Raw genomic sequence first — 44,981 nt, forward strand, 5'->3', positions numbered from 1 at the left:
GAGGGGTTGGGGTGGCTGGCGGTGGCGGGGTTCGGGGTGGCCGTGGTGGGGGCGTTGGCGTTGGCGCGGTTCGGTGAGGCGCCGGACTGAGAGTCGCCCCCGCCGCCCTTACCCGTCCCATCCCTTCCTGGGGGCTGCGTCCCCAGACCCCCGCTACGGCCCTGAACGGGCCTCGTCCTCAAACGCCGGACGGGCTGGAAATGCGGGCCGACGCTGAAGGTGCGAGCCCGCTCGTCGCACCTCATCCCCGGACGCCGAACGGGCTGAAGAAGCGGGCGGGCACTGAAGATCCGGGCCTGCCCGCCGAGCCTCATCCCCGGACGCCGGACAGGCTGGAGATGCGGGCAGGCACTGACAGTCCGGGCCCGCTCGCCGAGCCTCACCCTCGGACGCCGCACGGGCCGGAGAAGCAGGCGGGCGCTGGAGGTGCGAGCCCGCCCGTCGAGCCTCGTCCTCGGACGCCGGACGGGCTGAAATGCGGGCCGGCGCGCAGAGGTTCGAGGGTACCCGGCTAACAGGGCCGAAACGGGTGGGTGGGTGGGTGGGTGGGTGGGTGGGTGGGTGGGTGGGTGGGAAACTCACTGCCCCAGAACCCCCACCACCCCATCCCACAACCGCACCCTCGCCTCCAACGCATCCGTCGCCGTCTCCGCCGCCTCCGCCCAGTGCGCGTCACTCGTGCCGCACAGGTCCGCCACCATCTGCATGGCCATCGGGGTGTGTTCCTCGCCGTCGACCTCGATGTGCCGGGAGAGGTAGTCGCGGAACAGGGGGAACCTGTCCGTGCCCTCCTCCTTGATCACCTGGTCGAACATGTCGGGGATGAGGTCCTCGCGGGAGAAGGCGAACGCCGCCGCCCGGCAGTGCAGTGGCCGGTCGTTGATGATCTCGAACGTGGTGCGGACGAACTCGGCGGCGGGGCCCGGCACTTGGGCGACACGCAGCGCCGAGTTCACATCGTGCCCCTCCCCCACCAGACCGATGAACGTGTCGAGCCGGGACGTGTCCGCCCCCGCCTCGCCCATGCCGGCGCGGTACAGCTCGAAGTGGCTGGTGAAGCCGCCGTTCAGCTCGTCGCTCTCCTCCACGAGCACGATGTCGTTGATGAGGCGCCGGCTCACCTCCGACCCGCGCGGCACCCAGGGGACGTCGACACAGGTCAGCTCCCGCTGCAGCGACTTGAGCAGGGACATGAAATCCCAGACCGCGAACGCATGGTGCTCCATGAACGTCGCCATGTGTTCCCTGGTGTTTATCCGCCGGTAAATCGGGTGGGCGGTCACTTCTTTCCGCACCGGCTCGATCACGGACCGGGCCCGCTCGATTCCCTCGTGGGTCATATCCCAGTCGTACCTGGACATGAAATCTCCCTCGCGTCGGTCGAATGGCGATCGTGCAGCTTCACCACTCCCCCGGGCAAGGCCTTTCGTCAATTCCGAAAAAGTTACCCCGAGTATCGTTCGAAAGAGCGCGGAAAGACACCCTAAAGAGTGACAAAAAGCCACCTTACGGACATCCTTGAGGAGGTTTCGAAAATCTTGGTTGAAGCTTTGAGTGCGATCGCGTCGTGCTCCGTATACGACGGGGTGACCAGGAATCCCGTCACCGTCACGGTGGCGTATCAAGTGATCCCGGGCCGCGAGACCGAGTTCCACTCCTGGGGGTGGGCCATGCTGCGCGCGAAGGCGCGTGAGCAGGGTTTTCTGGGGGGTGGTGTACTTGTCGACGGAGAGGCGGAGTGGCATGTGGTCTACCGCTTCGACAGTGAGAGTTCGGCGCTGGCCTGGGAAAACTCCGTCAGTTGGGCACAGTGGGCGGCCAGGGCGGAGGGGCTCGCACGGGAGACCGGGCGCCGGCGCATCCAGGGCTCCAGGGTGTGGTTCGACTCCCAGACCGACCTACCGGCCGCCGCCCCGGCACCTGCTCCGCCACGCCCGCCGGACAAATGGAAGCTCTGGTTCGTGAATATGAGCGCGGTTTTTCCACCCGTGCTTATATTCAATCTGACCATTCTTCCGTTCCTCGGCGGTGTCAATGCACTCATTCGTACTCTGCTGCTGTGTCTGGCCGTGACGGCACTCGTCACCTGGATCCTCATGCCGCGTCTGCAGCGTTTCTTCAAGAAATGGCTCTACCCGCCGCTCCAGGCACTCCGTGGACGGCACAAAAGGCGAACCGCATGATCGACGGCATGAACGACGCAAGGGAGGTGGGCGGGTGAAGACCCTGCTCATCGACAATTATGACTCGTACACGTACAACCTGTTCCAGCTGATCGCCGAAGTCAACGGCGAGGAGCCGGTGGTGATCCGCAACGATGCGCCGACCAGCGGATTCGACACTCTCGTGGATTTCGACAACTCCGGAAACCTCGGAGACCTCGGAGCCTTCGACAACATCGTCGTCTCGCCCGGTCCCGGTCACCCGGCCACCCCCCGCGACTTCGGGATCAGCGCACGTGTACTGGCCGAGTCCCGGATACCGGTCCTCGGCGTCTGCCTCGGTCACCAGGGGATCGCGCTCGGCGAGCGGGGCGGCATCGTGCCCGCTCCCGAGCCCCGCCACGGGCATCTCTCGACGATCCGGCACGACGAGCAGGACCTCTTCAAGGGACTGCCGCAGCACTTCACCGCCGTGCGCTACCACTCCCTCTCGGTGCGCGAGCCGCTGCCCGAGACCCTGGAGGCCACCGCCTGGGCCGAGGACGGCGTCCTGATGGGCCTGCGGCACCGTACGCGCCCCCTGTGGGGAGTGCAGTTCCACCCGGAGTCGGTCCTCACCGAGTACGGGCGCCGCATGTTCATGAACTTCCGCAACCTCACAGCGGAACGCGCCCGCAAGCTCCGTACGAAGAACACCGCCGTCACCCGCAGCGCGGCGGCGATGCCCGAGCCTCCCTCCCCGGCGCTCGTCCCCCACACCGCCCGCACCGCGCGCATCCCCGCCCAGCGCCGCTCCGCGCGACCGCGCCCCACCCACCGGCTGCACACCCGCCGGATCGCCACCGCCGTGGACACGGAGGCCGCGTTCGGCCGGATGTACGCCGGCTCGCCGCGCGCCTTCTGGCTGGACAGTTCACAGGTCGAGAAGGGACGCTCACGGTTCTCGTTCTTCGGGGACGGGTCAGGCCCGCTCGCCGAGTTCGTGCGGTACGACGTCACGAGCGGCGTCTGTGAGATCGAGCGGGACGGGCGGCCCGCGCGCAAGGTCCGGGCGAGCGTCTTCGACTATCTGAAGCGGCAGTTGACGAGCCGTCAGGTCGATGCCACGGGACTGCCCTTCGACTTCACCGGCGGATACGTCGGCTTCTTCGGGTACGAGACGAAGGCCGACTGCGGAGCCTCGCCCAACGTCCACCGGGCCCAAACCCCCGACGCCTGCTGGCTGTTCGCCGACCGGCTGATCGCGGTGGACCACCAGGAGGGCTACACGTACGCCGTCTGCGTCGCCGAGGACACCCCGCAGGCCACGCTGGAGGCCGCCGACTGGCTCGACAGCGCACTGGCCCAGCTCACCTTCGTGTCCGGGGAGCACCCGGCGCCGCCCGTACCCGCCGCCGAGCCCGACCCCGTGGCCGCCGAACCGTGGCTGGTGCGCGACCGGACCACCTATCTCGCCGACATCGAGGCCTGCCAACGGGAGTTGGCGGCCGGGACGAGTTACGAGGTCTGTCTGACCAACGCGGCCCGGATGCCCGCCCCCAAGGACGCGTACGACTACTACCGGGTCCTGCGCCGCGTCAACCCGGCACCGTACGCGGCCTTCCTGCGGTTCGGGGACCTCGAGGTGGCCGGCTCCTCACCCGAGCGCTTCCTGCGGATCACCCGCGACGGCATGGCCGAGGCCAGGCCCATCAAGGGCACCGCGCCTCGGGGCGTCGACCAGGAGGAGGACGACCTCCTGCGCGACTCGCTCGCCGCCGACGACAAGACGCGCGCCGAGAACCTGATGATCGTCGACCTGCTCCGCAACGACCTGGGCCAGGTCTGCCGCACCGGCACGGTACGCGTCTCCCGGTTGATGGTCGCCGAGACGTACGCCACCGTGCACCAGCTCGTCTCCTACGTCGAGGGACGGCTGCGCGAGGGCACCGACGCGGTGGACGCCGTCCGCGCCTGCTTCCCCGGTGGCTCCATGACCGGCGCGCCCAAGCTCCGCACGATGGAGATCATCGACTTGCTGGAGACCGAGGCGCGGGGCGTGTACTCCGGCGCCCTCGGCTATCTGGGGTGCAGCGGCGGCGCGGATCTCAACATCGTCATCCGGACCGCCGTGATCGCCGACGGCGAGATGCAGTTGGGCGCCGGCGGCGCGATCGTCCTCGCCTCGGACCCGGTCGCCGAGTACGACGAGATGCTGCTGAAGACGGCCGCGCAGATGCGGGCCTATCAGGAGTACGAGCGGGGACACGAGGAGCGCTCGTCCCTGTCGGCCACCGCGGAGGAGGCCACCCGATGACGACCCATCAGGACATCATGACCACCACCGCTCCCTTCACGCCCCCGTCCGTATCCGCGCCCGCGACCGCACCCGAGCCCGCCCTCACTGACGCCGGCGCCCCCGGCAACCTGGCCGCCCATCTCGCCGACCTGGCCGGGCGGCGCGGCTGGAACGACCGGCCCGCCTTCCACCAGAGCCAGCAGGGTCACCGCTCCTGGACCCACGGCGAGGTGCACGAGCTGGCCGCCCGTACGGCGACGGTGCTCGCCCGGCACGGGGTGGGCGCGGGCGACCGGGTCGTCCTCGCGCTGCCCGACGGCATCACCTGGGTGACCGCGTTCCTCGCCATCGCCCGGCTCGGTGCGGTGGCCGTCCTGGTCAACCCCGAACTCCCGCCCGCCGACCACGCGTTCATGACCGAGGACACCGAAGCGGTGCTGTGCGTGACCGGGCCCTGGCTCGAGGAGGGCGAGGGCGGGCGTTTCGCGGGACGCCCCCTCCTGGGCGCCGATCAGCTCGCCGCCCTCGCGCCCACCGTCGAACCGGCCACCACCGCCCACCCGGTGGACGCGCACACGCCGTTATACGTGCAGTACACGTCCGGAACGACCGGGCGGCCCAAGGGAGTTGTGCACTCTCACGGCGACCCGAAGACCTACCACGACCTCATCGGGCGCCGTCTGCTGCGGATCACCGAGGACGACGTCACCCTCTCCGTGTCGAAGCTGTACTTCGCCTACGGCTTCGGCAACGCCTTCGCCTTCCCGCTCTTCTCCGGCTCCTCGGCCGTCCTGGTGGACCGCCGTCCGACCCCGGCGGCCGTGGACGAACTCGTCGCCCGGCACCGGGTGACGCTGCTCTACTCGGTACCGTCCGCGTACGCGGCGCTGGTCGCCGACCGGGGCAACGGCCACCAGGGCTGCTTCGCCTCCGTACGGGCCGCCGTGTCGGCCGGTGAGGGGCTGCCGGACGGGCTCGGGCAGCAGATCGGCGAGCTGCTCGGCGCGCCCGTGCTGGAGCAGATCGGCTCCACGGAGGCCGGGCACGCCTTCTGCGCCAACAGCCTCGACCACAACCACCCCGGCACGGTCGGCCGTCCCGTCCCCGGTTTCGAGATCGAACTGCGTGACCGCGCCGGGCGCGCACTGCGCGCCGACGAGGAAGCCGGGGGCGTCGAGGGTGAACTCTGGGTGCGGGGGCCCTCGTTGACGAGCGGTTATCTCAACCGCCCGGAGGAGACGGCACGTTCACTGGTCGACGGCTGGCTGGCCACCCGGGACCGCGCGGTACGCGAACCGGACGGCAGCTACCGGCATCTGGGCCGCGCCGACGACATGGAGATGGTCGGCGGCATCACGGTCTCGCCGCTGGAGGTGGAGGCCGTACTGCGCACCCATCCTGCGGTGAAGGAGATCGCCGTCGCCGCACTCACCGACGAGCGGGGCTTCAGCAGGCTGCGTGCCTTCGTGGTGCCCGCCCGACCGGCCGGCACGGGCCTGGAGGCCGAGCTCATCGAGCTGGCCCGCACCCGTCTCGCCGCCTTCAAGGTCCCCCGGAGCGTCAGCTTCGTCCCGTCGCTGCCCCGCACCTCGACCGGGAAACTCCGCCGCCATCTGGTCCGCCAGGGCGCCTGGTGACCCCCACGGCCACCGTGACCACCGCAGTCACCGCAGCCACCGCAACCCCCCGCAGTACTTCAGAAGGGAACGGGCGCATGCCACAGCCGCAGCCCCTGCTCGCCGAGCGCGGTTTCTATCTGGGCCCAATCTTCCGGCGGGCCGCCGACCGCCACGGGGCCGTCTTCGTCACCCTGGACCGGCCGCTCGACGTCAGCCCCGAGGTCGGGGTCGACCTCAGCTACCCGCAACTGGCCGATCTGGTCGAGGAGTTGTCGGCGCGGCTGTGGGCGGCCGGGGTGCGGCCCTCGGAAGAGGTCGTCGTCCACAAGACGGACAACGTCGACATCGTGCTGCTGACCTGTGCGGTCTCCCGTATCGGCGCGGTCCCCGTCCTGCTGTCCCCCGGCCTCGCCGGACCGGTCGTCGGCCAGCTGCTGGCCCGGCTGCACCGCCCCTGGCTGCTCACCGACAGAGCCAAACTCACCGGCCCGCTCGCCGAGTTGGACCTACCTCCGCTGGTCCGCCGGACCCTCGCCGTGGACGCCGAGGCCGGCGCCGACGTACCCGGCGCGGAACCGCTGGCGATGTACGCGGGTGCCGAACCGGCCGCCCCCGTCCGCCTCCACCCCCGCGAACCTGCCCTGATCACCCACAGTTCGGGCACCACCGGCATCCCCAAACTCGCCGTCCACTGCGCGAACACCATGTGGAACCGGCTCGTACCGCAGCAGGCGATGGGCTGGCCCACGCGCGGGGAGACGGCCGCGCTGCACATGTCGTTCGTGCACTCGCGCTTCTACCATCTCCTCGGCGTGCTCCTGCACTTCGGCAGTCCGCTGCTCCTGATCACCGACCCGACCCCGGCCGCCGTCGGCCCGCTGCTCGCCCGCCACCGCCCGGGCATCGTGGAGACCCACCCCAACACCTTCGTCCTGTGGGAGGAGTTGGCGGACGCTCCGGGCCAACCCCTGTCACGCGTACGGTCGTACGGGTCGACGTTCGACGCGATCCACCCGCGGACCGTACGACGGCTGCTGGGCGCCTCGAAGCGCCGTAGCGCCTGGCTGATCCAGCTGTACGGGCAGAGCGAGACCGGCCCCGTCGCCTTCCAGTGGTTCACCCGGCGCAGCGCCGCGAAGGCGGACGGCCGCCGGGTCGGGATCGGGATCCCCGGCTTCACCCGAGTCCGGGTCACGGACGACGACGGCCGGCCCGCCGCACCCGGCAAACCCGGTCGCATCGAGGCCCGTACCCGTGGCCGCATCCTCACCTACCTCGGCGCGCGTGAGCAGTACCAGCGCCAGCTCGACGGCGGCGGATGGTGGCAGATGGGCGACATGGGCTACCGGAGCAGGCTCGGCGCGCTGTACCTCATCGACCGCGAGATCGACCAGATCGACTCCGTGCACAGCAACCTCGAGGTCGAGGACACGCTGATGGACCGGCTGGAGGAGCTGCGCGAGGTCGTCATCGTGCCGGGCGCCGACCGTGAGCCGGTGCCCGTGGTCTGCGTACGGGACGAGATGCCGCTGGACCCGGACCGCTGGCGCCAGGCGACCGCCGATCTGCCGACGATGGCCGAGCCCCGGCAGTGGCGGTTCGAGGAGCTGCCGATGACGGCGACATGGAAGGTGAAACGGGTGGAGATCACCCGCATGCTGGCCGAGAGCGCACGCGCATGACCTCCGCCGACCCCGCAGCCGAGCGGGTACTGGTCGTCGGGGCGGGCCCCGTCGGTCTCTCCGCGGCCCTCGGACTGCGCGCCCACGGCCTGCCCGTACTCCTCCTGGAGGCGGACCCCGAGGACCGTCAACGCCCGGGCAGCCGCGCCCTGTTCGTGCATCGCGAGACCCTGCGGCTGCTGGACGGGATGCGCCCGGGCCTGGCCGCCGAGTTCGCGGCGTACGGACGAACGTGGCACACCCGACGCACTCTGTACCGGGGCCGCGAGGTCTACTCCCGCACCTTCCCCGAGCAGCCGAAGACGCCCACGGCCGCCCCGCCCCCCTTCACCAGCCTGCGCCAGGTCGACACCGAACGCTTTCTGCGCGCCGCCTGCCGGGACGCGGGCGTGGAGTTCGCGTGGGGCGTGCGGGTGACGGGCGTACGGTCCTCGCCGACCGGGGTCACCCTCACCGACTCCGACGGCGGCGTCTGGCACGGCACCCATGTCGTGGCCGCCGACGGCGCCCGCTCCGCCGTACGGGCGGAGTTGGGGATCACCATGGAGGGCACCCGCTCGGAGGGGTTCCATGTGGTCGTGGACGTCGCCGACATCCCCGGCGCCGAACTCCCCCTGGAGCGCGTCTTCCACTACGAACACCCGGGCGTGGGCGGCCGTAGCGTGATGCGGGTGCCGTTCACCGGCGGCTTCCAGGTCGATATCCAGTGCCGCGACGACGACCCCCAGGAGGCGTACGGCACGGAGGAGGCCGTACGGAACTGGCTGCCGGAGGTCCTGGAGGCGCCCGGGTACGGGTCGCAGATCCTGTGGGTGTCGACGTACCGCTTCCTGCGCAAGGTCGCGGACTCGTTCACGGACGAGCACCGGCGGGTGCTGCTCGTCGGGGAGGCGGCGCATCTGTTCCCGCCGTTCGGGGCGCGCGGCATGAACAGCGGGATCGCTGACGCGGCGGCTGCGGCGGACGCCATCGCGGCGGTGTCCAGGACGGGACTGGTGGGAGCGGTCGCCGAGTTCGCCGAAGTACGGCACGCGGCGGCCGTGTTCAACAGCGCCGCCGCCGGCAACGCCCTGGACCACCTGCGTCCCCGGCGACGGATCGTCCGGGCGAAGCAGCGCGCGGCGGCGGCCCTCGCACCGGTGCTGCCGTGGTGCGGGTCGTGGCTGGAACACGCGCCGTACGGGCCCCGCCACGGGGCACCGGCGGTGGCGGGCCGCAAGTACTGACCAGGGTTGTACGCGCGTACGTACGTACCTATGTACGTACCTATGTACCGAGGTATCGAGAAGAGCACTTGATGACGCAACCAGCAACACAAGCAGCGCCTGCGGAGGGGCTGTTGACGTGGACGCCCCGCCGTGGACTGACCGGCCCGGACACGCACGGTTTCGTACCGGCGATCGGTGAGCGACTGGCGGTCGCCGACTCGTGGCTGCTGCGCGACGGCCGGGTACGCACCCTCGGCCGGCACCGGGAGCGTTTCCTGCGCGCGTGCGGCGACTCCGGCGGCCCTTCGCTGCGCCAGCTGATCGATTTCTGGCGGGACATGACCGACGCGCTGCCGCGCACCGGCGAATGGTTTCCCCGTGTCGAACTGGGCGCGGAATCAAGGGAGTTGAGACTACTCCTCCGCCACGCACCCACCCTCGGCACGGGTGTACGGGCCTGGGCGGCGGGCCAGATCGACCCGCGTACCGTCCCTCGCCGCAAGGGCCCCGACCTGGACATCCTGGCCCGGGTCAGGCACCGGGCGACCACTGCGGGCGCGGACGAGGCGCTGCTGATCGCACCCTCGGGCGTGGTCCTGGAGGGCGCCACCACCAGCATCCTGTGGTGGGAGGACGACACCCTGTGCCTGCCCTCGCCGCAACTCCCCGTCCTGGCCGGCGTCACCTCGGCCCTCATCCAGGAGCGGGCCCAGCGCACCGGCGTCCGCGTGGCCCACCGCGAACGCACCCTCGCCGACCTGGCCGGCCGCGAGGTGTGGCTCGTGAACGCCCTGCACGGAATCCGCCCGGTGACGGAATGGACGGGCGGCGGCGAACCCCCTCTCCGGGCGGGCCCGGCGCCCCGTGCCACTGAATGGCGGAAATGGCTGGAGGACCTGGCGGAGCCACTTCACTAAACACCCGAGGGTGTACGGAGAAAAGGAAGGGCAGGACGAAGAAAATTCGCCCTGCCCCGCTTTTCCATTCCCGAATTCAGCTGCTCTTCTTCACCGGCTGATAACCCCCGGGAACCATTCGCGTCGCGATGGCGATCCGGTTGTACGCGTTGATGACGGTGGTCGCCCAGATCAACGCGGCGACCTGCGCCTCGTCGAAGACTGCGGCGGCCTCGGCGTACACGTCGTCGGGCACGTGCCCGTCGTGCACCAGGGTCACTGCCTCGGCCAACGCCAGTGCGGCACGCTCCCGTTCGGTGAAGAAGGGGGTCTCCCGCCAGGCGTTCAGCGCGTAGATCCGCTGCTCGGTCTCACCGGCCGCACGGGCGTCCTTGGTGTGCATGTCGAGGCAGAACGCGCAGCCGTTGATCTGGGACGCGCGAATCCGGATGAGCTCGAGAATCTCGGGTTCGACCTTGGCGTCCTGCGCGGCGGAAACGGCGGCACCGTGCAGGGCGCCCATCGAGGCGGAGACCTCGGGGGTGATTTTCTTGAGGGCGACGCGGGATATGGGTTCGGTGGTGGTCATGGGAATACTGTAACCGTTGACGAGGACTCCGGGATCCGGAATTCCCCTGAATTGATCAGACCTCATGGTCCCGTCGCTGATGGGAGCGGAGCAGTACGTTCGTATCGGTCTCCCCGCTCCAGTCGAACCCGGCACGGGCGGCGGCGCGCCGATCGCCGAGTTCGGCGCACTCCGTACAACCGGGAACCGGCACCGGCGGACGGCACATCTCGTGGCCCGGGGCGTTCACCGGTTCCGTCCGGTTGCGCGTGGCCTGGTCGTTGGCGGCGCGGACCTTGGCGCTCAACTGCTCGGCGGAAGTCGCGGGACGCACGTCGGCCGGAGCCGCCTCCCACTCCCGGCCGCCGCCGAGCGGGCGGAGCAACAGATACGGGCCGGCCTTCGCCCGGTACTCCCCGACCCTCTCCGCCCGCACGTCGTACAGAACGGCTCCGGCCTCAGGGGCCGCCGTCCCCGCACACTTGTCTGTCTCCACGCGCTTCTCCAGGTCGAAGTGTCCCTGTGCCCCTTTGGAGTGGGCAACTACTGGTTGTGAGGACAGCGTTGCGCTCCGCTGGGTAGCTTCACCAGGCAGAACGCCATGACCTGACCGGGGTCATGGGAGGTCGCCATGACCGGGATCCGGTCATGACGGAGGAGGTTTGCGCATGGCTGTCGAGACCGACCCCGCACCCGACCCCACGAAGTCCCTCCTGGCCTTCTTCGGCACGGAGTTGGCCCGCATCCGTATCAAGCTGGGCCTGTCGCAGGAGCAGACGGCACGACTCGCCCACACCACCCAGTCGATGATCTCGAAGGTGGAGGCGGCGAAGCGGGTTCCGTCCTTGGACCTCGCGCGCGACCTTGACCTCGCCTTGAAGACGGATGGGCACTTCGCGCGGCTGCATCCGCTGGTCATCCGGTACGCGTATCCGTCCTGGTTCCTGCCGTTCGTGGAGCTGGAAGGGGACGCCACATCCATCCAGTCGTTCCAGAACCAGGTCTTCCACGGCCTGTTGCAAACAGAAGCCTATGCGCGCGCGATGCTGCTCACCGTCCGCCCGGACAACCTCGATGACCTGGTGGCTGCGCGAATGACGCGGCAGGAGATCTTCGAACGCGAGGAACGCCCACGGACCTGGTTCATCGTCGACGAGTACGTCCTTATGCGTCACATCGGCGGCGAGTCCGTGATGCGAGCCCAGTTCGAGCACCTCTTGGCGACAGGGCAACACCCGCGGACGGTAATCCAGATCATCCCGCGGACGGTTGTCGCGCATCCGGGATTGGCAGGCCCGTTCACCGTCCTAGGTTTCGAGGAAGGGCCGGACGTGCTCCACGTCGACGGCTTCTCTCAGGGACGAACAGCCCTCGGCCAGGACGAGGTGGCCGAGGGAATCCGAGCCTATGATCTGCTCAGGGCGGTTGCTCTGTCGCCCGACGCATCGGCCGAGTTGATCCGCAGGCATCTGAAGGAGCTGGACACATGATCAACGCAAGCGAGCTGTCTGTTGTGTGGCGCAAGAGCAGCTACAGCAGCACCAACGGCGGTGAGTGCCTCGAAGTAGGCGACGGGATAACGGCCATCGTCCCCGTCCGCGACTCCAAGGCCCCCCACGGCCCGGCCGTCCTCTTCGCGTCCGCCGCCTGGGCGGCCTTCGTCGCCGAGGTCAAGGGCAGCTGAAACCCGACCCCCTACCCGTCCCCCTCGGGTAGCCGCCCTCGCCCCGACGTGAACGCGCTCAACAACTGCCTCCCCGCAACCGTGAACGGGTGCCCGGAACCCAGGCCTCGTTCCCGTCTGGCCACGACATCCGCCATCAGTTCGGTCCCCTCGGCGTAACGGCCCAGCAGGTAGAGCGCCCAGGCGCGGTTGTGGTGGGCGCCCAGGGTCACCGTGTGGTCCGGGCCGAGCAGGCGGTCGTATTCCGAGGGCAGGTCGAGCAGGGTGCCGTCCTCCTCGGTGACGACCTCGGCGGCGGACAGCAGGACCAGCAGGCTCGCACGGGAGCGCAGGGTCAACGGGTGTTCGGGGCCCAGCGCCAGGCTCCGGCCGGCGCGTGGTCACCACGACCGTGCCCCGCGAACTGGTGCGCGGCTAGCTGCCGTCACGGAGGATCTCGGGGGGCGGCGATGTCCAGCACCAGCAACCACGGTTCGGCCGAGCGGTCCAGGTACTGCCAGACGAGATCGGCGGCGGCACGCAGCCCGTTGCAAGCGGCAAGCAGTTCACCGTCGCGCGCGCCTCGGTCGGCGGCGACCGCGAGCATGCCGGCGCGCAGACTGGCGCGGTCGGAGGCGCTGACCCACAGCCCCACTCTTTCGCACTCGCCGACAGCCAGCTGGAAAAACGTGTACGCGACTGCGGTCTTGCCGGAACCACCCATGCCGTACAGCACATACGCCTCACCGACACGCCCGGCCCGCACACCCGCTCTCAGTCGTTCCAGCACTTCGAGGCGATCCCGCAGCACGACCGGAGGACGACCGACCGCCGGACGCCGAACCCGAGTCGGGGCCACCCTGAGTCGCCAACTCGTCGCCGTAGTGGCGGTGTTCGCTGTTGTGCTGGTCGCCCGACGACTGTTGAAGTGCTCTCCCGGCTGAAGTCGGGAGATTCCTGCTTACCTTGCGGCAGCGGGCTTGACGCGCTTGGCGCGCCTGACGACTGCCCTCCCGGCAGCCGGGACGAGCGCGAGGCCCGTCCGGTACAGGTGCAGGACGTTGCGGGCCGCGTTGTGGTCGGCGTTGCCCGACCAGCCGCAGTCCGGGTTCTTGCACACGGACACGGCCTGGGACTCCCGGCTCCCCGGCATGGTGAAGCCGCACGCCGAGCAGCGCCGCGAGGTGCCGGGAGCGGGGACCTTGACCAGGGTGCCGCCGAACTGGGCGGTCTTGTACGCCAGCATGGTGACGGTGCGTCCCCAGGCCTCCTGGCTGATGGAGCGGTTCAGCCCGGATTTCTGGGCGACATTCCTACCCGGCTCGTCAACCGTTCCCCTGGCGGACCTGACCATGTTCGTGATGGTGAGTGCTTCGACCACGACGGTGCCGTAGGTGCGGGCGATGGCGGTGGTAGTCCGGTGCTGCCAGGCCAGGGCCCGGCGCTTGGCTTTCGCGCGCAGGCCTGCGATCTGGTCGTAGGTGCGGTGCAGCCGGCGGCTGGAGCTCTCGCCAGGTGTTCGGTGCCGCTTGCGCTGCGCGGCACGCTGTTCCTGGTGCAGGAGCCTGTCCCTCTCCTTCTCCGTCAGCCATGCGCCGTGCTCGTACGTTTGACCGTCCGAGAGGGCGATGGGCACGCTGACGCCCACGTCGCTTCTTCGACAGGGAGATCACTCCCCTGGCCGCACCCGCGGTCGCCCACTGACCCGCCCGCCTCCGACAACCGCCGGGAACCGGCCACGGCAACCGTCCCGCACCAACCCCAACTCGCCTGTCTCCGAAGGGAGTTGGCGTTGTGTCTGCCGTCCCGGCCGTGATGCCGGTGGCGTGGTCCCGGGGCACCCGGCGGCCAGGGTGCCCCCGAACTCCCCCTGGCCGTCAGACCTCGGCCCCCCTCCCCTCCCCCGTCACCCCTGGGCCCCCTTCCTCCGCCCCTCCCGCACCGCCTTCCGTCGCGCCCCCTCCGCCTCCCACAGCCTCTTCAACTCCAGGCTCCGTGGGCTCAGTTGGACCGGCTCGTCGTCCTCCTCCCGCCACAGGCCCTGTTCCTTGAGCAGGCGGGTCTGTACTTCGACGGGTGGTTCGGGGTCGAAGTCGGAGGGGCGTGGGCCCTCGGGGCCGTCGGGGCCGTCGGGGCCGATCCTGATCAGTCGTTCGACCCGGGTGACCCGGTAGCGGATGCCGTCGACGGTCGCCACGTTGGAGCGTCTCGCGTCGAGGCGGTCGGCGATCAGGCCGTACTCCGCGACCTTCTCCGGACTCAGCCGCAGGGTGAAGGGGGCCATGACGCGCAGCCAGTGGGCCAGGGCGTCCCGTGCGCCCTGGGGGGTGGAGTCGGAGGCGCCGGGGTTGCGGGCCCGCCAACTCCCGTCCACGCGCTCGGAGATCATGTAGACGGCGGGCAGCAGTACTCCGCCGGGATGCGTGTGGATCGCCCGCCGCGCCTCGTCCCGTACATCCTGCGGAGCGCCGGGCGCGACGCCGACAAACTGGATGAGGTCCAGTTTCAGGATGCCGTCGGACAGTCCCGTACCCGTGACGGGGTCGACCACGAAGCCCTTGGTGCGCGGTCCAACCCGGTACGCCTCGCCGACCTCCGCCGGGTCGGGGTCGGAGGGGCGTGGCGGCTCCGGGCCGTTCGGCCCCATCCGTACGAAGCGTGAGGCCCGTACGATCTGGAAGCGCTCGCCGCGCACCCGTACCTCGTTCACCACCTCCCGGTCCATGCGGAGCGCCGCCGCTATCCACTTGCGCCGGGCGGTCTCGTCCCCGGCGTCCTCGGCCTCCTTGGCCCGCAGCCGGAACACCGAGCCGAGCGAGTCCCGGGAGCCCTGCGGTGTGTCGCTGCCGTAGCCGTGGAGTTCCCAGCCGCCCGCCTCGCGCTCCCTGGCGTGGAAGAACTCCGGGACGCCCATCCCCATCAGGTCGGGGATACCGCTGCGCGGCCTCCCCCGCCTCCTGCTCGGCGGAGGCCGCGATCGGGCCCTCCTGGGCGGTGACCCGGATCGTCAGATACGCCGGGACGTCATCCCGGTAGTCGCCCCTGTAGTCACTCATGCACCGAGCGTGCACACAACTACCTTGCCCGACACCCGATTTCACCGAATTCGGAGGGTGCAGGCCGTGGAATCCTATGGAATTCCGCCATTTACTTGACTAAGGTCAAAGAAATGACGGACGACGAAGACGTGGCCGCCCTTCGGCGGTTCAACCGGTACTTCACACGGCGCGTCGGCGCCCTCGACGACCACTACCTGGGCCGCGACCGGCCCCTCGGCGAGGCGCGCCTGCTGTTCGAGATCGGGGACGGCACCTCACTGCGGGAGCTGCGGAGCCGGCTCACCCTGGATGCCGGGTATCTGAGCCGGCTGGTCCGCTCGCTCACCGCGCAGGGCCTGGTACAGGTGAACGCCGACTCCTCGGACACGCGGCGACGGGTGGTGCGGCTGACCCCGGCCGGCCGGGTCGAGATCAAGGAGCAGAACCGGCGCGCCGACGCCCTCGCCGAGAGCCTGCTGACCGGCCTCACCGGACCCCAGCGCGACGAACTGACGTCCGCCCTCGGCACCGCCCGCCGTCTGCTCCGCCTCGCCGCCGTCACGGTCGACCTCGTCGACGGCGCCGCCCCCGACGCCCGCGCCTGCCTCGAGGCGTACGCGACGGACATCGACGCCCGCTTCCCCGAGGGCTTCGACACCTCGGCCCTGGTCCGTCCGGAGGAGGTGTCGGGGTCGGCGGGTGCCTTCTTCGTCGCGTACGAGGAGAAACGGCCCGTGGGCTGCGGGGCGCTGCGGCGGCTCGAACCGGGGATCGGCGAGATCCGCCATGTCTGGGTGCACCCGGGTGCCCGCCGTCTCGGCCTCGCCCGCCGACTGCTCGACTCCCTCGAACACGCGGCGGCACAGCGGCACTTGACCGTCGTACGACTGGACACGCACACCGTGCTCACGGAGGCGCGGGCGATGTACCTGGCCTGCGGCTACGCGGAGATCCCGCGCTACGACGACAACCCGTACGCGGGGCACTGGTTCGAGAAACGGCTGTCCCCGGCGGAGCCGGACGCACCCGGGCCCCGTCCGGCCGAAGCCTGAACGGGGCCCGAGGGCAGAGCGGTTGGGACCGTGGGTCCTGAATACCGTGGGTCCTAGATGAGGCCGAGGGCGCGGACCGCCTCGCGCTCCTCCGCGAGCTCCTGCACCGAGGCGTCGATGCGGGCGCGGGAGAACTCGTTGATGTCCAGGCCCTGGACGATCTCGTACACGCCGTCCTTCGTGGTGACCGGGAAGGAGGAGATGAGGCCCTCCGGGACGCCGTACGAGCCGTCGGACGGGATGCCCATGGAGGCCCAGTCGCCGTCCGCCGTGCCGTTGACCCAGGTGTGGATGTGGTCGATGGCGGCGTTGGCGGCGGAGGCCGCCGAGGACGCGCCACGGGCCTCGATGATCGCGGCGCCACGCTTGGCGACGGTCGGGATGAAGTCCTCGGCGAGCCACTTCTCGTCGTTCACGACCTCGGCCGCGTTCTTGCCGCCGACCGTGGCGTGGAAGATGTCGGGGTACTGGGTGGCCGAGTGGTTGCCCCAGATGGTGAGGCGCTTGATGTCGGCGACCGTCGAGCCCGTCTTCTTCGCGAGCTGCGTGAGCGCGCGGTTGTGGTCCAGACGGGTCATCGCGGTGAAGCGGTCGGCCGGTACGTCCGGCGCGGCGGCCTGGGCGATCAGCGCGTTGGTGTTGGCCGGGTTGCCGACGACGAGGACCTTGATGTCGTCCGCGGCGTTGTCGTTGATGGCCTTGCCCTGGGGCTTGAAGATGCCGCCGTTGGCCTCCAGGAGGTCACCGCGCTCCATGCCCTTGGTGCGGGGGCGGGCGCCGACCAGCAGGCCCACGTTGGCGCCGTCGAAGGCCACGTTCGGGTCGTCCGTGATGTCGATGCCCTGGAGCAGCGGGAAGGCACAGTCGTCCAGTTCCATCGCGGTGCCCTCGGCGGCCTTGAGCGCCGGGGTGATCTCCAGGAGGCGGAGCTTGACCGGCACGTCCGCGCCGAGCAGCTGGCCGGAGGCGATGCGGAAGAGGAGGGCGTAACCGATCTGGCCGGCCGCGCCGGTGACGGTGACGTTCACGGGAGTGCGGGTCATGGCGTTCTCCGTATGACAGCTGGCGGTGGGGCGTCGCTGCCCCGGGGGTTCGGATGATCGATCTCTCGGCGTCAAGAGATATCCGGCCGTCAGGCTATCGCGCATCCGGGATCCCGGACGTCCGGGTCCCCTGTGGCCCACCCCACAGATTCGCCCACGGCAGGCGACGGCCGCCCGTCCGGGAGAGGAGAGACGAGCGACCGCCGCCCGGGGACCGACCGTGCCGGACTCCCGTGGGGTACTGCTCGCCTGCCCCGAACCGGGCCGGGCATTCCCCTCGTACGGAAATTCCGCGATTCCGTACGAGGGGGAGGTGCCCTGGGGCTCGCGCCCTGCCGCGTGCACCCCTACTGCTACTGCGTGCAGCCCTTCTGCCCGGTCGCCTTGAGCGTGACGCACGCCGTCGCGTCGCCCGCGTCCTTCACGGCCACCATCGGCGTGTACGCGTCGGTGTCCGTGTCGACCGCGCCGATCTGCTTCGCCGCGCCGGACGCCGTGACGTCGACCTGGTCGCCCGGGGCCGCCTGGGTGATGCGCGCCCAGGCCGCCTGGCAGGTCTTGCTGTAGCGGACCTCGACGAGCGTGGTGCCGACGGTGACGCTGTTGGCGGTCTGCGCCAACTCACCGCCGCAGCCCATGTTCTCCGGGTCCTGGCCGGTGCACGCGGCGCCGCTGCACTTCACGCCGACCGGCAGGTTCGGATTCACCGTCGGCTTGGTCGGTGACGGACTCGGCTTGGCCTCGGGCGTGTCGTCACCCCGGTTGGTGTAGATCACGGCGGCCGCGATGACCACCGACGCCCCTACAAGACCCGCGAGGAACATCGTGAGCCGCCGCTTGCGCCGCGAACCGCCACTGCCGCCCTTGCCGCCTCCCTTGCCGCCGTTGCCGCCCGGCCGGGCGTCCTGCGGCACGACGCCGGGTGTCGTTCCAAGTCCACCGGGCGTACCGGGTACACCCGGCGTCCAGGGCGCCGCGCCCGGATATCCGGGCGCTCCTGACGCCCCGGAAGGTCCGGCGGATCCGGGTGGTCCGGCGGGCGGAGCCTGGCGCCCCCCGACGCCGCCTCTCGCCGCCGGGCCCCGATATCCGGCTATGCCCCACGAGTTGTTCTCGGCGGAGACGGAACTCGAGGAACCGGTGGAACTCGCCGAACTGGCCGAACTCGCGGAACTCACCGAGCCGCCGGAGACACCTCCCCGTGCCGCGCCCGCACCCACACCGCCGACCGCGTCCCGGGTCTCCGGGGGCGTCGGCTGCGGCGGCACGGTCGGTGAGACACCGGCGGGGCCCGCGATTCCCGGAGTCGCCGTCGCACTCCGGGCGACTCTGCCGTTGCCGCCGCTCCCGTTCTTCGCCTCCGCGGCAGGCGTCGCGAGCTCACCCAGCGCGGCGCGCGCCTGGGAGATCCGGATCGCCTCCATGGTCATGTCGTGACGCATCTCCGAGCGGCTCCAGGCGCGCTCGGCCAGTTCCCACATCGTGGTCAGATGAACGGGATTGGTGCCGGTGACCTCGGCCAGGGCGACGATCGCGCCCTTGGGCGCGAGAAGCCGGCCGTTGAGATAACGCTCCCAGGACGTCTTGCTGTAGCCCGTGCGGTCGGCCACCGCCGCGATGTTCATGCCGCTGCGGTCCACGAGCCTGCGCAACTGGCTCGCGAACTCCCTGACCTGCGGATCCAGTTCATCCGGCAAGGCCCTCCAACGAGGCATTGCTTCCCCCCTCATTCCCCCCGGTCATGCCGGCTGTTCTCTCGTGCGTGGTGCCTTTGGATCCCTCGGCCGAATCCGTTTTGACTGTCTTGGGCTACCCACACGGATGCGCCCAGTCAGGATCTCGGTTCCCGGGGTGGGGGCGCACGAGAGCATTGTCAGGCCTGGAGGTGCACCGTCGCACGCCCCCGGCTCACGGTCCAGTGTTCCAGTTTTTCACCGACCACCCTCCCGGTCGGCCGAACCTCTGGATGGTGCACAGGACGCCCCGGACCGTCCCGATTGCCCACGTTAACCCTGCCGTATTGCGCCCTGGTTGCAAATCCTCGAACTTATCGACACATCGCCACACAGAAAGCACAAGTACGGTCACATCGGGCGCTTTGATGTCACATTCCCTCAACCGCATCACCCAAAAGCGACAGCACCGACCACGGCGAGAGCCACGAGCGCGGGCACGAGAAGCAGAGCGACGAGCAGCAGCCGCCGGGACGAGTCCACGGGAACGCCGGCACCCCCGGGGGACTCGGACTCCACCCACCACGGAAGGGTGGGCACCTCCTCCTCGTACACCCCGTACCCCCCGGCCACCGCGGACGTCCCCTCCCGCTGTTCCGGCTTCGCCGGGTCCGGGGCCGGTGGCCGGGGCCAGACCTTGACCGCCAACTCCCAGCGGACGCCGAAGCGTTCGGCGTCGACAGGGGTGAGGCCCGCGACCCGGCACAGCGCGGTTATCGCCTGCCGGGGCGGCGGCTGGGTCGCGTTGAGATACCGCTGCCAGGAGGACTTGCTGTACGCGGTGCGCGCGCCCAGCGCGGCCAGGCTGAGCCCGGTGCGGTCCTTGAGGAGCCGCACCTGCTCGACGAAGTGCCGCACCTCGGGCGGCAGATCGTCCGGCAGCGGCTGCCAGGCGCTCATCGCGGGTCCTCCTCGACGTCCGTCGGCCGGTCCGAGGCATTTGACGACGTCAGAGGGTGGATCGGTTCCCGCCGGGACAAAGTACGGTCCTACCGGGTCCTACCGGCCCAGGCTGCTGATCGTGTAGTGCAGCGTGTCGTCCAGGAACGGGATCTCCAGCCACGGTTTCGGCTGCGCCATCATCGACAGCAGCACGATGGCCGTGCCCAGCACCGTATACGTGACCATGTCCGTGAACCGGGACCGTACGGCGAGCATCCCGACGTCCGGCACCACCCAGCGCAGCGCCGCACCGGCCAGCAGTGCGGCCCCGATCAGTAGCGTCCCCCACCGGAACACGTCGAGCGCGGTCAGCAGCAGCCCGAATCCGACCGTGCTCAGCACGACGAGGATCGGCCACTGCCGGGCCGGCGCCGGCGCGTCCCCGGAAGCCGCCCGGCCGCCCCCCTCGGGTCGCGCGGTGTCCCGCGTGAAGAGGGGGAAGCGACGCGTCGTACGCCGGGGGCGGCCCTCGGCGTCCGGCGCGCTGACCGGATCGATGGCCGTGGGCTCGGGGAGCTCGTCGGAGGCGTCCGGGGACGCGGCCGCGGGCTCCGCCCGCCTGTCCTCCGCCTCAGCCGACACTGCGCTCCGCCGCCTCGACCACGTTGACGAGCAGCTGGGCGCGGGTCATCGGGCCGACTCCGCCGGGGTTCGGGGAGATCCAGCCCGCCACCTCGGCGACGCCCGGGTGGACGTCGCCCACGATCTTGCCGTCGGCGCTGCGCGAGACACCGACGTCGAGGACGGCGGCGCCCGGCTTCACGTCCTCGGGGCGGACCAGGTGGGCCGAGCCCGCGGCGGCGACGATGATGTCCGCCCGCTTCAGGTGCGCGGCCAGGTCACGCGTACCCGTGTGGCACTGCGTCACCGTGGCGTTCTCGCTGCGCCGGGTGAGCAGCAGCGGCATCGGGCGGCCGATGGTGACACCGCGGCCGACGACCACGACCTCCGCGCCCTTGATCTCGACACCGTGGGCGCGGAGCAGGGTGAGGATGCCGTTGGGGGTGCAGGGCAGCGGGGCCGGCTCGTTCAGGACGAGGCGCCCGAGGTTCATCGGGTGCAGGCCGTCCGCGTCCTTGTCGGGGTTCATCAGTTCGAGGACGCGGTTCTCGTCGATGCCCTTGGGCAGGGGCAGCTGGACGATGTAGCCGGTGCAGGCGGGGTCTTCGTTCAGTTCGCGGACCGCCGCCTCGATCTCCTCCTGGGTCGCCGTGGCGGGCAGTTCGCGCTGGATGGAGGCGATGCCCACCTGCGCGCAGTCGCGGTGCTTGCCGGCGACGTACTTCTGGCTGCCGGGGTCGTCCCCGACGAGGATCGTGCCGAGGCCGGGCGTGACGCCCTTCTCCTTCAGCGCCGCCACGCGGGCGGTCAGATCGGACTTGATCGCGGCTGCGGTGGCCTTGCCATCGAGAATCTGGGCGGTCATACCCCCATCCTCGCGGATGACCACCCCATGGTTCCAATCCGGGTGCCTTTCCGGGCGTATGCGCATGATCGACGGACGGACCGCGCATGATCACGGATGTTGCACTTGCACAACACACGCACTGTGCTGCTGGACAAGCCCGCGCGAACTAAAGAACGATAAAGGGACAAGCAGCACAGTGCCGCGGGCAGGGCCGGGGGGCGGACCGCATCTGTACATCACCTTCCTCCGTCGGTGCCTCGCGTCGTCCCCGCACTTGACGCAGACGGAGGAAGACCCGCCATGAGTTTCGGCGACCCGAACAACCCCTACGGCCCGCCCCCACAACAGCCCCAACAGCAGGGCCCCGGCTACGGCTACCCCCAGCAGACCCCGCCCCAGCAGCCCGGCTACGGCTACCCGAGCGCCCCGCCGCTCGGCCAGCAGGGCTACGGACAGGGCTACGGACAGCCGGGTTACGGCGGCTACCCGGGCGGCCCGCTCACCATGCCGGGCAATGTGAAGGCCGCCCGCGTGATGCTGTTCGTCATCGCCGGCCTCCAGATGATCGGCGCCGTCCTCATCGGGCTGTCCGCCATCGCGATCAAGGCCGCGAAGAACGACGAGGAACTCAAGAACGACGTCGACTTCCAGCAGCTCGCCGACTTCTCGTCCGGCGCCCTGTGGGCCATCACCGCGGTGGTCGTCGCCTGGGGTGTCCTCGCGATCGTCCTGGGCGCGAAGTTCGGCAACGGCGGCAGCGGCATCCGGATCACCACCATGGTGTTCGCGATCATCACCGCCGTCCTCGGCGTCTACCCGTTCGTGATCGTCGGCCTGGTGCACACCGTGCTCGCGGTGCTCGTCGCCGTGTTCGTCGGCAAGTCGGACGGCGCGGCCTGGTTCAACCGGTCGAAGTACCCCGGCGCCCACCAGTAGGCACGAGCAGGCACCGGAAGGCGGCGGGCGTCGGCCCGTTCACGCCGGTCATCGTCACGTCAAGGGCCGTGTCCCACCGCGTACAGCGGGAGGCACGGCCCTGGTGCGTCGCCCCGCGCTCAGCCGCAGCTGCCGCTGATCCACTTGTGGGAGCGGACCTCGTGGGTCCGAGATCGTTGGAACGGCCATGGGACGGCCCGCAGGGCACACTGGCCCGGCTACTGGAGCGTCTGACCAACGTGCCATGGGGGGAAACCATGCCCGCACGCCCGGAATCCGAACAACTCGCCGCGTCACTGCGCGCGTTGAAGAACAGAGCAGGACTCAGTTACGAGGCACTCGCCAAGAGGACGGACATCGCCGGCTCCACCCTGCACCGCTACCGAACACTTGCCCAGTACTCCATCCTTCAGGGTGGAGGTGAAGGGCATCCTGAGGCCGGCGGCCCGTAGGACCGCAGCACCACGCCAAAGTCGCCTTGTCCGACAACATAGTTGGCGGACCTACCGCCGGACTGGCGGGACGTCAAGCCTGTGGAGACCTTGTCAGACCACCCTCGGGTGGCAGGGGCCGATGAAGCAGGAACCCACGGGAGCATCGCTTAGCGGTGCCGACCGGAATCGCCTGCGTTCACGCAGGCGAGGATGTCAATGCAAGGGCACCTCGGTGCCGCAGGACTACGGAAGCGTCCACCGCCTCGGCACCGTCTGCGGCGCGTCCCCGGACGCACTGCGGTCGCTGCACCGGCTCTGGGCACTCACTGACACGGCCCAGCGCAAGGAGAACGGGGAGCCGAGTGCGGAGGCGCATGCGGCGGGCGGAGAGGTCGACGGGGAGACCGGGGACGCGGTGACGGACCCGGTCGACACCTGTGTCCACGAGGTGCAGCAACTGCTGCACGACAAGGGCGCGGACATCGGCGTCGACTCGGACTTCGGACCGCAGACCCTGCGCCGGGTCACCGCGTTCCAGGTGTTCGCGGGTCTGCCGCCCAACGGGATCGTGGACGACGCGACGAAGAAGGCGTTGCACTCGTCGCCGAAGGTACGCATGGACGTGTGGTCGCCGGAGAAGGTGCGCCAGCGCATCCGCGCCGTGTTCAAGGAGGCGCCGGACGAGGCCGTGGCCATCGCGGACTGCCAGTCCTTCCTGGACCCGCTGCACATCCTCCCCAACCCCAACGGCACCCGAAACTGGGGCGTGTTCCAGATCTCCGACGCCCGGCTGCGCGAACTGGGCGGCACACCACGGCTGGCCCTGGACCCGGCGTGGAACCTCACGGCGGCCAAGCGCCTGTGGGACAAGGACCACGACTTCCACGACTGGCCGAACTGCGAACGGGCGGCCGAATCCGCACCGTCGTCCGCAGAGAGCCCGTCCTAGAGGCTCAGCGGGAGAAGCGCCCGCAGAACATGGAACACCCGCTCCGGCCCGGGCGGTCCGATGCCCCGCGGCATCACCCCGGTGCTGTGGGGGCTTGGGCAGTCGTCGGCAGCCGACAACAAGTTCACGCCCTTGCCGTGCCATTGCCGCCACCTGATGCTCCAACAGGAGTTCACCGCGACCTGCGGCGACGACCGTGGCCTCCGGTCCCCGCCGGGGGCCGGAGGCCGCTCCGTCCCGTCAGGCGGGATAGCGCTCGATCACGCCGACGTTGGAGAAGGTCCAGGACGAACCGGTGGAGGCCCAACCACCGCGGTACGCGCCGAAGGTTCCGTCGCTCAAGGCGGGGATGGTCCACATCCGGACGATGCCACTGGCGTAACCGTGCATGAAGGCGAGGTCGTCCCGGCCGTCGCCGTCGTAGTCGCCGGCGGCGATCCTCATGCTGTCGCGGGTGACCTTTCCGGCGGCGAACCTCGCGGAGCCCTTGTGGGTGCTGAGCATGCCGTCGGCGTCGCTCAGCCAGGTGTGCACTCCGTCGGTACCGTCGCTGTAGTCGTACCAGGCGGCCAGGTCGTCGCGGCCGTCGCCGTCGAAGTCGCCGGAGTAGACGGTGGTGCGGTCGCGGGAGCCCCAGGTCCCGGACTCCCAGCCCTTGACTCCGGCTGCGAAACCGCCGTCGGCGGTGGCGAGGAAGGTCCAGACGCGAGCGAGACCGCTGTCGTAGTTGTAGAAGGCGCCGATGTCGTCGCGGCCGTCGCCGTTGTAGTCGCCGGTCACCAGCTGGGCGACGCCGGCCGTCCAACCGCCTGCCGCGATGGTCAGGGAGCCGGTGGGCGCGCCGAAGCCACCGGTCTCGGTGGACCTGAAGGTGAAGAGGCGGTCGTGTCCGGCGGCGTAGTCGTACCAGGCGGCGATGTCGTCCCGGCCGTCGCCGTCGAAGTCGCCGCTGACGAAGGTGGCCCGGGAGAAGGTCCAGTCGCCGGCCTGCGACTTCCAGGTGCGGAACGGCGCGGCGTACGTACCGTCGCCCTTCGCGAGCCAGGTCCAGATGCCCACGGTGCCGTCGGAGTAGCCGTAGACGCCGGCGACATCGGCGAGGCCGTCGCCGTTGTAGTCGCCGGTCAGCACTTTGGCGTTGGACGCGTTCCACGTGTCGGTGGTGGTGATCCAGCCGTTGTGGGGTTCCAGGAACGTGCCGTCCGGGGCGGTGAGGAAACGGTTGATGGCATCGCGGCCGTCCGCGAAGTCGTACCACACGGCGAAGTCGGAACGTCCGTCGCCGTTCAGGTCGCCCCGGACGACGGTGTTGCTGGACCACAGGCTGTCGCCGGAGGCGGTCCGCACGACCAGGTTGCCGTGGTCCTGGAGGACGACGGCACCGCCGGACGCGGAGGTCTTCGACTCCCACAGGGTGGCTCCGACGGCCGACTTCACGACGAGGTTGCCGGACGCGGTGAGGGTGGCGGTGGCACCGGGGTTTCCGGCCGTCTTCGACGACCACAGGGTCTTGCCGGCGTTGGAAGCGACGGTCAGGTTGCCGTCGGTACCCATGGTGACCCTGGCCGACGTCGAAAGCAGCGAGTCGCCGGAGCGCAGGGTCTGCCCGGCGGCCAGGCTCGCGCCCGCCGGTGAGCCGTCCGTGCGGGCGGCGACCGCGCCGGTGCGGGTCTCGGTGCTGTCGTAGCAACCGCCCTGCCAGGATCGGGAGTTGACGGCGACCAGTTCGTACGAGCCACTGCTCGTCGCGCGCAGGACCGGACCACCGGTGTCGCCCTTGCAGACGGAGTCGTCGGCGGTCTTGCCGGTCATGGCGAGGGTGCCGTCGGCCACCGCGTCCAGGGTGTAGTTCGCCTGGTGGAGCTTGCCGGGCACCCATTCGGTCCTGGTGCGGCCGTAGCCGAGGACGGTGAGCGCGTCACCCGCTGCGGGCGCTGTGGCGGCGAGCTTCACCGGGGTGATGCCGGTCGCCGGGGTGGCGAGGCGGGCGAAGACCAGGTCGCGGCCGGCCCGCGGCACGATCTGGGTGATCTCGGCGACGTGACCGCCGGTGGCGTTCAGGTCGGTGCGGCCGATGGTGGCGACGGTCTTCAGCGCGGGCTTCCCGGCCGCGGGGGCGGTCCCGGACTGCGGGTCCGTGGCGAAGCAGGAGGCGGCGGTGACCACCCACTCCGGGGCGACCAGGGCGCCGGAGCAGGCGCGGGTCGCGTCACCGATGTCCAAGTGGGCGGTGAAGGCGTGGGTGCCGGCAGGGGTCGGGGTGCCGACGACCGCGTGTGCGGCGGACGTGGACAGCAGGGCGCCGGCGGCCGCGGTGGCGCAGGCGGTGAGCAGGGCGATGCCGTGGGTGACGGCGCGTGTGACGGCGCGCGGAGGTCTGTCGTACGAGGACATGGCTGAGTGAGGTCCCTCTCGGTGGAACGGACACGGCTGTTCAGCAGCCGGGCAGACGAACTCCCGTACGTGGAGGCCTACTTGGTGGCGTTGAGTTCCACGAGCATGTGTTCGCGACCCTCCGGGGGGTCCGCGGTCGCGCCGACCGGGGTCCAAGTGTTGGGGGTGACGTCGAACGAGGTCTCGGTGCCCTCCACCGTCATGTCGGCGACGATCTTGTAGGCGTTTCCCTTGATTCCGTAGACATTGGGCAGTTCCATGGCCAGTCGGCCGGCGGAGCCCGTGACGGAGAAGCAGAACGGATCGTCGTGGCCGCCCGCCCAGACCTCGATCAGGCCGGCGGGTCCGCACGCGGCGAGCAGGATGTGGCCGTCGCCAGTGGTCAGCCGGATGCCGTGTTCGGCGTAGATCCTGTCGGCGTCGGGATACACGAAGTCCTCGACGGCGACCGGTGGCAGGTCGTCGGCGGCGGCCACGGGGGCGCCGGTGAACAGCAGCACGGTGGCGGCGGTTCCGGCGACAGCTGCGGCGGTTGACGCGAGCAGACGTCTCATGGACGGTCCTCCGGTCTCTGATGAGGCGATACGGCCACTCGGGCATCGAGGGCGCATAACTCCTATCAGCGGAACTTCGCCTTTCCTCCCTCTAAAGTTCAAGGATGTGGACTCCTGCGCCGGGGGGGTACGGTGCGTCATCCCCACCCCATGCCGTACGGCGCCCCGCCTTCCCCAACTCGCCGCATCGCCGACAACCTTCGCGATATCACCACCTCATCATTTACTGTCCCTCGTTGGACTGGGGGAGGATGGCCCTCCTGGCATCGGGTGGGGGGACAAGCCCATGTACAGCGTCATCGTCGTACCACCGGCATGCGCACAGCCGGACGGCCAGATCAGGATCAGCACAGGTGAGCGGCTGACGTTCGGCAGGGAGAAGACGAACGGCGGCCTCACCATCGCGCACGAGGGGGTCCCCCGGATCGCCGGGGAGGTCTCGGCGCAGGGCAGCTTCTGGCTGCTGAGCAACCTCAGCGAGGACCAGACCTACGTCGTGGAGAACCCGGAGGGCGCGGGCGAGCACATCAAGGTCATCCCCGGCAGGGTCGACGCACCCATACCCTTCGAGTTCTCCCGGGTCGTCCTGCCCGCCGCGGGCGACCTCCTCACCTTCGACGTCTGGGCGCCGCGCCACGTCTTCCGCAGCGTCGCCCGGCAGGGACTCTCCGGAGCTCTGACCGCGCCGGCCTTCACCCTCGACCGCACCAAGCGGTACTTCGCCGTCCTGGCCGCCCTGTGCGAGTCGCGCCTGCGCGGCGAACCGCACGCCCCGCTGCCGGCGGTCGAGCAGCTGGTGGAGCGGCTGCGGCCGGTGTGGCCGGCGGTGAACCGGTCATCCGTCTACTGGAACATCGACTATCTCGCCCTCAAGCTGCGGCTGCGCCCGGGGCCGGACACCGCGGAACCGGGCCTGCGCGTCAACGGCAAGAAGGAGACCCTGGTCTCCCTCGCGCTCCGCTTCGACCTGGTCCGCGAGGACGACCTCGTCGTGCTCGCCACGCCAGCGAGCGGGGTGCGCCGATGAGCGGGCAGCCGTACGCCGTCTCCGTGCCGAAGGGCTACCGCACCGGGAACTGGGAGGTCCGCGAGCCGCTCGCGTCGGGCGCGTTCGCCACCGTGTACGCGGGACGCCGTATCACCGGTGAACCTCGTACCGCCGCCCTGAAGTTCCTCCCCACCGGCACCCGAACCTCACGCCAGCTCCGTCATCTGCGCGAACTGGCCGAGCGGGAGGTCGAGTTCCTCGGGCGTCTGCGGTCACCGCGGCTGATCCGGATGTACGAGACGTTCACGGTCGACGACCCGGACCATCCCGAACTCGACGGCGCCACCGTTCTCGTACTCGAACAGGCCGAGGCGTCCCTGGACGCCGTGGACGTACGCGACCCCGGCCCCCTGCTCGCGCAGATATGCGAGGGCCTGGCCCAGTTGCACCGTGCGGGCTGGATACACGGTGACCTCAAACCGGCCAACGTTCTGCTGATGCAGGACGGTTCGGTACGGCTGGCCGACTTCGGCATGGCCTCCGAGATGGAGGGCACGCACGCCTACGCCCCCGCCTTCGCGACCCCCGACTACACGCCCCCGGAGCTGCTCTGGCCGGAGGTGGACGAGCGGGGCACACGGATCCGCCCGTCCGGCGACGTCTGGGCCTTCGGGGTCCTCGCCCACACCGTCCTGACCGGCACCTTTCCGCTGCCGGGCGGCACGCCGGGGGCCCGCGGCGACGCTGCGACGCGGTACGCGCGGGGCGCGGAGGAACTGCGGCTGTCGCCCGAACTCCCCGACGGCTGGGCGGAGATCATCCGGGAGTGTCTGGCCCGTACGCACGCCGAGCGCATCGGCACCGACGCCTTGTTGCGCCGCGTGGAGGCCGCGGCCGGGGTCGCGCGCTCGCCCCGCTCGCGCAGGCAGCGCCGCCCCCTCTGGCGCCGCCACCCCGTCCTGGCCGGGGCTCTCGCCACCCTCCTCGTGCTCACGACCGGACTGGGGGCCGCGGCCGGCATCGCCCACCGGCAGGCGACCCAGTACGACGGAACGCCGGTGTACGAGGCCGTGGCCGTACCCACCACGGCATCGTCGGGCTACGGCTACGACCGCTGCCCGGCCAACAGCGTCTGCTTCTTCAGCGAGCACTACGGCAACGGGAAGATGTGTCATTGGCAGGACAGCGACCCGGACTGGCAGTCGGGCACCAAGACCTGCCCCTGGGCCGCGAACAGCCCCGTCCGGTCGGTCTTCAACAACATCGGGGACAGCCGTGACCTCGACGACGTCGTGTACTACCGCGGCAGCGGCTACAGCCCCGCGGGCTTCGACCGCCAACGCAGTGCGCAGCGCACCGGCTGCACCGGCCCGAACGTCCAGGGGAACCTGGCGGGTTCGTACGCCCCGCTGTCGCACAAACTGGTCGGCAGCTGCAACTACAGCCCGTCGCTGTGGGGGTCACTGCGCTCGCTCTTCTGAGCAAGGGGCGCCGCCCGCCACTGCTGTGACGGACGGCGCGCCTTGGTCGGCTGCCGAGGGCTACGGGTACGTGACTTCGACGGTCTGGCTTCCCTCCACCGTGAAGTTCTGGGCGGCTCCGTAGCGGGTGGCTTCGGTCAGCGCCTCGAAGGTCCCTTTACCGTCCTCCGGGTCGAAGTTGTAGTCCTTGTGGATGTCCACCCGGACGTCACCGGAGATACGGACACTGCCGTCCGCCTGCACAACGGCGGTGAGTTCGCCCGTGGCACGGTAGTTGTATCCGCGCAGCGCCATGTACAGGTCCGGCTCGAAGGGGCTGAATTCGCCCAAGCGCCAGAGCGAGTCCACGCGGATCGGGCACCGCGTCCCGGCGGGACCGACGCACTGCTGGGCGGCCTCCACGGCCCAGACGGCGTATTTCGTACGCAAGTTCATTTGCAGGGTGGGGCTGTTGAAGATCTTGTCCAGCTGCCCCTGGCCGAGCTCGTAGATGCCTCCTTCCGCGCCGGCCCAATACGTGTACAGGTCACAGGAGAGTTCAAGGCCGGAATTGCAGACCAACGCGAGGACGCCCATGACGTTGAGGAAGGCATCGTCCCCCATGGCCAGCCGCTCCAGAAGCGAGGCCGAGTCGAAGTCCGGCTGCTCGTCCTCGTCGCTGAACGGCTCCTCCGTACCGCCTTCGTTGCCGACGTCGTAACCCTCTCCGTTCCGCTGTTCCTGCTTGCGCAGTTCCAAGTAGCTCTGGAGCGCCTCCTTCGCGGCCACGGCCGCCGCCCTGGCATCCTCGCCCGCGGCCAGCGCGTCTGCCCGGGCGGCGGCAGCATACGTGTACGCGCTGGAGGCGTAGGAACGTGCCTTCGTCGCGGACCGGCGGGCGGTGGCTGCGTCCCGGCCGGCCTGCTGGGCCGCGGCCGCGGCGGTCTTGGCGGCGTTGCGGGCCCGGGTCGCCGAGGCGGCGGCCTGCTGGGCGTACGCGGTGGCCTCGTCGGCGGAGTCCGCGGCGTCCTCGGCGTAGCCCGCGGCCTGCTGGGCGGACGTCCGGGCCTGGTTGGCGTACTTGACGGCCTCGTCGGCGGCGTTCCCGGCGATGGCCGCGGCTTCCGCCGCGCGGGAGGCGTCCTCCATGGCGGTGGCGGCGGTCTTCGCGGCGTCGGCGAGGACCCGGTGGACTCCCGCCACGTGCGTGGCGGTGTCGTGGTCCTTCTTCGCCGCCTTGTACTGGCCCACCGCCACGAAGCTCCGCAGCATCTGGTCGGTCCCGGCCAGGGCGACCTCGGCGGTCGCCTTGGCGTTGGCCCCGCCGCTGTGCAGGATCGTCAGGGCGGCGATCCGGTCGTCCTCGGCGCGGGCGGTGTGCTGACCGGTCTCGATGAACGTGTGCAGGGCGAGGGCCGAGCCGTCGTCGATGGCGGCGCCGGCGTGCCGCCGCACCACCGTGCCGCCCGCGTCGGAGATCTTCAGGACGTCGCGGCGGAGTCTCTCGGCCTGGGCCGCGTACTGTCCGGTCCGGAGGAACGCGACCACGTCGGTGTGAGTGCCCTGGAGTGCGGTGAGGGCCTCGTCGCGGATCTCCGTCGGCCCGGTGTCCTTCAGATGGGCGACGCGGGCCCGGTCGTCGGCGTCCTCGGCGAGAGCGCGGCCGTTCTTCACCCATTCCATGACGTCGGCCTCGGAGCCGGACAGCGCGTCCGCCGCGGCCTCCTTGGACCAGGAGCCGCCCGTGGACAGCAGGTTCAGCGCCGCACGGCGTCCCTTCGCCGCGGCATCCGCGGGGGTTGTGGCCGGGTCGGCGGCCTCGGTCAGGAGCGCTCGCGTCTCGGCATCGACGCGCTCGGCCTCGACCTGCTTGTTCTCCAGACTCGCCTTCCGCGCGTCGGCCTGCTTCTTGACGGCCTCGGCGTTCATGACCGCCAGCGCCTTCTGGTTGGCCAGTTCCTGGGCCTCGGTCTCACGGGCCGTCCGCTCGACGGCGGCTGCCTGGTCCACGGCGGTCCTGGCCTGGTCGGCCGCGGTCAGCGCGGCTTTGGCGTGGGCGGCGGACTTGTTGGCGTAGTCGATGGCCTGGCCCGCGTACTTCGCCGCCTCCTCCGCGGCCGCAGCGGCGTTCCTCGCGTGCTGGGCCGCGTCGGCGGCCGCGGTCCGTGCCGTCCGGGCTGCCGAGGCCGCCTTGTCGGCCAGTGATTCGGCGGAGTTGGCGGCGCTGTCGGCGGTGGCGGCGGCACGCTGGGCGACGGCCGCCGCCTCCTCGGCGCGGCGCGCCTCGTAGTCCGAGACGTTCGAGTGGCCCGCCGCCTCGGCTGCCGCGATCGCGGCGGCTGCGGCGTTGGTGGCGGCGCTCTTGGCGGACTTGGCAGCGGAGATCGCCTCGGAGAGGGCCGTGAGCACACTCCCCAGCGCCTGGGCGGCCGTTTCCGCCGCCGCGGCCGCGTCACGGGCCTGCTCGGCGGCGGCGCGAGCGCCGGACGCCTGGCCGGCGTCCTTGGAGGCGGCCGTGGCGGCGCGGTAGGCGCGTGCCGCCGCGTCGCCCGCGGCAGCTGCGGCGGATGCGGCGGCGGACGAGGCGATGGCGGCCGTGCGGGCGGCCGAGACCGCGGTGGTGGCCGCGTTGACGGCGGTCTGCGCGGCTTCGGCGGCACCCTTGGCGGCGTCCGCGGCGCGACCGGCGGCAGCCGAGGCCTTCGCGGCGTCGCTCTGGGCGGCGGCGGTCTCGGCGGCGGCCTTCTGGGCAGCCTTCTTGGCCAACTCGGCAGCGGCAACGGCGCGGGTCGAGGCCTCCTCGGCGGCGTCGGTCTCCCTGGCCGCGGTCTCGCCCGCCTTCTTCGCCAGCTTGGCCAGTTCGGCGACCGACATCGCCTCCTCGTCCCGCTGCCGGGCCAGGTACTGGCCGTTCACGATGAACTCGTGGACGTCGGCGGCTGTGCCGCTCAGCGCGTCGTCGGCGGCCTGCCGGACCACCGGACCGCCGACGCCGGCGATCATCAGCGTCTCCACCCGCTCGTCCTCCGCTCGAGCAGTGAACTGCCTGCCCAGCAGGAATTCGGTCAGGGCCTGCGTGGAGCCGTCCGTGAGCGCCGCGTTGCCCTCCCTGGTCACCGTGCGGCCGGCGCCGTTCATGACGGTGAGGACAGCCAGCCGCTGGTCCTCCTCGAAGGCCGTCTGCCAGCCGCTCTTCAAATAGGCGTCGAGCTCCTCGGGGGGCCGCGACAGCGCCGCGCTCAGGTCCTTGCGTACGGCGGTACCGGATCCGTTCATCAGCTTCAGAGCACGCAGCCGGTTGTCCTGCTCCAGCGCGATGCGGTGCCCGGTCGCCAGGAACTCGGCAATCCGCTCGTCCGTGCCGAGCAGGGCCGCCGCCGCGGCGGTCCGCACCGAACTGTCGCCCTCTCGCCACAGCTCGACCACCCGGCCGCGGTCGGTGAGCGGCGGCGTCTCGGCGGCGGTCGCGGCGGGCGCGGGACCGAGCAGTCCCGCGCCCAGCGCGAAGGCCAGGGCACCGACGAGACAGGAGCGCACTCCGCGGCCGCCTGTTCCGGCCGGGAATCTGACGCGCAGTCTGCTACCACGCTTACTTCTCATGGGTGTCCCCCAATTCAGGTATTGAGAAGCACTCCGCGTTTCGCATTCCGCACTCCGTTCGGCGACGTCGATCGTCGACGCGTGTCACGAGTGGGGGTCTCGGCTGCTGCTGGGCATGAAGGCAGGGCGACACCCGCGACAGTCCCGATGGCCCGCGGGCGCATCCCGTGAAAGTTCCTGTGGTCCCTTGATGTCGTGCTTGTCAGGCACATGGTCCCGGATGGAGACGTCGGAGCGACCCTGCAAAGTCCCAGGGCGGACACGGGAACAACCGACCGGACTGTGGGCCTGCGGCGCTTTCGAACCGTGCTGTGGGAGAAGTGACGGGTGCGGTGCACGCTGGTCGAGCGCGGCCGCAGCGGGAGTCGCGGAAAGCCGATCAGTCCGGCTCGGTCTCCCAGCGGAAGGATCGGAGGCCGAGCCGCTCCTCCTCCGCGTCGCTCTCTCCGGACAAGTGGTCGTCGCCCCGCCACCGGCGAACAACGTGTCCGGCGACGACCATTGCACCGAGCAGCAGTCCGGCCAGGCAGACCAGGCCGATGAAGAGCACGGCGGCGCCCAGGAGGCCGTACCCGGCCAACGCCACCACGAGGTCCATCGGGTTCATGCATGTGATGCTGTCAGCCAGTGGCCCTGCGGCGGCGGGTCGTTCCCCAACAGTGTCCAGGTGGTACCCGTAACGCAACGCGCGCGGGAACGGGCCCGCCGGTCAGCTGCCGGCGGGCCCGTTCACATCACTGCTGTACGGCTCAGTGGAAGAAGTGCCGCGTCCCCGTGAAGTACATCGTGACGCCCGCCTTCTGCGCCGCCTCCACGACCAGCTCGTCCCGCATCGAACCGCCGGGCTGCACAACCGCCTTGACCCCGGCGGCCGTGAGGATCTCCAGCCCGTCGGGGAACGGGAAGAACGCGTCCGAGGCGGCGTACGCGCCCCGGGCCCGCTCCTCGCCGGCCCGCTCGACCGCCAGCTTCGCCGAGTCGACTCGGTTGACCTGGCCCATGCCGACGCCGACCGAGGCACCGTCCTTGGCCAGCAGGATGGCGTTGGACTTGACGGCCCGGCACGCCTTCCAGGCGAAGGAGAGTTCCGCGAGCTCGGACGCGGACAGCGCCTCGCCCGTCGCCAGCGTCCAGTTGGCCGGGTCGTCGCCGTCGGCCTGGAGCCGGTCCGTCACCTGAAGGAGGGCACCGCCGTCGATCGGCTTGACCTCTGCGGGGTGCGAGGGCGCGGCCGGGGCCTTCAGCACGCGGATGTTCTTCTTCTTGGCGAGGGCCTCGAGGGCGCCGTCCTCGTAGTCGGGCGCGACGATGACCTCGGTGAAGATCTCCGCGACCTGCTCCGCCAGCTCCTTGCTGACCGGCCGGTTGACGGCGATGACCCCGCCGAACGCCGACAGCGGGTCGCACGCGTGGGCCTTGCGGTGCGCCTCGGCGACGTCCGCGCCGATCGCGATTCCGCAGGGGTTGGCGTGCTTGATGATCGCGACGCAGGGCTCGTCGTGGTCGTACGCGGCACGGCGGGCGGCGTCCGTGTCCGTGTAGTTGTTGTACGACATCTCCTTGCCGTGCAGCTGCTCGGCCTCGGCGAGACCGGTGCCCGTGCCGTCGACGTACAGCGCGGCGGGCTGGTGCGGGTTCTCGCCGTAGCGGAGGGTGCTCTTGCGCTCCAGGGCGGCGGCGACGAAGTCGGGGAACTGGGAGTCGTCGGCGGGCGCGTAGGCGCTCGCGAACCAGCTCGCCACCGCGATGTCGTACTCGGCGGTGTGCCGGAAGGCCTCGGCGGCCAGCCGCTTGCGGGCGGCGAGGTCGAAGCCGCCGTCCTTGACCGCGGCCAGGACGTCGGCGTACCGCGCCGGGCTGGTGACCACGGAGACCGACGGGTGGTTCTTGGCGGCGGCGCGGACCATCGAGGGACCGCCGATGTCGATCTGCTCCACGCACTCGTCGGGCGAGGCGCCGGAGGCGACCGTCGCACGGAACGGGTACAGGTTGACGACGACCAGGTCGAAGGGCTCGACGCCCAGCTCGGCGAGCTGGTTGCGGTGGTCCTCCAGGCGCAGGTCGGCGAGGATGCCCGCGTGCACCTTGGGGTGCAGGGTCTTGACCCGGCCGTCCAGGCACTCGGGGAAGCCGGTGAGCTCCTCGACCTTGGTGACGGGGACGCCGGCGGCGGCGATCCGGCCCGCCGTCGATCCCGTGGAGACGAGTTCCACGCCCGCCTCGTGCAGGCCACGGGCCAGCTCTTCCAGGCCGGTCTTGTCGTAGACGCTGATGAGCGCCCGTCGGACGACCCGCTTGTTGCTCTCGGCCGTGACAGTGATGTCGGCGGTCACTGGATAACTACCTTTCGTCCCTCAATGCGATAGCCGTTGCGGGCGAGCCGCCCCACGACATCGACGAGCAGCCTTCGCTCGACTTCCTTGATGCGCTCGTGCAGAGCGCTCTCGTCGTCCTCGTCCCGGATCTCCACCACGCCCTGAGCGATGATCGGACCGGTGTCGACGCCGTCGTCGACGAAGTGGACGGTGCAGCCGGTGACCCGGGCGCCGTACGCGAGCGCGTCGCGTACGCCGTGGGCCCCCGGAAAACTGGGCAGCAGGGCGGGATGCGTGTTGACGAACCGCCCGCCGAACAGGGCCAGGAACTCCTTGCCCACGATCTTCATGAACCCCGCGGAGATCACCAGATCGGGTTCGTACGCGGCAACGGCGGCGGTGAGCGCGGCATCCCACTCGGCCCGGGTGCCGTAGTCCTTGACCCGGCACACGAACGTCGGCAGCCCGGCCCGCTGGGCGCGCGCGAGCCCCTCGATGCCGTCGCGGTCGGCCCCTACGGCGACGATCTCGGCGCCGTAGGCCTCGGTGCCGGTGGCCGCGATGGTGTCGAGGAGCGCCTGAAGATTCGTACCGGATCCGGAGACCAGTACGACAAGACGCTTGGCGGCCTGGGACTCGGCCACGGCGGGGGCCTTTCTCGGGAGAGCGTTTGTACGGTCGTACGAATGCTTCGCGCCCGGAGATACGGGGAAGTCTACGAAGCGGCCGACCGCCAGCAACGATACCGGCACTACGGACAGCCCCCACGGGACGGGGGCGTGGCCGGAAGGTAGCGTCTGGGAGGAGCCGGTCCGGGAACGCCGTCGTCGTACGGCGCGTTCATGGGGTGACGGCTCATGCCGGGACAGCCGTAAGCCAGTGTTGTCACCAGAGTTGAACCAACAAGGGGAAAGACGCTCACTTGATGTCGGACCGCAGCCTGCGACTCCTCACGCTCACCCCGCAGTCGGTGCTGCTGCGGGAGCGCCCCGCGTCGCCGCCCGACGCGCCCTCGGGCAAGAAGAACGGCGACGGGCAGGAGAGCGCGGCCCCGGAAGACAACCCGTTCGCCCCGCCGCCCGAGGGCACCCCGGACAGGCCCTGGCAGCCCCGGCGCCCGGCGGGCGACGACGCCTCCGGCGACGGCGACGGCGACGGCGACGGCGGGCGCTCCCCGTGGGGCAGCCAGTGGAGCGACCGGCAGCCCGGCCGCTCCCAGGGCGGCTTCGGCGACCGATCCCGCCGTCCCGGCGGACCGGGCGGCCCCGAGGGCCAGGGCGACGGACAGGGCGCCGGCCCGCGCTGGGACCCGACCGACCCGGCCCAGCGCCGCGCGCGGTACGCCCTGCTCAGCGGCATGTGGGCGTTCTTCTTCGCACTCTTCAGCTGGCCCTACGTGGCGCTGCTGCTCGGCGCGCTCGCCGTGAACTGGGGCATCGGCGCCCTGCGCGCCAAGCCAGGCCCCTCGAACCCGGACACCCCGGCGCCCCCGCAGGGCGCGGGCGGCGGGCGCCGGCAGCAGCGGACGGCCGCGATCAGCGGCCTGGTCACGGCGTCCCTGGCGCTCGCCATGGTCGCCACGACGTTCACTCTCCAGTTCGTCTACCGCGACTACTACACATGCACGAACGACGCCCTCACGACCACAGCGAAGAAGGACTGCACCGACCTCCTCCCCGAGCAGCTCCGGAAGGTGTTCGGGGAGACCGACTGATCCCAGCCGCGGCTGTGGCTCTGGGGCTACGGCTGAGTTTCTTCCGGCTCGGGCGGAGGCGGCGTGGACGACGCCTCCTTGATCGCCGCCCAGCGGGCCTCGCGGGACGCGGTGTCGTACCAGGGCGAGAGCGTGGGTGACGGCAGGTCGGCGGGGAGGAAGTCGTAGGCGGCCTCCAACTCGTAGGGGTCGCTCGCCTCGTACGCGTCGTCGGTTGTGGCGGTGGCGGTCGCGGTGGCGGTGGCGGTCTCGGGTGGTGTCCTCGCCGCGCCGAGGCCGACGGCGGATGTCGGCGTACCTGTGCCGGTACTGCCACTGACGCCGCCGGTGTCCTTCGGGCGACGCCCGCGCAAGCGCCACATGCGCAGCCCCAGCGCCGTCGGTACGGCGACCGCCGTCGTCCACGCCAGTGTCGCCGCGCCCGTCTGCCACCACACCGGCCCGATGTGGGCGAGGTTGTCGCTGCCGAGCGGCCCGCCCGACAGCGCGGCCAACGCCGCCAGGGCGCCGGCGCACAGGACGGCGGCCAGACCCGCGTTCGCGGCGGTACGGCCGCTCGACCAGGGCGTTCTCCCTTCCCCTGGGCTCGCCGCCCGGGCCGTGAACCAGGCCGTGGTCAGCCCGGCCGCCACGGGTACGGCGGCGACCGCCCAGGTCAGCGGGGTGCCCGGGCCGGCGTCCGGAACCGCCGACAGCAGCGGAAAGGGCGGCAGCAGCGGCGTCGGGTCGGAGGCCGACGGGCCGGTGACATGGCCCGCGCCGAGCGCGAAACCCGGCCCGAGGGCGTAGGCCGCACCCCACAGCGCCGCGTTGGGCATCAGCGCCAGACAGAGCAGCAGTACGGCGATCCGGCCCGACCACGCCTCCGTCAGCTGGAGGAAGGAGGCCCGGGCGGCCCCGCCGTGCCCCACCAGCGACACCGCGAGGAGCAGCGCGCCGCCCCCGACGAACACCGCGGTCCCCGCCCCGGCGGCCCGCCCGGCGGCAAGGACACGGCCACGGGCACCCGGGTCCAGGACCCGTCGGCGTACCGACCTGGGCAGCAGATACAGGGCCCGTGGCGACAGGGGCCCGCGCGGACGGCCGTACGCCGTCCACACCCCGGCGCCCGCCGCGGCCATGGCGAGCAGCGGCACGCATACGGCCGTCGACGCCCAGTCGGGGCGCAGCCCGCCCCCGGACGCGTACAGCGCGACACCTCCGCCGACGGTCAGATACCCGGTGACGACGCCGAGCCAGGCGGTACGGGCGGGGAGAAGAAGCGCGTCCTGCGCCGCCCCCTCCTCCTCCGGGCCCTCCGTCGCGTCGCGGGCGGCGCGGTGCAGCAGCCAGACAGGGAGCGCGAGCAGCAGCAGGGGGGTGATGCCGACGGGGGCGGGGGCGCCGGAGAGGCCGTCCACGCGGACGAGTTCGGTGCCGTGGGCGAGCAGCCAGAGGGCGGCGGCGATGTGCAGCGCGCCGTCGGGACCGCTGTCCGGATAGGGCGAGCTGATCCACAGCACCATGACGAGTACGGCGAACGAACCCAGCCCGAGTCCGGCCGCGAGCGCGCCGCCGAGCAGGCCGACGCCCAGTCCGGGGGTCCGGTCGCGGACCCGGGCACGCAGCAGGCGGGACAGGGGCAGGGAGGGAAACCGGCGGCCGGTCGTCTGGGTCACGAGCGCCATGGTCCCAACGACACGCGCTTTCCCGCCGTAACAGGAGAACTTACGACGTGTCACTCAAAATTCGCTTTATGCACAGTCCCGCCCGAAGGGGGCCCTGGTGACGCAGAGCCCCGCCATTCCGCTGCCCCCGCCCGCCGAACGCCGGCGCCTGCGCGAGTCCCAGTCCCTGACGCAGGCCCAGGTCGCCCGACGGGTGGGCGTCAGCCGCGAGACGGTACGCGCATGGGAGACCGGCCGTACGACACCGCGCGGACGCAAGGCGCAGACGTACGCGACTCTGCTCGCGGCGGCACGACGACCGTCCGCGGCCGTGGCGGAGACAGTCGCCGCCCCCGTCGCCCCCCTGACGCCCGCTCAGGCATTCGACGCGCTCTACGGGCTCTGCGCCCCCGCCCTCGTACGGCAGACCTATCTCCTCACCGGGCGGCGGGAGTTGGCGCGCGAGTCGGTCGAGCGGGCGTTCCAGCTCGCCTGGCACCGCTGGCCGGAGGTGGCCGTGGACCCGGACCCGCCGGGGTGGGTACGCGCCATGGCGTACGAGTGCGCCCTCTCCCCCTGGCACCGGTTCCGCGCCCGGCACCGCCACCCGGAGCCACCGCCCGCCGACCCGGGCGACCGGGCGCTGCTGTCCGCGCTCCTGAAACTTCCCCCGCCGCACCGCCGCACCCTGCTCCTCCACGACGGTCTGGGCCTCGGTCTGCCCGAGACGGCGGCGGAGACGGAGGCGAGCAGTCTGGCGGCGGCGAACCGTCTGCTGCGCGCCCGCGCTGCGGTGGCGGACCGCCTGCCGGACCTCGCCGACCCGGCCCACCTGGCCCCCCGCCTGGCGGGCCTGGCCACCCACGCCCGCCTGCGCGCCGCCCGCCCGTCGTCCGTCCGCGCCGGCAGCGAACGCCGCGCCCGGAACTGGACCCAGGCGGGCATCGCCCTCACGGCCGCCCTGATCGGCGCCACCACCTTCACCGTCCGCACGGCCCCCACCCAGTACGAGCCCCCGGTGGCCCCGGGCACGACCGTCCAGGGAGTACCCCCGCAAGCGGCCCCGGGCCCCCTGTCCCGAAAAGACCTGACCCTGCAGAAAAAGCTACAAAAGGCGGCAGCAAACGGCCCGGAGAGAGTTCAACCAGAACCAAAGTGAACCCGCCACAGCCGCCCCCCTGTGGGCAGTCGTTCCGCTGGGGCGGAACGGGTGGGCACAGCCATCGACTCCGGGCACCGGCCGTCCCACGCCACCCCCGCCAACGCCAGTGGGCCCGCCCCCGACCAAGGGAACGGGCCCACCACGGTTCAGCTCAGAACCGCCAGGAAACGTCAGCCGGCGAGAATCTCCCGCGCCAGCTTCGCCGTCTCGGTCGGCGTCTTGCCGACCTTGACGCCGGCGGCCTCGAGGGCCTCCTTCTTCGCGGCGGCCGTGCCGGAGGAGCCGGAGACGATGGCACCGGCGTGGCCCATGGTCTTGCCCTCGGGCGCGGTGAAGCCCGCGACGTAACCGACGACCGGCTTCGTCACGTTCTTCGCGATGAAGTCCGCGGCCCGCTCCTCGGCGTCGCCACCGATCTCACCGATCATGACGATCAGGTCGGTGTCGGGGTCGGCCTCGAACGCGGCGAGCGCGTCGATGTGCGTCGTACCGATGACCGGGTCGCCACCGATACCCACCGCGGACGAGAAGCCGATGTCCCGCAGCTCGTACATCATCTGGTAGGTCAGCGTGCCCGACTTCGAGACCAGACCGATACGGCCCGGCTTCGTGATGTCGCCCGGGATGATGCCGGCGTTCGACTGACCCGGCGTGATGAGACCGGGGCAGTTCGGGCCGATGATCCGGGTCTTGTTGCCCTGCGCCACGGCGTACGCGTAGAACGCGGCCGAGTCGTGGACGGCGATGCCCTCGGTGATGACAACCGCGAGGGGGATCTCCGCGTCGATCGCCTCGACCACGGCGGCCTTGGCGAAGGCCGGCGGTACGAAGAGGACGGATACGTTGGCGCCCGTCTTCTCGATCGCCTCGGCGACCGTGCCGAAGACCGGGATCTCGGTGCCGTCGATGTCGACGGACGTGCCCGCCTTGCGCGGGTTCACGCCACCGACGATGTTCGTGCCGTCGGCCAGCATGAGCTTGGTGTGCTTCATGCCCGTGGCACCGGTCATGCCCTGGACGATGACCTTGCTGTCCTTGTTCAGGAAGATAGCCATGGCTGTTCTGTCCCTCTTCCTTTACTTCGCAGCCGCGAGCTCGGCGGCCTTGTCGGCCGCGCCGTCCATGGTGTCCACGCGCTGGACCAGCGGGTGGTTGGCGTCGGAGAGGATCTTGCGACCCAGCTCGGCGTTGTTGCCGTCGAGGCGGACGACGAGCGGCTTGGTGACGGCCTCGCCCTTGTCCGCGAGCAGCTGCAGCGCCTGCACGATGCCGTTGGCGACCTCGTCGCACGCGGTGATGCCACCGAAGACGTTGACGAAGACCGACTTGACGTCGGGGTCGCCCAGGATGATCTCCAGGCCGTTCGCCATGACGGCGGCGGAGGCGCCACCACCGATGTCGAGGAAGTTGGCCGGCTTCACGCCACCGTGGTTCTCACCGGCGTACGCGACGACGTCGAGGGTGCTCATGACGAGACCCGCGCCGTTGCCGATGATGCCGACCTCACCGTCGAGCTTGACGTAGTTGAGGTTCTTGGCCTTCGCGGCGGCCTCGAGCGGGTTGGCCGCGTCCTTGTCCTCGAGCGCCTCGTGCTCCGGCTGGCGGAACTCGGCGTTCTCGTCGAGGGACACCTTGCCGTCGAGGGCGATGACCTTGCCGGAGGCGACCTTCGCAAGGGGGTTGACCTCGACGAGGAGGGCGTCCTCCTTGATGAAGGTGTCCCACAGGGTCACGAGGATCTCGGCGACCTGCTCCGCGACCTCGGCCGGGAACTTGGCCTGCGCGACGATCTCGCGGGCCTTCTCGATCGAGACGCCCTCGTTGGCGTCGACCGGGACCTTCGCGAGGGCCTCGGGGTTCTCCTCCGCGACGACCTCGATCTCCACGCCGCCCTGGACGGACGCCATGGCGAGGAAGGTGCGGTTGGTGCGGTCGAGGAGGTACGAGACGTAGTACTCCTCGACGATCTCGGGCGCGGTCTCGGCGATCATCACCTTGTGGACCGTGTGGCCCTTGATGTCCATGCCGAGGATGTCCGTCGCGCGGGCGACGGCCTCGTCCGGGGTGGCGGCGAGCTTCACGCCGCCGGCCTTTCCACGCCCACCGACCTTCACCTGCGCCTTGACGACGGACTTGCCGCCCAGACGCTCGGTCGCCGCGCGGGCTGCCTCAGGCGTGTCGATGACTTCACCGGCCAGCACCGGTACACCGTGCTTGGCGAAGAGGTCCCTCGCCTGGTACTCGAACAGGTCCACGCGCGTCCGTCCCTATCAGTGATCTCGCGGTTCGTTGGATGCGTGGGCGTGCCGCGAAGGGCAACGTGACGTCCGCTGAGTCACAGGGGTGGCGCACACGATGTCCGAGCGCGCGGCATGTCCGTCTCGCAGGTTATCGCCGCATCCCGCAGGTCCCTAAATCAGGAATCACACCTGAGCGGTGATACCTGTCACAGAGTGCCACTCACGGCCGTTGATCGCCTTTTGTGAGGCCCTTCCCGAGGCGCGTTTGCGGTGGATAGAAGTGCAAACGTGAGGCCTCACCGGGCTGGGGTGGGCCCGGTGAGGCCCCTGGAAGGCCCGCCAACGGCTTTGACGGTCCTCCGGCAAGCGGCCCTCACCCCTTTGGGAGCCACTCACCGCCGTCCGCCGGGCGCGTCCCGACCGGCCGATGGCATTCGGCCGTACGGGGCTTTCCCGACGGAGCCCGGATGATCCGCACGCCAGGCAGGCGCGCGAAGTCGGGTATGCGGGGTCCGGTGCGCGGGGTCCGGTGCGCAGGGTCTGGATCGGCACTCCGTGCAGTGGTCGCGCGCTCCGTTCACTCGCCCCGAGAGGAGCCCTAGGAGGGGATGGCCGGAACGCCCCGGTACACATGTGCCGGTAAACCGAACACGAACACCCCGCCCACCAGCCCCGCCGCGGTACGCGTGACACGCGGTACGGCAACGGGAACGGCGGCCGGCCAGTTCAAGAAAAGGGACCCTCCGGGGCGGCGACAGGGCGGCGTTGCGGCGACGAGCGTCATACCCCGACAGCGTCACCGGCTGACGGAGGACAGAACGAGGCGGCGCCGATCCTCGCACGACCCGCCCGAGGTCGCGCAAGCCCCACGTTCCGATGCACACCCATGTCCCTTTGCCGCTTTGCCGCTGTGCCGCTTTGCCGCTGTGCCGCTGTGCCGCTGTGCCGCTGTGCCGACCGAGGCGCCCCTCACCTCACTCGGTGTCGGGAATCGGCAACGGCCGCTTCTCGATCGCCGCGGCCATGATGTCCGGGAACAGATCGGGCGTGCAGGCGAACGCCGGTGCGCCCAGCGACGCGAGCGCAGCCGCGTGCTCCCTGTCGTACGCCGGTGCCCCCTCGTCCGACAGCGCGAGCAGCGTCACGAACTGCACCCCGGACGCCTTCATCGCGGCGACCCGCTTCAGCATCTCGTCGCGTATGCCTCCCTCGTAGAGGTCGCTGATCAGCACGACGACGGTCTCGGCCGGCCGACTGATCTGCGACTGGCAGTACGCGAGCGCCCTGTTGATGTCCGTACCGCCTCCGAGCTGCGTACCGAACAGCACATCCACCGGATCGTCGAGCTGATCGGTGAGGTCGACGACCGCGGTGTCGAAGACGACGAGGCGTGTGTCGATCGACCGCATGGACGCGAGCACCGCCCCGAACACCGACGCGTACACCACCGACGCCGCCATCGACCCGGACTGGTCGATACAGAGGACGACCTCCTTCTTCACCGACTGCGAGGCCCGCCCGTACCCGATGAGCCGCTCCGGCACGATCGTGCGGTACTCGGGGAGGTAGTGCTTGAGGTTGGCCGCGATCGTGCGGTTCCAGTCGATGTCCTGATGACGGGGCCTGTTGATACGGGCACTGCGGTCCAGCGCCCCGGTGAGCGTGGCCCGGGTCCGCGTGGCGAGCCGCTTCTCGAGATCCTCGACCACCTTGCGTACGACCGCTCTCGCCGTCTCCTTCGTCGTCTCCGGCATCGCCTTGTTGAGGGAGAGCAGCGTGCCGACGAGATGGACGTCCGCCTCGACCGCCTCCAGCATCTCGGGCTCCAGGAGGAGCGCGGAGAGCCCGAGCCGGTCGATGGCGTCCCGCTGCATGACCTGGACGACGGACGAGGGGAAGTACGTCCGGATGTCGCCGAGCCACCGCGCGACCGACGGCGCGGACGCCCCCAGCCCGGCCGAACGGTCCCGCCCCGCCCGGTCCTTGCTCCCGTCGCCCCTCCCGTAGAGCGCGGCGAGCGCGCCGTCCATCGCGGCGTCCTGCCCGGAGAGCGCACACCCGGTCCCGTCCGCGGCATCACCCCCGAGCACGAGCCGCCATCGCCTCAACCGCTCCTGAGCCGGTTCGACGGCCCCGGTCGCCACGGTCCCCTCGGTCACGGACCCCGATGTCATGCCCCCACCCCCACAAGGTCGCTGTCATTGACGCCGCCGTCCCCACCGTCCCCGCGGCCCCCGGGGTCTCCACCGCCCCCGGCTCTCGCATCCGCCGGTCCCAGCAGCAGCCGCACCACCGCCAGCACGGCATCCGCCCGCCGGGTGTCGAGGTCGGGTGCGAAGCCCGGCACCCCGGCGGTGCCGGCCACCGCGCTTCCCCGCTCCCCCGGGCCTCGCCGGACCAGCTCCCCCAGCGTTCTGCGCACCCCGGGCTCGTACGCCGAGAAGGTGCGCCTCAGCAGTGGCAGCACATCGGTGAAGGCCGCGGCCGGCACCCCGGTCAGCCAGGCGTCGACCAGCCCGAGCAGCCGTGTGTCGTGCACGAGCAGCATCCCGCCCCCGGAGCCACCCCCGACGAACCCCTCGATCCACGCGGCCGCGTCCCCCGGTGCCGTACCCGGCGACAGCACGAGCCCCATGAGCACGGCCGCCTCGTCCTGCGCCAACTCCCCGTCGTCCAGCAACAGCCGCACGGCCCGCCCGCGCACCACTCCGGCCACACTGTCCCGCCCGGCCAGAACCCGAAGCACGGAATGCCAACGCCGCCGCAACTCACTGGGCTGCCGACCCGACGCCGCGACGTCGGGGACGGACTCCGCGCGAGCATCCCCAGAGCCACCCAGGGAAGCCTCCTCGGCCTCAACCGGGACTTGGCGGCTCCCCAGTCCGCTGCCGTGACCTGCGGCGTGAACATCCTCCGCGCCCTTCACCCCGATCCCCGCAGGACCGCCCCCGGAGCCCTCCCCGGCCTCAACAGCCTGGCCCGGGCGCCCGGACTCGCTGCGCTCTCCCGCCCCGAGGACATCCTCCGCAACACCGGCCTCAACTACAGCAGGACCGCCTTGGGATACCTCCCCGACCTCAACAACCGGCCCGGGGCGCCCCGACTCGCTGCGATCCCCCGCCCCGAAGACACCTTCCACGGCACCCGCCCCAGCTACGGCAGGACCGCCTTGGGAGACCTCCTCGACCTCAACAACCTGGCCCGGGCGCCCGGACTCGCTGCGCTCTCCCGCCCCGAGGACATCCTCCGCAACACCGGCCTCAACTACAGCAGGACCGCCTTGGGATACCTCCCCCG

At 70.8% G+C, this 44,981-nt stretch carries 37 protein-coding genes and 3 pseudogenes; 17 read left to right on the forward strand and 23 right to left on the reverse strand.

Annotated features, from left to right (window positions below):
- Window positions 1-578: 578 nt before the first annotated feature.
- Window positions 579-1,361, reverse strand: a complete 783-nt coding sequence (locus PV396_RS38560; RefSeq protein WP_319212852.1) for a DUF3050 domain-containing protein — start codon at window positions 1,359-1,361, stop codon at window positions 579-581.
- A gap of 225 nt (window positions 1,362-1,586) precedes the next feature.
- Between PV396_RS38560 and PV396_RS38565 the strand changes: the two genes are divergently transcribed.
- From PV396_RS38565 to PV396_RS38590, 6 genes are all read left to right on the forward strand, one after another.
- A complete protein-coding gene (locus tag PV396_RS38565; protein WP_416071559.1) occupies window positions 1,587-2,183 on the forward strand; it encodes an antibiotic biosynthesis monooxygenase in 597 nt (198 codons plus the stop codon).
- Between the two features lie 34 nt (window positions 2,184-2,217).
- Complete coding sequence (gene pabB, locus PV396_RS38570) at window positions 2,218-4,458, forward strand: aminodeoxychorismate synthase component I (RefSeq protein WP_319212854.1); 2,241 nt, start codon at window positions 2,218-2,220, stop codon at window positions 4,456-4,458.
- Window positions 4,455-6,077, forward strand: a complete 1,623-nt coding sequence (locus tag PV396_RS38575) for a benzoate-CoA ligase family protein (protein ID WP_319212856.1) — start codon at window positions 4,455-4,457, stop codon at window positions 6,075-6,077. Before pabB ends, PV396_RS38575 begins: the two co-directional genes overlap by 4 nt.
- A 77-nt stretch (window positions 6,078-6,154) precedes the next feature.
- On the forward strand, window positions 6,155-7,741 hold the full coding sequence (locus PV396_RS38580) for a class I adenylate-forming enzyme family protein (protein WP_319212858.1): 1,587 nt from the start codon (window positions 6,155-6,157) through the stop codon (window positions 7,739-7,741).
- Window positions 7,738-8,967 carry an FAD-dependent monooxygenase gene (locus PV396_RS38585; RefSeq protein WP_319212859.1) on the forward strand — a complete coding sequence of 410 codons (1,230 nt, stop codon included), beginning with the start codon at window positions 7,738-7,740 and terminating at the stop codon, window positions 8,965-8,967. Before PV396_RS38580 ends, PV396_RS38585 begins: the two co-directional genes overlap by 4 nt.
- A 71-nt stretch (window positions 8,968-9,038) precedes the next feature.
- A complete protein-coding gene (locus PV396_RS38590; protein WP_319212861.1) occupies window positions 9,039-9,866 on the forward strand; it encodes an aminotransferase class IV in 828 nt (275 codons plus the stop codon).
- A gap of 76 nt (window positions 9,867-9,942) precedes the next feature.
- Here PV396_RS38590 and PV396_RS38595 read toward each other — a convergent pair whose 3' ends face one another.
- Window positions 9,943-10,434: a carboxymuconolactone decarboxylase family protein gene (locus tag PV396_RS38595; RefSeq protein WP_319212862.1), complete on the reverse strand. Its 492-nt coding sequence runs from the start codon at window positions 10,432-10,434 to the stop codon at window positions 9,943-9,945.
- A 55-nt stretch (window positions 10,435-10,489) separates the two neighbouring features.
- Window positions 10,490-10,909 (reverse strand): hypothetical protein, encoded by a 420-nt coding sequence (locus tag PV396_RS38600; protein WP_319212864.1) that lies wholly within the window; start codon window positions 10,907-10,909, stop codon window positions 10,490-10,492.
- 172 nt (window positions 10,910-11,081) lie between these two features.
- Between PV396_RS38600 and PV396_RS38605 the strand changes: the two genes are divergently transcribed.
- Together PV396_RS38605 and PV396_RS38610 are read left to right on the forward strand one after the other, a co-directional pair.
- The gene (locus PV396_RS38605; protein ID WP_319212865.1) at window positions 11,082-11,903 is read left to right on the forward strand and encodes a helix-turn-helix transcriptional regulator; all 822 of its coding nucleotides are present in this window, start codon (window positions 11,082-11,084) and stop codon (window positions 11,901-11,903) included.
- On the forward strand, window positions 11,900-12,097 hold the full coding sequence (locus PV396_RS38610; protein ID WP_319212867.1) for a DUF397 domain-containing protein: 198 nt from the start codon (window positions 11,900-11,902) through the stop codon (window positions 12,095-12,097). Before PV396_RS38605 ends, PV396_RS38610 begins: the two co-directional genes overlap by 4 nt.
- An 11-nt stretch (window positions 12,098-12,108) precedes the next feature.
- Here the strand turns inward: PV396_RS38610 and PV396_RS38615 are convergent, their stop codons facing one another.
- The 4 genes and pseudogenes from PV396_RS38615 to PV396_RS38630 all read right to left on the reverse strand — a co-directional run bounded on the left by PV396_RS38615 (window position 12,109) and on the right by PV396_RS38630 (window position 14,996).
- On the reverse strand, window positions 12,109-12,435 hold the full coding sequence (locus PV396_RS38615) for a tetratricopeptide repeat protein (RefSeq protein WP_319212870.1): 327 nt from the start codon (window positions 12,433-12,435) through the stop codon (window positions 12,109-12,111).
- Between the two features lie 79 nt (window positions 12,436-12,514).
- Window positions 12,515-12,999 (reverse strand): annotated as a pseudogene (locus tag PV396_RS38620) (ATP/GTP-binding protein); the annotation flags it as partial.
- Between the two features lie 38 nt (window positions 13,000-13,037).
- Window positions 13,038-13,727, reverse strand: a pseudogene (locus PV396_RS38625) (RNA-guided endonuclease InsQ/TnpB family protein); the annotation flags it as partial.
- Window positions 13,728-13,982: 255 nt separating this feature from the next.
- The gene (locus tag PV396_RS38630; protein WP_319212874.1) at window positions 13,983-14,996 is read right to left on the reverse strand and encodes a DUF5954 family protein; all 1,014 of its coding nucleotides are present in this window, start codon (window positions 14,994-14,996) and stop codon (window positions 13,983-13,985) included.
- Between the two features lie 249 nt (window positions 14,997-15,245).
- On the opposite strand from PV396_RS38630, the gene PV396_RS38635 reads away from it, so the two are divergent.
- A complete protein-coding gene (locus PV396_RS38635; protein WP_319212875.1) occupies window positions 15,246-16,166 on the forward strand; it encodes a helix-turn-helix domain-containing GNAT family N-acetyltransferase in 921 nt (306 codons plus the stop codon).
- Window positions 16,167-16,219: 53 nt separating this feature from the next.
- Here the strand turns inward: PV396_RS38635 and PV396_RS38640 are convergent, their stop codons facing one another.
- The 5 genes from PV396_RS38640 to PV396_RS38660 form a co-directional block, all read right to left on the reverse strand.
- Window positions 16,220-17,209 (reverse strand): malate dehydrogenase, encoded by a 990-nt coding sequence (locus PV396_RS38640; protein ID WP_319212876.1) that lies wholly within the window; start codon window positions 17,207-17,209, stop codon window positions 16,220-16,222.
- 353 nt (window positions 17,210-17,562) lie between these two features.
- A complete protein-coding gene (locus tag PV396_RS38645) occupies window positions 17,563-18,906 on the reverse strand; it encodes an XRE family transcriptional regulator (RefSeq protein ID WP_319212878.1) in 1,344 nt (447 codons plus the stop codon).
- A gap of 426 nt (window positions 18,907-19,332) precedes the next feature.
- Entirely contained in the window at window positions 19,333-19,842 is a 510-nt protein-coding gene (locus PV396_RS38650) for a helix-turn-helix transcriptional regulator (RefSeq protein ID WP_319212880.1), read from the reverse strand.
- 99 nt (window positions 19,843-19,941) lie between these two features.
- A complete protein-coding gene (locus PV396_RS38655; protein WP_416071555.1) occupies window positions 19,942-20,466 on the reverse strand; it encodes a DUF3017 domain-containing protein in 525 nt (174 codons plus the stop codon).
- Window positions 20,456-21,310: a bifunctional methylenetetrahydrofolate dehydrogenase/methenyltetrahydrofolate cyclohydrolase gene (locus PV396_RS38660; protein ID WP_319212882.1), complete on the reverse strand. Its 855-nt coding sequence runs from the start codon at window positions 21,308-21,310 to the stop codon at window positions 20,456-20,458. The genes PV396_RS38655 and PV396_RS38660 overlap by 11 nt, the downstream gene beginning before the upstream one ends.
- A gap of 282 nt (window positions 21,311-21,592) precedes the next feature.
- Here PV396_RS38660 and PV396_RS38665 point away from each other — a divergent pair, with 282 nt between their 5' ends.
- From PV396_RS38665 to PV396_RS38675, 3 genes are all read left to right on the forward strand, one after another.
- Window positions 21,593-22,228, forward strand: coding sequence for a hypothetical protein (locus PV396_RS38665; RefSeq protein WP_319212884.1), 636 nt, complete (start codon window positions 21,593-21,595; stop codon window positions 22,226-22,228).
- Window positions 22,229-22,485: 257 nt separating this feature from the next.
- A complete protein-coding gene (locus tag PV396_RS45260) occupies window positions 22,486-22,680 on the forward strand; it encodes a helix-turn-helix domain-containing protein (RefSeq protein ID WP_416071556.1) in 195 nt (64 codons plus the stop codon).
- 214 nt (window positions 22,681-22,894) lie between these two features.
- Window positions 22,895-23,611, forward strand: coding sequence for a peptidoglycan-binding protein (locus PV396_RS38675; protein ID WP_319212886.1), 717 nt, complete (start codon window positions 22,895-22,897; stop codon window positions 23,609-23,611).
- 240 nt (window positions 23,612-23,851) lie between these two features.
- Here PV396_RS38675 and PV396_RS38680 read toward each other — a convergent pair whose 3' ends face one another.
- Both PV396_RS38680 and PV396_RS38685 read right to left on the reverse strand, forming a co-directional pair.
- Window positions 23,852-26,005, reverse strand: a complete 2,154-nt coding sequence (locus tag PV396_RS38680; RefSeq protein WP_319212889.1) for an FG-GAP-like repeat-containing protein — start codon at window positions 26,003-26,005, stop codon at window positions 23,852-23,854.
- Window positions 26,006-26,082: 77 nt separating this feature from the next.
- On the reverse strand, window positions 26,083-26,559 hold the full coding sequence (locus PV396_RS38685; protein WP_319212890.1) for a hypothetical protein: 477 nt from the start codon (window positions 26,557-26,559) through the stop codon (window positions 26,083-26,085).
- A gap of 286 nt (window positions 26,560-26,845) precedes the next feature.
- On the opposite strand from PV396_RS38685, the gene PV396_RS38690 reads away from it, so the two are divergent.
- Both PV396_RS38690 and PV396_RS38695 read left to right on the forward strand, forming a co-directional pair.
- Window positions 26,846-27,586, forward strand: a complete 741-nt coding sequence (locus tag PV396_RS38690; RefSeq protein ID WP_319212892.1) for an FHA domain-containing protein — start codon at window positions 26,846-26,848, stop codon at window positions 27,584-27,586.
- Window positions 27,583-29,028, forward strand: a complete 1,446-nt coding sequence (locus tag PV396_RS38695) for a serine/threonine-protein kinase (protein ID WP_319212894.1) — start codon at window positions 27,583-27,585, stop codon at window positions 29,026-29,028. Before PV396_RS38690 ends, PV396_RS38695 begins: the two co-directional genes overlap by 4 nt.
- A gap of 60 nt (window positions 29,029-29,088) precedes the next feature.
- Here the strand turns inward: PV396_RS38695 and PV396_RS38700 are convergent, their stop codons facing one another.
- The 4 genes from PV396_RS38700 to purN form a co-directional block, all read right to left on the reverse strand.
- Complete coding sequence (locus PV396_RS38700) at window positions 29,089-32,544, reverse strand: ALF repeat-containing protein (protein ID WP_319212896.1); 3,456 nt, start codon at window positions 32,542-32,544, stop codon at window positions 29,089-29,091.
- 442 nt (window positions 32,545-32,986) lie between these two features.
- Window positions 32,987-33,214: a hypothetical protein gene (locus PV396_RS38705; protein ID WP_319212898.1), complete on the reverse strand. Its 228-nt coding sequence runs from the start codon at window positions 33,212-33,214 to the stop codon at window positions 32,987-32,989.
- Between the two features lie 142 nt (window positions 33,215-33,356).
- A complete protein-coding gene (gene purH, locus PV396_RS38710; protein ID WP_416071560.1) occupies window positions 33,357-34,928 on the reverse strand; it encodes a bifunctional phosphoribosylaminoimidazolecarboxamide formyltransferase/IMP cyclohydrolase in 1,572 nt (523 codons plus the stop codon).
- Window positions 34,929-34,936: 8 nt separating this feature from the next.
- Window positions 34,937-35,566, reverse strand: a complete 630-nt coding sequence (gene purN, locus PV396_RS38715) for a phosphoribosylglycinamide formyltransferase (RefSeq protein WP_319212903.1) — start codon at window positions 35,564-35,566, stop codon at window positions 34,937-34,939.
- Between the two features lie 281 nt (window positions 35,567-35,847).
- Here purN and PV396_RS38720 point away from each other — a divergent pair, with 281 nt between their 5' ends.
- On the forward strand, window positions 35,848-36,636 hold the full coding sequence (locus tag PV396_RS38720) for a hypothetical protein (protein ID WP_319212905.1): 789 nt from the start codon (window positions 35,848-35,850) through the stop codon (window positions 36,634-36,636).
- Between the two features lie 26 nt (window positions 36,637-36,662).
- Here the strand turns inward: PV396_RS38720 and PV396_RS38725 are convergent, their stop codons facing one another.
- Complete coding sequence (locus PV396_RS38725) at window positions 36,663-38,303, reverse strand: DUF6350 family protein (protein WP_319212907.1); 1,641 nt, start codon at window positions 38,301-38,303, stop codon at window positions 36,663-36,665.
- Window positions 38,304-38,400: 97 nt separating this feature from the next.
- Here PV396_RS38725 and PV396_RS38730 point away from each other — a divergent pair, with 97 nt between their 5' ends.
- Entirely contained in the window at window positions 38,401-39,441 is a 1,041-nt protein-coding gene (locus tag PV396_RS38730) for a helix-turn-helix domain-containing protein (protein ID WP_319212909.1), read from the forward strand.
- A gap of 173 nt (window positions 39,442-39,614) precedes the next feature.
- Here PV396_RS38730 and sucD read toward each other — a convergent pair whose 3' ends face one another.
- From sucD to PV396_RS38750, 4 genes and pseudogenes are all read right to left on the reverse strand, one after another.
- Window positions 39,615-40,499, reverse strand: a complete 885-nt coding sequence (gene sucD, locus PV396_RS38735; protein WP_319212911.1) for a succinate--CoA ligase subunit alpha — start codon at window positions 40,497-40,499, stop codon at window positions 39,615-39,617.
- Between the two features lie 21 nt (window positions 40,500-40,520).
- The gene (sucC, locus tag PV396_RS38740) at window positions 40,521-41,699 is read right to left on the reverse strand and encodes an ADP-forming succinate--CoA ligase subunit beta (protein ID WP_319212913.1); all 1,179 of its coding nucleotides are present in this window, start codon (window positions 41,697-41,699) and stop codon (window positions 40,521-40,523) included.
- A 959-nt stretch (window positions 41,700-42,658) separates the two neighbouring features.
- Window positions 42,659-43,858 carry a VWA domain-containing protein gene (locus PV396_RS38745; RefSeq protein ID WP_319212915.1) on the reverse strand — a complete coding sequence of 400 codons (1,200 nt, stop codon included), beginning with the start codon at window positions 43,856-43,858 and terminating at the stop codon, window positions 42,659-42,661.
- A pseudogene (locus PV396_RS38750) lies at window positions 43,855-44,454 on the reverse strand (DUF5682 family protein); the annotation flags it as partial. The gene PV396_RS38745 and the pseudogene PV396_RS38750, both read right to left, overlap by 4 nt.
- Here PV396_RS38750 and PV396_RS38755 point away from each other — a divergent pair.
- The coding region (locus PV396_RS38755) for a hypothetical protein (protein ID WP_319212917.1) at window positions 44,434-44,981 on the forward strand (548 nt) is incomplete at its 3' end. The pseudogene PV396_RS38750 and the gene PV396_RS38755 sit on opposite strands and share 21 nt — an antisense overlap.

Source organism: Streptomyces sp. ME02-8801-2C (assembly GCF_033793965.1).
Classification (GTDB): Bacteria; Actinomycetota; Actinomycetes; order Streptomycetales; family Streptomycetaceae; genus Streptomyces.

What these genes read in the sequence shown, in the direction of transcription:
- PV396_RS38560 (WP_319212852.1), bottom strand. Translation starts at nt 1,361, where the DNA reads ATGTCCAGGTACGACTGGGATATGACCCACGAGGGAATCGAGCGGGCC.
- PV396_RS38575 (WP_319212856.1), top strand. Translation starts at nt 4,455, where the DNA reads ATGACGACCCATCAGGACATCATGACCACCACCGCTCCCTTCACGCCC.
- PV396_RS38580 (WP_319212858.1), top strand. Translation starts at nt 6,155, where the DNA reads ATGCCACAGCCGCAGCCCCTGCTCGCCGAGCGCGGTTTCTATCTGGGC.
- PV396_RS38585 (WP_319212859.1), top strand. Translation starts at nt 7,738, where the DNA reads ATGACCTCCGCCGACCCCGCAGCCGAGCGGGTACTGGTCGTCGGGGCG.
- PV396_RS38590 (WP_319212861.1), top strand. Translation starts at nt 9,039, where the DNA reads ATGACGCAACCAGCAACACAAGCAGCGCCTGCGGAGGGGCTGTTGACG.
- PV396_RS38595 (WP_319212862.1), bottom strand. Translation starts at nt 10,434, where the DNA reads ATGACCACCACCGAACCCATATCCCGCGTCGCCCTCAAGAAAATCACC.
- PV396_RS38605 (WP_319212865.1), top strand. Translation starts at nt 11,082, where the DNA reads ATGGCTGTCGAGACCGACCCCGCACCCGACCCCACGAAGTCCCTCCTG.
- PV396_RS38610 (WP_319212867.1), top strand. Translation starts at nt 11,900, where the DNA reads ATGATCAACGCAAGCGAGCTGTCTGTTGTGTGGCGCAAGAGCAGCTAC.
- PV396_RS38630 (WP_319212874.1), bottom strand. Translation starts at nt 14,996, where the DNA reads ATGGGGATGGGCGTCCCGGAGTTCTTCCACGCCAGGGAGCGCGAGGCG.
- PV396_RS38635 (WP_319212875.1), top strand. Translation starts at nt 15,246, where the DNA reads ATGACGGACGACGAAGACGTGGCCGCCCTTCGGCGGTTCAACCGGTAC.
- PV396_RS38640 (WP_319212876.1), bottom strand. Translation starts at nt 17,209, where the DNA reads ATGACCCGCACTCCCGTGAACGTCACCGTCACCGGCGCGGCCGGCCAG.
- PV396_RS38650 (WP_319212880.1), bottom strand. Translation starts at nt 19,842, where the DNA reads ATGAGCGCCTGGCAGCCGCTGCCGGACGATCTGCCGCCCGAGGTGCGG.
- PV396_RS38660 (WP_319212882.1), bottom strand. Translation starts at nt 21,310, where the DNA reads ATGACCGCCCAGATTCTCGATGGCAAGGCCACCGCAGCCGCGATCAAG.
- PV396_RS38665 (WP_319212884.1), top strand. Translation starts at nt 21,593, where the DNA reads ATGAGTTTCGGCGACCCGAACAACCCCTACGGCCCGCCCCCACAACAG.
- PV396_RS45260 (WP_416071556.1), top strand. Translation starts at nt 22,486, where the DNA reads ATGCCCGCACGCCCGGAATCCGAACAACTCGCCGCGTCACTGCGCGCG.
- PV396_RS38680 (WP_319212889.1), bottom strand. Translation starts at nt 26,005, where the DNA reads ATGTCCTCGTACGACAGACCTCCGCGCGCCGTCACACGCGCCGTCACC.
- PV396_RS38685 (WP_319212890.1), bottom strand. Translation starts at nt 26,559, where the DNA reads ATGAGACGTCTGCTCGCGTCAACCGCCGCAGCTGTCGCCGGAACCGCC.
- PV396_RS38690 (WP_319212892.1), top strand. Translation starts at nt 26,846, where the DNA reads ATGTACAGCGTCATCGTCGTACCACCGGCATGCGCACAGCCGGACGGC.
- PV396_RS38695 (WP_319212894.1), top strand. Translation starts at nt 27,583, where the DNA reads ATGAGCGGGCAGCCGTACGCCGTCTCCGTGCCGAAGGGCTACCGCACC.
- PV396_RS38705 (WP_319212898.1), bottom strand. Translation starts at nt 33,214, where the DNA reads ATGAACCCGATGGACCTCGTGGTGGCGTTGGCCGGGTACGGCCTCCTG.
- PV396_RS38720 (WP_319212905.1), top strand. Translation starts at nt 35,848, where the DNA reads ATGTCGGACCGCAGCCTGCGACTCCTCACGCTCACCCCGCAGTCGGTG.
- PV396_RS38725 (WP_319212907.1), bottom strand. Translation starts at nt 38,303, where the DNA reads ATGGCGCTCGTGACCCAGACGACCGGCCGCCGGTTTCCCTCCCTGCCC.
- sucD (WP_319212911.1), bottom strand. Translation starts at nt 40,499, where the DNA reads ATGGCTATCTTCCTGAACAAGGACAGCAAGGTCATCGTCCAGGGCATG.
- PV396_RS38745 (WP_319212915.1), bottom strand. Translation starts at nt 43,858, where the DNA reads ATGACATCGGGGTCCGTGACCGAGGGGACCGTGGCGACCGGGGCCGTC.